19 protein-coding genes (2 of these 19 running past the window's edge) are annotated in these 57,671 nt (G+C 69.7%); 15 read left to right on the forward strand and 4 right to left on the reverse strand.

The genetic code is table 11. The features are described from left to right. From H4W31_RS43835 to H4W31_RS23955, 8 genes are all read left to right on the forward strand, one after another. Nucleotides 1–13,626, forward strand: the 3' portion of a protein-coding gene (locus tag H4W31_RS43835; RefSeq protein ID WP_192768689.1) for a non-ribosomal peptide synthase/polyketide synthase. The gene continues 11,913 nt to the left of window position 1, outside the view; the window shows 13,626 of its 25,539 coding nt (coding positions 11,914–25,539); its start codon lies off the left edge, out of view; its stop codon occupies nt 13,624–13,626. After that, a complete protein-coding gene (locus tag H4W31_RS23925) occupies nt 13,626–27,209 on the forward strand; it encodes an amino acid adenylation domain-containing protein (RefSeq protein ID WP_192768690.1) in 13,584 nt (4,527 codons plus the stop codon). The genes H4W31_RS43835 and H4W31_RS23925 overlap by 1 nt, the downstream gene beginning before the upstream one ends. 53 nt (nt 27,210–27,262) lie before the next feature. Then, the gene (locus tag H4W31_RS23930; RefSeq protein ID WP_192768691.1) at nt 27,263–27,784 is read left to right on the forward strand and encodes a PadR family transcriptional regulator; all 522 of its coding nucleotides are present in this window, start codon (nt 27,263–27,265) and stop codon (nt 27,782–27,784) included. Then, on the forward strand, nt 27,781–28,527 hold the full coding sequence (locus tag H4W31_RS23935; RefSeq protein WP_318783374.1) for an ABC transporter ATP-binding protein: 747 nt from the start codon (nt 27,781–27,783) through the stop codon (nt 28,525–28,527). Before H4W31_RS23930 ends, H4W31_RS23935 begins: the two co-directional genes overlap by 4 nt. Nucleotides 28,528–28,531: 4 nt before the next feature. Beyond that, nucleotides 28,532–30,358, forward strand: a complete 1,827-nt coding sequence (locus H4W31_RS23940; RefSeq protein WP_192768693.1) for an ABC transporter permease — start codon at nt 28,532–28,534, stop codon at nt 30,356–30,358. A 173-nt stretch (nt 30,359–30,531) separates the two neighbouring features. Beyond that, on the forward strand, nt 30,532–32,121 hold the full coding sequence (locus tag H4W31_RS23945; RefSeq protein WP_192768694.1) for an MBL fold metallo-hydrolase: 1,590 nt from the start codon (nt 30,532–30,534) through the stop codon (nt 32,119–32,121). Between the two features lie 9 nt (nt 32,122–32,130). Further along, a complete protein-coding gene (locus H4W31_RS23950) occupies nt 32,131–32,934 on the forward strand; it encodes an alpha/beta fold hydrolase (protein ID WP_192768695.1) in 804 nt (267 codons plus the stop codon). Between the two features lie 49 nt (nt 32,935–32,983). After that, the gene (locus tag H4W31_RS23955; protein ID WP_225945648.1) at nt 32,984–34,897 is read left to right on the forward strand and encodes an ABC transporter ATP-binding protein; all 1,914 of its coding nucleotides are present in this window, start codon (nt 32,984–32,986) and stop codon (nt 34,895–34,897) included. A 48-nt stretch (nt 34,898–34,945) separates the two neighbouring features. On the opposite strand, the gene H4W31_RS23960 is transcribed toward H4W31_RS23955, so the two are convergent. Further along, nucleotides 34,946–35,887: a TauD/TfdA family dioxygenase gene (locus tag H4W31_RS23960; RefSeq protein ID WP_192768696.1), complete on the reverse strand. Its 942-nt coding sequence runs from the start codon at nt 35,885–35,887 to the stop codon at nt 34,946–34,948. A gap of 274 nt (nt 35,888–36,161) precedes the next feature. On the opposite strand from H4W31_RS23960, the gene H4W31_RS23965 reads away from it, so the two are divergent. Together H4W31_RS23965 and H4W31_RS23970 are read left to right on the forward strand one after the other, a co-directional pair. Next, nucleotides 36,162–36,371 (forward strand): MbtH family protein, encoded by a 210-nt coding sequence (locus H4W31_RS23965; protein ID WP_192768697.1) that lies wholly within the window; start codon nt 36,162–36,164, stop codon nt 36,369–36,371. A 54-nt stretch (nt 36,372–36,425) separates the two neighbouring features. Next, nucleotides 36,426–37,964 (forward strand): tryptophan halogenase family protein, encoded by a 1,539-nt coding sequence (locus tag H4W31_RS23970; RefSeq protein ID WP_192772349.1) that lies wholly within the window; start codon nt 36,426–36,428, stop codon nt 37,962–37,964. A gap of 71 nt (nt 37,965–38,035) precedes the next feature. On the opposite strand, the gene H4W31_RS23975 is transcribed toward H4W31_RS23970, so the two are convergent. After that, nucleotides 38,036–39,520 carry an amino acid adenylation domain-containing protein gene (locus tag H4W31_RS23975; protein ID WP_192768698.1) on the reverse strand — a complete coding sequence of 495 codons (1,485 nt, stop codon included), beginning with the start codon at nt 39,518–39,520 and terminating at the stop codon, nt 38,036–38,038. A gap of 60 nt (nt 39,521–39,580) precedes the next feature. On the opposite strand from H4W31_RS23975, the gene H4W31_RS23980 reads away from it, so the two are divergent. Further along, nucleotides 39,581–40,615 (forward strand): 3-oxoacyl-[acyl-carrier-protein] synthase III C-terminal domain-containing protein, encoded by a 1,035-nt coding sequence (locus H4W31_RS23980; protein WP_192768699.1) that lies wholly within the window; start codon nt 39,581–39,583, stop codon nt 40,613–40,615. Between the two features lie 18 nt (nt 40,616–40,633). Next, on the forward strand, nt 40,634–41,767 hold the full coding sequence (locus tag H4W31_RS23985) for an acyl-CoA dehydrogenase family protein (RefSeq protein WP_192768700.1): 1,134 nt from the start codon (nt 40,634–40,636) through the stop codon (nt 41,765–41,767). A gap of 104 nt (nt 41,768–41,871) precedes the next feature. On the opposite strand, the gene H4W31_RS23990 is transcribed toward H4W31_RS23985, so the two are convergent. Next, a complete protein-coding gene (locus tag H4W31_RS23990) occupies nt 41,872–43,224 on the reverse strand; it encodes an NAD(P)/FAD-dependent oxidoreductase (protein ID WP_318783375.1) in 1,353 nt (450 codons plus the stop codon). Beyond that, entirely contained in the window at nt 43,217–43,540 is a 324-nt protein-coding gene (locus H4W31_RS23995) for an acyl carrier protein (protein ID WP_192768702.1), read from the reverse strand. Before H4W31_RS23995 ends, H4W31_RS23990 begins: the two co-directional genes overlap by 8 nt. A 167-nt stretch (nt 43,541–43,707) precedes the next feature. Here H4W31_RS23995 and H4W31_RS24000 point away from each other — a divergent pair, with 167 nt between their 5' ends. The 3 genes from H4W31_RS24000 to H4W31_RS24010 all read left to right on the forward strand — a co-directional run. Then, complete coding sequence (locus H4W31_RS24000; protein WP_192768703.1) at nt 43,708–44,034, forward strand: acyl carrier protein; 327 nt, start codon at nt 43,708–43,710, stop codon at nt 44,032–44,034. Between the two features lie 66 nt (nt 44,035–44,100). Continuing rightward, nucleotides 44,101–57,078 (forward strand): non-ribosomal peptide synthetase, encoded by a 12,978-nt coding sequence (locus H4W31_RS24005; RefSeq protein ID WP_192768704.1) that lies wholly within the window; start codon nt 44,101–44,103, stop codon nt 57,076–57,078. 235 nt (nt 57,079–57,313) lie between these two features. Continuing rightward, nucleotides 57,314–57,671 carry the 5' portion of a flavin reductase family protein gene (locus H4W31_RS24010; protein WP_192768705.1) on the forward strand. It continues 140 nt past the right edge of the window, so only the first 358 of its 498 coding nucleotides appear in the window; it begins with the start codon at nt 57,314–57,316; the stop codon falls past the right edge of the window.

Consider the following 57,671-nt stretch of genomic DNA (forward strand, 5'->3'; position numbering starts at 1 on the left):
GTCGCCACGACGATGTCAGCCCCACTGGCGGTGGACCAGGCACCGGTGATCGGTACCCCGATCTACAACACACGAGTATTCGTCCTGGACAACGTGTTGAACCCGGTGCCGGTGGGGGTGGCCGGCGAACTCTACGTCGTCGGTGCCCAGCTCGCGCGGGGCTACGTGGGCCGGGTGAGCCTGACCGCAGAGCGGTTCGTGGCCTGTCCGTTCGGGTCGGGTGAGCGGATGTACCGGACCGGTGACCTCGTCAAGTGGACGCCGGACGGGCAGTTGGTGTTCGCCGGCCGGGCCGACGAGCAGGTGAAGATCCGCGGGTTCCGGATCGAACCCGGCGAGGTCGAGGCCGTCGTACGCGCCCACTCGCAGGTCGCCCAGGCGGCGGTCGTCGTACGGGAGGACACCCCCGGTGACAAGCGGCTGGTCGCCTACGTCGTGCCGGTCGATGCCGCCACCGGCCCGGACGTGGTGCGGGAGTACGCCGCGCAGCGGTTGCCGGAGTACATGGTGCCGGCGGCGGTCGTGGTGCTGGACCGGCTGCCGTTGACCGCGAGCGGCAAGGTGGATCGTCGGGCGTTGCCGCTGCCGGATTACGGCGTCGACGCCGGTGGTGGCCGGGCTCCGGTGACCGTGCAGGAGGAGATCCTGTGCGCCGTGTTCGCGGAGGTCCTCGAGCTCGATTCCGTCGGCATGGACGACGACTTCTTCCGGCTTGGTGGGCATTCACTCCTGGCGGTGCGGTTGGTGGAGCGGTTGCGTCGGCGGGGTGTGTCGGTGTCGGTGCGGGCGTTGTTTGAGGCGCCGACGCCGGTGGGGTTGGCGGGGGCGGTGGTGGTGGAGCAGGTGGTGGTGCCGGAGAACCTGATTCCGGTTGGTGCGGAGCGGGTCACGGCCGCCATGTTGCCGTTGGTGGAGTTGTCCGATGCTGAGGTGGAGGTGATCGTCGGCGGTGTTGATGGTGGTGCGGGGAATGTGGCGGATGTGTATCCGTTGGCGCCGTTGCAGGAGGGTTTGCTGTTCCACCATCTGATGGCTGTCGATGGGGGCAAGGACCCGTACGTGACGGTCATGGTGCTGCGGTTCGACTCCCGGGCGAGACTCGACACCTTCGCCCAAGCGTGGCAGCAGGTGATCGACCGGCACGACATCTATCGGACGGCGGTGGTGTGGGAGGGCTTGCCGGAGCCGGTGCAGGTGGTGTGGCGGCGGGCGGTGCTGCCGGTGGTGGCGCATGTGCTCGACGGCGAACTGGTTGATCCGGTGGCGGGGTTGGTGGAGCGGGTCGGGTCGGTGATGGATCTGGGCCGGCCGCCGTTGATGGACCTGCACATCGCCGAGGTCGAGGACGGCGCCTGGTTGGGCCTGCTGCGGATGCACCACATGGTCCTCGACCACCAGGGCATGGACGTGTTGCTCGGTGAGCTGCGGGCGATCCTCACCCGGCGGGACGAAGGCTTGGCGGCGGCGCTGCCGTTCCGGAACTTCGTCGCACAGACCCGGAGTGTCTCGCGGGAGGTTCACGAGCGGTTCTTCGCCGAGCTGCTGGGCGACGTGACCGAGCCGACCGCCCCGTACGGGCTGATGGACGTCCGGGGTGATGGCACGGAGACGGTGACCGGGGACGTACCGGTGCCGCAGCACGTCGTCGACCGGCTGCGGGAGGTGGCCCGCCGCTCCGGCGTGAGTACCGCCACGGTATTGCACGTGGCCTGGGCGCGGGTGCTGGCCGTGCTCTCCGGTCGTGACGACGTGGTCTTCGGCACGGTGCTGTTCGGTCGGATGAACGCCGGTGCCGGTGCCGACCGGGTGGTGGGCCCGTTCATCAACACGCTCCCGGTGCGGGTACGGACCGGCAACGTCGGGGTCCGGACAGCGGTGGAGCAGATGCGAGCCCAGCTCGCGGCGTTGCTGGAACACGAACACGCACCCCTCGCGGTGGCGCAGCAGGCCAGCGGCATCGCGGCGGACGAGCCGCTGTTCACCTCCCTGTTCAACTACCGCTACAGCAGGCGCGGGGATGCGGCTCCGGAGGAGGCGATCGACGGTATTCAGAGGGTCTTCGCCAAGGTCCGGAACAACTATCCGCTGACGATGTCGGTCGACGACCTCGACTCCGGTGGGTTGAGCCTCAGCGTTCAGACGGCCGACACCATCGACCCGTACGCGGTGGGGCAGCTGTTGTGCACCACGTTGGCGCACCTCGTCGACACGTTGCACGAGGGCACCGACATCCCACTGCGCACGGTTGACCTGCTTGATGCCGGGCAGCGGGATCAGGTGTTGGTGGAGTGGAACGACACTGGGGTCGGTGGTGTCGGGGCCACGGTGGTGGAGTTGTTTGGGCGGCAGGTGGCGGCGGTTCCGGATGCTGCGGCGGTGGTGGTGGATGGGGTTGGGGTGTCGTATCGGGAGTTGGATGTGGCGTCGACGCGGTTGGCGCGGCGTTTGGTGGGTTGTGGTGTGGGTGTGGAGTCGGTGGTTGGGTTGTGCTTGCCGCGTGGTGTGGAGATGGTGACGGCGATTTTGGCGGTGTGGAAGGCGGGGGCGGCGTATCTGCCGGTGGACCTGCAACTTCCGGCGCAGCGGGTGGAGTTCATGTTGGCCGATGCCGGTGTGGGGGTGGTGGTTTCTCGTCGGGACGTGGTGGCGGATCTGGCCGGGGTGTTGGTGGGTGTGTCGGTGGTGTGGCTGGATGATCCACGGCCCGGCGATGTCGATGTTGATGTTGATGTGGTGTTGCCGGTGTTGGGTGGGGCGACGTTGGCGTATGTGATGTATACGTCGGGGTCGACGGGGGTGCCGAAGGGTGTGGGGGTGACGCATGCGGGTTTGGCGAATTATGTGGTGTGGGCGGCTGGCGCCTATGTGACGGTGGGTGGGGCGCCGTTGCATTCGTCGTTGGCGTTTGATTTGACGGTGACGAGTGTGTTGGTGCCGTTGGTGTCGGGGTCGGTGGTGGTGGTGGACAGGGTTGGTGGGGTTGCTGGGTTGACTGGTCTGTTGGTGGGTGGTCGCGAGTTTGGGTTGGTGAAGGTGGTGCCGGCTCATGCGGCGTTGTTGGTGGGTGATCGGGTGGGTGCGGATGTCGGGACGTGGGTTGTCGGTGGTGAGGCGTTGCCGGGTTCGTTGGTCCGTGGCCTGTTGGAGGTGTCTGCGGGGTCGGTGGTGGTCAATGAGTATGGGCCGACGGAGGCGGTTGTGGGGTGTTGTGTGTTTGAGGTGTCGGGTGGTTGGTCGGGTGATGTGGTACCGATCGGTCGGCCGATCGCGAACATGCGCCTGTACGTCCTCGACGATGCTCTCAATCCGTTGCCGCCGGGGGTGGCTGGTGAGCTTTATATCGCTGGTGTTCAGCTTGCGCGGGGTTATGTGGGTCGGGCGGGGTTGACGGCGGAGCGGTTTGTGGCGTGTCCGTTTGGTTCTGGTGAGCGGATGTATCGCACTGGTGATTTGGCTAGGTGGTCTTCGGATGGGCAGTTGGTGTTTCTGGGTCGGGTTGATGAGCAGGTGAAGGTTCGTGGGTTCCGGATTGAGCCGGGTGAGGTCGAAGCGGTTTTGATCAGTCATCCACGGGTCGACCGGGCGGCTGTCGTTGTTCGGGAGGACATTGCGGGCGATCGCCGTCTTGTTGCCTACACGGTCACCGACGCCGATCCGGATGACGTGGTCGGGTATGTGGCGCAGCGGTTGCCGGAGTACATGGTGCCGGCGGCGGTGGTCGTACTCGATGAGTTGCCGTTGACGGTGAACGGGAAGTTGGATCGTCGGGCGTTGCCGGCTCCGGATTACGGTGCCGATGCTGGTGGTGGTCGGGCTCCGGTGTCGGTGCAGGAGGAGATCCTGTGCGCCGTTTTCGCTGAGGTTCTCGCGGTTGACGCCGTCGGGGTTGATGACAACTTCTTCCGGTTGGGTGGGCATTCACTTCTGGCGGTGCGGTTGGTGGAGCGGTTGCGTCGGCGGGGTGTGTCGGTGTCGGTGCGGGCGTTGTTTGAGGCGCCGACGCCGGCGGGGTTGGCGGGGGCGGCGGTGGTGGAGCAGGTGGTGGTGCCGGAGAACCTGATTCCGGTTGGTGCGGAGCGGGTCACGGCCGCCATGTTGCCGTTGGTGGAGTTGTCGGACGCTGAGGTGGAGGTGATCGTCGGCGGTGTTGATGGTGGTGCGGGGAATGTGGCGGATGTGTATCCGTTGGCGCCGTTGCAGGAGGGTTTGCTGTTCCACCATCTGATGGCCGCGGGTGGGGGCAAGGATCCGTACGTGAATGTGTTGGTGTTGGAGTTTGATTCTCGTGGTCGGTTCGATGGGTTTGCTGGGGCGTTGCAGCGGGTGATCGATCGGCACGATATTTATCGGACGGCGGTGGTGTGGGAGGGCTTGCCGGAGCCGGTGCAGGTGGTGTGGCGGCGGGCGGTGCTGCCGGTGGTGACTGTCGTGCTCGACGGCGAACTGGTTGATCCGGTGGCGGGGTTGGTGGAGCGGGTCGGGTCGGTGATGGATCTGGGTCGGCCGCCGTTGATGGATTTGCATATCGCCGAAGCCGGCGACGGTCGTTGGTTGGGTTTGCTGCGGATGCACCACATGGTCCTCGACCACCAGGGCATGGACGTCCTGACCGGCGAGCTGCGGGCGATCCTGACCGGGCGGGGCGACGAACTGGTGACGGCATTGCCGTTCCGCAACTTCGTCGCACAGGCTCGTAGTGTCTCCTCGTCCGAGCATGAGCGGTTCTTCGCCGAGCTGCTGGGCGATGTAAACGAGCCGACCGCCCCGTACGGGCTGATGGACGTGCGCGGAGACGGCGCGGAGACGGTGACCGGAGTGGTTCCGGTATCGCAGGAAATCGTCGATCGGCTGCGGGAAGTGGCCCGCCGGTCGGGGGTGAGCGTTGCGACGGTGTTGCACGTGGCGTGGGCGCGGGTGTTGGCCGTGCTCTCCGGTCGCGACGACGTGGTCTTCGGCACGGTGCTCTTCGGTCGGATGAATGCCGGCGCCGGAGCCGACCGGGTCGTGGGGCCCTTCATCAACACCCTGCCGGTGCGGGTCCAAATCGGCCAGGTCGGAGTCCGCACGGCGATCGAGGAGATGCGGACCCAACTCGCGGCCCTGCTGGAACACGAACACGCACCCCTCGCCGTCGCACAACAGGCCAGCGGCATCACGGACAACACGCCGCTGTTCACCTCGCTGTTCAACTACCGCTTCATCGGACACGAACCCACAGGCAGAGAGGGTGAATCTGCCGGTGACCAGGTGATCGAGGGCATTCGCACCCTGCATTTGCAGGACCGAAGCAACTACCCCTTGACGCTGTCCGTCAACGACTTCGGCTCAGGCGGACTGAGCGTGACCGCCCATGTCGTCGATTCCGTCGACCCGTACGCGGTGGGCCGGATGTTGTGCACTGCGGTGGAGCATCTTGTCGACGCGCTGGACGACGAGCCTGGCATCCCGCTGCGCGCGGTGGAGGTGCTCGATGCCAGGCAGCGGGAGCAGGGGCTCGTCGAGTGGAACGACACTGCGGTCGAGGGTGTCGACGCCACGGTGGTGGAGCTGTTCGCGCGGCAGGTGGTGGCGCATCCGGACGCTGTGGCGGTGGTGGTCGAGGGTTCGGAGGTGTCGTATCGGGAGTTGGATGCGGCGTCGACCCGGTTGGCCCGGGAGTTGGTGGGTCGGGGTGTGGGTGTGGAGTCGGTGGTCGGGCTGTGCCTGCCGCGTGGCGTGGAGATGATTACCGCGATTCTGGCGGTGTGGAAGGCCGGGGCGGCGTATCTGCCGATCGACCTGCAACTGCCGGCGCAGCGGGTGGAGTTCATGCTGGCCGATGCGGGCGCCGAGGTGGCGCTTGCCCGCCGGGACGCTGCTGCGGATCTGGCCGGCGTGCTGACGGGCCTGTCGGTGGTGTGGCTGGACGATCCGCAGCCGTCGAACCGCGACGAGGAGGACATCGCACTCCCGGCGGTGGCCCCGGCCGGGTTGGCGTACGTCATCTACACCTCCGGATCGACCGGGACCCCGAAGGGCGTCGCGGTCACGCATGACGGTCTGGCGAACCTGGTCTCGGTGTTCACACCGTTGATGGCCGCGGGCCCGGGTGTCGGGGTGCTGCAGTTCGCGTCGTTCAGCTTCGACGCGTCTGTGCTGGATGTCGGCGTGGCGTTGTCGTCGGGCTCCACGCTGCTCGTGGCGAGCACCGAGCAGCGGGCCCAGCCGAAGTTGCTGCGGGAGCTGGCCGGCCTGCGGGCGGCCAGCGTGGTGCCGTCGCTGCTGGAGGTACTGGAGCCGGCGGATCTGGCGCAGGTCGAGACGATGGTGGTGGGCTCGGAGGCCGTCAGCGAAGCCGTGGCCCGGGCCTGGTCAACGGGGCGCCGGATGGTCCATGCGTACGGGCCGACGGAGACGACCGTGATCGTGGCCACCTGGCAGGTGGACGCAGAGCGGCCCGGTCAGTTGCCGATCGGCACGCCGAACGCCAACACCCGCCTGTTCGTGCTCGACGGCGCACTCTCCCCGGTGCCGACCGGGGTGGCTGGCGAGTTGTACGTCGCTGGTGTCCAGCTCGCGCGCGGCTACCTGGGTCGGGCGGGGTTGACGGCGGAGCGGTTCGTGGCGTGTCCGTTCGGAACTGGTGAGCGGATGTATCGGACCGGTGATCTGGCCAAGTGGTCTTCGGATGGGCAGTTGGTGTTTCTGGGTCGGGTTGATGAGCAGGTGAAGGTTCGTGGGTTCCGGATTGAGCTGGGTGAGATCGAGTCGGTTCTGACCACGCATCCGGTTGTGGATCAGGTAGCCGTTGTGGTGCGGGAGGACGCTGCGGGCGATCGTCGGCTGGTGGCCTATGTGGTTGCTGACGCGGGCGCGGATGTGCTGCGGGAGTATGCGGCGCAGCGGTTGCCGGAGTACATGGTGCCGGCGGCGGTGGTGGTGTTGGAGCGGCTGCCGTTGACGGTGAATGGGAAGTTGGATCGTCGGGCGTTGCCGGCTCCGGATTACGGTGCCGATGCTGGTGGTGGTCGGGCTCCGGTAACGGTGCAGGAGGAGATCCTGTGTGCCGTTTTTGCTGAGGTGTTGGGTGTCGAGCTGGTGGGGGTTGATGACGACTTCTTCCGGTTGGGTGGGCATTCACTTCTGGCGGTGCGGTTGGTGGAGCGGTTGCGTCGGCGGGGTGTGTCGGTGTCGGTGCGGGCGTTGTTTGAGGCGCCGACGCCGGCGGGGTTGGCGGGGGCGGCGGTGGTGGAGCAGGTGGTGGTGCCGGAGAACCTGATCCCTCAGGATGCTGATCGGATCACCGCGGACATGTTGCCGTTGGTCGAGTTGTCCGATGCTGAGGTGGAGGTGATCGTCGGCGGTGTTGATGGTGGTGCGGGGAATGTGGCGGATGTGTATCCGTTGGCGCCGTTGCAGGAGGGTTTGCTGTTCCACCACCTGATGGCCGTCGACGGAGGCAAGGACCCGTACGTCAATGTGCTCGTGCTGAAGTTCGACTCCCGAGCGAGGCTGGACGTCTTCGCCCAGGCGTGGCAGCAGGTGATCGACCGGCACGAGATCTATCGGACGGCGGTGGTGTGGGAGGGCTTGCCGGAGCCGGTGCAGGTGGTGTGGCGGCGGGCGGTGCTGCCGGTGGTGACTGTCGTGCTCGACGACGGGTCGGTCGATCCGGTGGCGGGGTTGGTGGAGCGGGTCGGGTCGGTGATGGATCTGGGTCGGCCGCCGTTGATGGACCTGCACGTCGCCGAGGTCGAGGACGGCGCCTGGCTGGGTTTGCTGCGGATGCACCACATGGTCCTCGACCACCAGGGGCTGGACGTGCTCATGCAGGAACTGCGGGCAATCGTGACCGGAAGGGGCGACGAACTGGCGGCGGTGTCGCCGTTCCGGAACTTCGTCGCGCAGGCGCGAAGCGTTCCCCGGGAAGAGCATGAGCGGTTCTTCACCGAGTTGCTCGGCGACGTGACCGAGCCAACCGCGCCCTACGGGCTGATGGACGTCCGTAGTGACGGTACGGGGACGGTGTCCGGGGTGATGCCGATACCGCAGCACGTCGTCGACCGGCTGCGGGAGGTGGCCAGACTGCTCGGGGTCAGCACGGCCACGGTGCTGCACGTGGCATGGGGACGGGCCCTGGCCGTGCTCTCCGGTCGTGACGACGTGGTCTTCGGCACGGTGTTGTTCGGTCGGATGAACGCCGGTGCCGGTGCCGACCGGGTCCTGGGCCCCTTCATCAACACTCTGCCGGTGCGGATGCGGACCGGCCAGATCGGAGTCCGGGCAGCGGTCGAGGAGATGCGGAGCCAGCTGGCGGCGTTGCTGGAACACGAGCACGCACCCCTGGCCGTGGCACAACAGGCCAGCGGCATCACGGAGAACACGGCGCTGTTCACCTCCCTGTTCAACTACCGGTACAGCCTGCGCGGGGGCGGAGACAGGAACGCGGACCACGGCCAGGCGACGGAGGGAATCTCGAACGTCTACTCCAAGGAGCGGAACAACTATCCGCTGACCGTGTCCGTCGACGACCAGGACACCGGCGGGCTGAGCCTCGCCATTCTCGCGGACGACCCTGTCGATCCGCTCGCAGTGGGTCGGCTGCTGTGCACGACGATCGAGAACCTTGTCGGCGCCCTGTACGACGGTCCCGACATCCCGGTGCATTCGATCGAGGTACTCGATGCGGGGCAGCGGGATCAGGTGTTGGTGGAGTGGAACGACACTGCGGTCGGTGGTGTCGAGGCCACGGTGGTGGAGTTGTTCGAGCGGCAGTTGTCGGCGGTTCCGGATGCGGTTGCGGTGGTGGCGGACGGGATCGGGGTGTCGTATCGGGAGTTGGATGCGGCGTCGACCCGGTTGGCCCGGCATCTGGTGGGTTGTGGTGTGGGTGTGGAGTCGGTGGTCGGGTTGTGTCTGCCGCGTGGTGTGGAGATGGTCACGGCGATTTTGGCGGTGTGGAAGGCGGGGGCGGCGTATCTGCCGATCGACCTGCAACTTCCGGCGCAGCGGGTGGAGTTCATGCTGGCCGATGCCGGTGTCGAGGTGGCGCTTGCCCGCCGGGACGTGGTGGCGGATCTGGCGGGTGTGTCGGTGGTGTGGCTCGACGATCCACTGCCCGGCGATGTTGATGTTGTGTTGCCGGTGTTGGGTGGGGCGGCGTTGGCGTATGTGATGTATACGTCGGGGTCGACCGGGGTGCCGAAGGGTGTGGGGGTGACGCATGGTGGTTTGGCGAATTATGTGGTGTGGGCGGCTGGCACCTATGTGACGGTGGGTGGGGCGCCGTTGCATTCGTCGTTGGCGTTTGATTTGACGGTGACGAGTGTGTTGGTGCCGTTGGTGTCCGGGTCGGTGGTGGTGGTCGACGGGGTTGGTGGGGTTGGCGGGTTGAGCGACCTGCTGGCGGCTGGTCGCGGGTTCGGGTTGGTGAAGGTGGTGCCGGCGCATGCGGCGTTGTTGGTGGGTGAGCGGGTGGGTGCGGATGTCGGGACGTGGGTTGTTGGTGGTGAGGCGTTGCCGGGTTCGTTGGTTCGTGGTCTGTTGGCGGTGTCTGCGGGGTCGGTGGTGGTCAATGAGTATGGGCCGACGGAAGCGGTCGTGGGGTGTTGTGTGTTTGAGGTGTCGGGTGGCTGGTCGGGTGAGGTGGTGCCGATCGGCCGGCCGATCGCGAACATGCGCCTGTACGTCCTCGACGACGCTCTGTCTCCGCTTCCGCCGGGGGTGGCCGGTGAGCTGTACATCGCCGGTGCTCAACTCGCCCGAGGCTATGTGGGTCGGGCGGGGTTGACGGCGGAGCGGTTTGTGGCGTGTCCGTTCGGTTCCGGTGAGCGGATGTACCGCACTGGTGACCTGGCCAAATGGACTCCGGGTGGGCAGTTGGTGTTCCTGGGCCGGGTTGATGGGCAGGTGAAGGTTCGTGGGTTCCGGATCGAGCCGGGTGAGATCGAAGCGGTTCTGACCACGCATCCGGTAGTGGATCAGGCAGCCGTGGTGGTGCGGGAGGACACTGCGGGCGATCGCCGGTTGGTGGCCTATGTGGTTGCCGAGGCGAGCGCGGATGTGCTGCGGGAGTATGTGGCGCAGCGGTTGCCGGAGTACATGGTGCCGGCGGCGGTGGTCGTACTCGATGAGTTGCCGTTGACGGTGAACGGGAAGTTGGATCGTCGGGCGTTGCCGGTTCCGGATTTTGGTGTCGGTGCTGGTGGTGGTCGGGCCCCGGTAACGGTGCAGGAGGAGATCCTGTGTGCCGCGTTCGCCGACGTTCTCGCGGTTGACGCCGTCGGGGTTGATGACGACTTCTTCCGCCTTGGTGGGCATTCACTCCTGGCGGTGCGGTTGGTGGAGCGGTTGCGTCGGCGGGGTGTGTCGGTGTCGGTGCGGGCGTTGTTCGAGGCGCCGACGCCGGCGGGGTTGGCGCGGGCGGCGGTGGTGGATCAGGTTGTGGTGCCGGAGAACCTGATTCCACGGGATGCCGAGCGGATCACCGCGGACATGCTGCCGCTGGTCGAGTTGTCCGACGCCGAGGTGGAGGTGATCGTCGGCGGTGTCGAGGGTGGCGCGGGGAATGTGGCGGATGTGTATCCGTTGGCGCCGTTGCAGGAGGGTCTGCTGTTCCACCACCTGATGGCCGTCGACGGAGGCAAGGACCCGTACGTCAACATGTCGGTGTTCGAGTTCGACTCACGGCCCCGACTGGACGTCTTCGCCGAGGCGTTGCAGCGAATCGTCGACCGGCACGATATTTATCGGACGGCGGTGGTGTGGGAGGGCTTGCCGGAGCCGGTGCAGGTGGTGTGGCGGCAGGCGGTGCTACCGGTGGTAACTGTCGTGCTCGACGGCGAACTGGTTGATCCGGTGGCGGGGCTGGTGCAGCGGGTCGGGTCGGTGATGGATCTGGGTCGGCCGCCGTTGATGGACCTGCACGTCGCCGAAACCGGCGACGGTCGTTGGCTGGGCCTGCTGCGGATGCACCACATGGTCCTCGACCACCAGGGCATGGACGTCCTGACCGGCGAGCTGCGGGCGATCCTGACCGGACGGGGCGACGAACTGGCGACGGCGCTACCGTTCCGCAACTTCGTCGCACAGGCTCGGAGCGTCGCGCGGGAGGCACACGAGCGGTTCTTCGCCGAGCTGCTCGGCGACGTGACCGAGCCGACCGCACCCTACGGCCTGATGGATGTCCGCAGCGACGGTACGGAGACGGTGTCCGGGGTGGTGCCGGTGCCGCAGGAGGTTGTCGACCGGCTGCGGGAGGTTGGCCGCCGGCTCGGGGTCAGTACGGCGACGGTGTTGCACGTGGCCTGGGCGCGGGTGTTGGCCGTGCTCTCCGGCCGCGACGACGTGGTCTTCGGCACGGTGCTCTTCGGCCGGATGAACGCCGGCGCCGGAGCCGACCGGGTCGTGGGCCCCTTCATCAACACCCTGCCGGTGCGGGTCCAGACCGGCCAGGTCGGAGTCCGCACAGCGATCGAGGAGATGCGGACCCAACTCGCGGCCCTGCTGGAACACGAACACGCACCCCTGGCCGTGGCACAACAGGCCAGCGGCATCGCGGACAACACGCCGCTGTTCACCTCCCTGTTCAACTACCGGTACAGCACTCGTGGAGACGCGGACGGTGCCCGGCAGCAGACGGTGGCGGGGATTCGAAGCCTCTTCTCCAGAGAACGGAACAACTATCCGTTGACCATGGCGGTCAACGACCTGGACACCGACGAGCTGACCCTGACGGTCGAGGCGACCGACGGTGTCGACCCGTACACGGTGGGCCGGATGTTGTGCACTGCGGTGGAGCATCTTGTCGACGCGCTGGACGACGAGCCTGGCATCCCGCTGCGCGCGGTGGAGGTGCTCGATGCCGGGCAGCGGGAGCAGGCGCTCGTCGAGTGGAACGACACTGCGGTCGAGGGTGTCGACGCCACGGTGGTGGAGCTGTTCGCGCGGCAGGTGGTGGCGCATCCGGATGCTGCGGCTGTGGTGGCGGATGGGATCGAGGTGTCGTATCGGGAGTTGGATGCGGCGTCGACCCGGTTGGCCCGGGAGTTGGTGGGTCGGGGTGTGGGTGTGGAGTCGGTGGTCGGGCTGTGCCTGCCGCGTGGCGTGGAGATGATTACCGCGATTCTGGCGGTGTGGAAGGCCGGGGCGGCGTATCTGCCGATCGACCTGCAACTGCCGGCGCAGCGGGTGGAGTTCATGCTGGCCGATGCGGGCGCCGAGGTGGTGCTCGCCCGTCGGAACGGGCCGGCAAGTCTGCCTGATGTGCCGGTCGTCTGGCTGGACGACCCACAGCATGACATCGAGGTCGAGCTGCCGGTGGTGAATCCGGCCGCGCTGGCGTACGTCATCTACACCTCCGGATCGACCGGGACCCCGAAGGGCGTCGCGGTCACGCACGCCTCGCTGGCGAACCTGGTCTCGGTGTTCACACCGTTGATGGCCGCGGGTCCGGGTGTCGGGGTGCTGCAGTTCGCGTCGTTCAGCTTCGACGCGTCTGTGCTGGATGTCGGCGTGGCGTTGTCGTCGGGCTCCACGCTGCTCGTGGCGAGCACCGAGCAGCGGGCCCAGCCGAAGTTGCTGCGGGAGCTGGCCGGCCTGCGGGCGGCCAGCGTGGTGCCGTCGCTGCTGGAGGTACTGGAACCGGAGGATCTGGCGCAGCTGCAGACACTGGTGGTGGGCGCGGAGGCGATCAGCGAAGCGACGGCGCGGGCCTGGTCGGCGGGACGGCACCTGGTCAACACCTACGGGCCGACCGAGACGACCGTGATCGTGGCCACCGGCACGGTCGACACCCGGCGTCCCGGACCGGTACCGATCGGTACCCCGATCGCGAACACCCACCTGTACGTGCTGGACCGGCTGCTGCGACCGGTTCCGGTCGGCGTCGCGGGCGAGCTGTACATCGCCGGTGTCCAGCTCGCGCGCGGCTACGTCGGCCGGGCGGGAACGACCGCCGAGCGGTTCGTGGCCTGCCCGTTCGGTTCCGGTGAGCGGATGTACCGCACCGGGGACCTCGCCAGGTGGACCTCGGACGGGCAGCTGGTGTTCGCGGGCCGGGCGGACGAGCAGGTGAAGATCCGTGGGTTCCGGATCGAACCCGGCGAGGTGGCGGCCGTCCTGGGTACGCATCCGCAGGTGCACCAGGTTGCGGTCATCGCACGGGAGGACAACCCCGGAGACAGGCGGCTGGTGGCCTACGTCGTCACCGACACCACCCCGGACGTCGTACGCCAGCATGCCGCGCAACGACTGCCGGAGTACATGGTGCCGGCGGCCGTCGTGGTGCTGAGCGAGCTGCCGCTGACGGTGAACGGGAAGCTGGATCGCCGATCGCTGCCCGTCCCGGACTACGCGGCTCGGGCGGCGAAGCGCCGGGAGCCCGCGAACGAACGGGAGGCGGTCCTGTGCGAGATGTTCGCGCAGGTTCTCGGACTGGAGTCGGTGGGGATGGACGACGACTTCTTCGAGCTGGGTGGGCACTCGCTGCTGGCGGTCCGGTTGGTGTCGCGGGTGCGGGCATCGCTGGGGATCGAGTTGCCGCTGCGGGTGCTGTTCGAGATGCGGACTCCGGCGGGACTCGCCGACAACCTGGGCCGACAGAGGTCGAACCGGCCGGCACTGCGGCCGATGCGGAAGGGGAACTGATGATCCCGTTGTCGTTCGCCCAGCGCCGACTCTGGTTCCTGAGCCAGTTGGAGGGTCCGAGCCCGCTCTACAACATCCCCCTGGTGCTGCGCCTGGACGGCACGTTGGACGTACCCGCGTTGCAGGCGGCGTTGCGGGATGTGATCGTTCGGCACGAGTCGCTGCGGACGGTGTTCCCGGCCGCGGACGGTGAGCCGTACCAGCGGATCCTGGACCCGGACGAGTTCGACTGGCAGTTGCAGGTGCACCGGGTGGGTCCGGCCGGTCTGGCGCAGGCGATGACGGAGGCGAAACAGTACGCGTTCGACCTCTCGGCCGAGGTGCCGATCCGGGCGTGGCTGTTCCAGAGCGGTAGCACGGCCGAGGCGGACGAGTACGTGCTGGTGCTGGTGACGCACCATATCGCCAGTGACGGCTGGTCGATGACCCCGCTGGGCCGGGACCTTTCGGTGGCGTACGCGGCCCGGCTCGAGGGCGGGGCGCCACGATGGGACGCGCTGCCGGTGCAGTACGCCGACTACGCGTTGTGGCAGCGGGAGCTGCTGGGGGAGGAGTCCGATCCGGAGAGTGTGTTGTCGACGCAGCTCGCCTACTGGCGGCGGACGTTGGCCGGAGCGCCGGAGGAGTTGACCCTGCCGTACGACCGGCCTCGTCCGGCGGTGGCGAGTCATCGTGGGCATCTGGTGCCGTTGCGGGTGCCGGCCGAGGTGCACCAGCGACTCGTGCAGCTGGCGCGTGCCGAGCGGGTGACCGCGTTCATGGTGTTGCAGTCGGCGGTGGCGGTACTGCTGTCCCGGCTCGGCGCCGGCACCGACATTCCGATCGGTTTTCCGGTGGCGGGGCGGACCGATCCGGCGTTGGACGATCTGGTCGGGTTCTTCGTCAACACGTTGGTGGTCCGTACCGACCTGTCCGGGGATCCGAGGTTCGTCGAGGTGTTGGGCCGGGTGCGGCAGGCGAGTCTGGGTGCGTTGGAGCATCAGGACGTACCGTTCGAGCGGCTGGTCGAGGAGCTTTCGCCGACCCGGTCGCTGGCCCGGCATCCCCTGTTCCAGGTACTGCTGACGCTGCAGAACAACGAGCGCGGCGCGTTCGACCTTCCCGAGGCGCAGGCCGGCGGCAAGCCTTCGCTGATCCGTTCGACCACTTCGGCGCGGTTCGACCTGGACCTGGACGTGACGGAGATGTTCGACGCCGGGGGTCGTCCGGCGGGCTTGCGTGGCTCGCTGACGGTGGCGGCGGACCTGTTCGACGTGTCGGCGGCGCAGCGGCTGGTGGCGTGGTTCGTCAGGGTGCTGACGACGGTGACCACGGACGCGCGGATGCGGCTGCACGAGGTCGACCTGCTCGATGCGCGGCAGCGTGAGCAGGTCCTCGTCGAGTGGAACGACGCGGCGACCGGGGAGGTGGATGCCACCGTCGTGGAGTTGTTCGCGCAGCAGGTCGCGCGGCATCCCGATGCGGTGGCGGTGACAACGGACGGACAGGGACTGTCGTACGCCGAACTGGACCTGGCGGCGAATCGGCTGGCGCGCCAGCTGACCGCGCGGGGTGTGGGCGCCGAGTCGGTGGTGGCGGTGCTGATGGAGCGCGGCATCGATGTCGTGGTGGCGCTGCTGGCGGTGCTGAAGGCGGGCGCGGCGTACCTGCCGGTGGACCCCCAGACGCCGGCGCAGCGGGTGGCGTTCATGGTGGCCGACAGCGGCGCCGAGTGTGTGCTGACCTCGATGGCGTGCGCGTCCCTGGTGACGGCCCCCGTGCCCGTGATGGCGGATTCCGTGCCCGTGGTGGCGGACTCCGTGCCCGTGCTGGTGGTGGACGAGCCTGCGGTGGCGGCGGAGCTGGCCGGCCTGGACGGCGAGCCGCCGTCGGGTGTCGGACCGCTGCCGGACAACCCGGCCTATGTGATCTACACGTCGGGATCGACCGGCCGGCCGAAGGGGGTGGCGGTCACCCATCGGGGTGCGGTGGGGCTGTTGACTTCGATGCGAGAGCTGTTCGACACCGGGTCGGAGGATGTCTGGAGTTGCTTCCACTCGTTCGCCTTCGACGTCTCGGTGTGGGAACTGTGGGGCGCGCTGACGCACGGTGGCCGACTCGTGGTGGTGCCCCTAGCGGTGTCCCGGTCGCCGGAGGAGTTCGCGGCGCTGTTGGCGCGGGAACGCGTCACGGTGCTGAGCCAGACCCCTTCGGCGTTCTACCAGCTGCTCGCCGCCGAGAACTTCCAGCTGGGTGCGCTGCGGTGGGTCCTGCTGGCCGGTGAGGCGCTCGACCCGACCCGACTCGACGCCTGGTGGGCCCGGCAGCGGGAGGGTGGCCCGCGACTGGTGAACATGTACGGCCCGACGGAGACCATCGTCTACTGCACGCAGCGCCCCTCGGTCATCGGCGACCGGGGCAGCGTACTCGGCAGGGGTTTCGCGGGTCTGTCGATGTTCGTGCTGGACGGCGGCCTACGCCCGGTGCCGCCCGGCGTGGTCGGCGAGTTGTACGTCGCCGGTGTCCAGCTGGCGCGTGGCTACGCGGGCCGGGTGGGGCTGACCGCGGAGCGGTTCGTGGCCTGCCCGTTCGGTTCGGGTGAACGGATGTACCGGACCGGCGACCTGGTCAGGTGGACCGTGGACGGCCAGATGGTGTTCGCGGGCCGGGCGGACGATCAGGTGAAGATCCGTGGGTTCCGGATCGAACCCGGCGAGATCGAAGCGGTCCTGCAACTCCACCCGCAGGTCACCCAGGCGGCGGTTACCGTCCGGGAGGACGTGCCCGGCGACCGGCGGCTGGTCGCCTACGTGATCCCCACCGACGTCGACACCGCCCAGCTGCGGAACTTCGTCCGGGAGCGGTTGTTGGACCACATGACGCCGGCCGCGATCGTGGCGCTGGACCGGTTGCCGTTGACGGTGAACGGAAAGCTGGACCGCCGAGGTCTACCGGCGCCGGACTACGCGGCGGGCGCCGGCCGGGGTCGGAAGCCGGTGAACGAGACCGAGGCCGTCCTGTGCGACATGTTCGCGCAGATGCTCGGGCTGGACTCGGTGGGCGTGGACGACGACTTCTTCGCCCTGGGCGGCCATTCGCTGCTGGCGGTACGGCTGGTGTCGCGGCTGCAGGCGCAGGGCGTACCGGTGTCGGTGCGGGCCCTGTTCGAGGCGCCGACACCGGCGGGACTGGCCCGGGCCGCGACGGCCGAGTCGACGGTGGTGCCGGCCAACGCGATCCCGCCGGGATCACGGCGGATCACGGCGGACATGTTGCCGCTGGTGGCGCTCTCCGACGCCGAGGTGGCGCGGGTGGTCGCCGGGGTGGACGGCGGCGCCCTGAACGTGGCGGACGTGTACCCGCTGGCACCGCTCCAGGAAGGCATGCTCTTCCACCACCTGATGGCCGCCGACGGCGGCCGGGACCCGTACCTGACGGTCTCGGTGCTGCAGTTCGACTCCAGGGCGCGGCTGGACACGCTCGTCGAGGCGTTGCAACGCATCGTGGACCGGCACGAGATCTACCGGACGGGGGTGGTGTGGGAGGGCCTGCCCGAGCCGGTGCAGGTGGTGTGGCGGCAGGTGACGCTGCCGGTGACCACCCATGTCCTGGGCGACGCGCCCGCCGACCCGGTGGCCGCGCTGGTCGAGCGGGCGGGTTCGGTGATGGACCTGGGCCGGCCGCCGCTGATGGACGTCCACGTGGCGCCGGTGGCGGACGGGCGTTGGCTGGGCCTGCTGCGGATGCACCACATGGTGCAGGACCAGCAGGGCATGGAGGTGCTGCTCGGCGAGTTGTGGGCGATCCTGACCGGGCGGGCGGACGAGCTGGCGGCGGCGCTGCCGTTCCGGAACTTCGTCGCGCAGGCCCGCAGTGTGCCCCGGGAGGAGCACGAGCGGTTCTTCGCCGACCTGCTGGGCGACGTGACCGAGCCGACCGCGCCGTACGGGCTGATGGACGTGCGCGGTGACGGGATGACGTCGAGGGCTGCGGAGCTGCCCGTACCGCGCGAAGTGGTCGACCGGCTGCGGGAGACGGCCCGCCGGTCGGGCGTGAGCATGGCCACGGTCTTGCACGTGGCGTGGGCCCGGGTGCTGTCGGTGGTCTCGGGCCGGGACGACGTCATCTTCGGTACGGTGCTGTTCGGTCGGATGAACGCCGGTGCCGGCGCCGACCGGGTGGTGGGCCCGTTCATCAACACGCTGCCGGTGCGGGTCCGGACCGGCCGGGTCGGGGTCCGCGTCGCGGTGGAGCAGATGCGGGTCCAGCTCGCGGCGCTGCTGGAGCACGAACACGCCCCCCTCGCGGTGGCCCAGCAGGCCAGCGGCGTCGCCGAGAACACCCCGCTGTTCACCTCCCTGTTCAACTACCGGTACCGCGCCCGTGGCGAGGCGGGTCGGGAGCGGGCGATCGACGGCATCCGGAGCCTCTACTTCAAGGAACGGACCAACTTCCCGCTCGCCATGTCGGTCAACGACCTGGACGACGCCGGACTGAGTCTGACCGTCCAGGCGGTCGAACCCGTCGACCCGTACGCGGTGGGGCGGCTGCTGTGCACCACGATGGAGCATCTCGCCACCGCGTTGGCCGTAGATGGTCCCGACACTCCGCTGCACGACATCGACACGCTCGACCCGCAGCAACGGGAACAGGTACTCGAGCTGTGGAACGACACCGGGTCGGAGCTGCCCGGCGATAGTTTCCTCGACGTCTTCGAAGCCCGGGTGGGCAGCACCCCGGACGCGACGGCGGTGGTGGCCGACGGCCTGGAGCTGTCGTACCGGGAGTTGAACGCGCGGGCGAATCGGCTGGCCCGGTCTCTGACCGAGCGCAGCGTCGGGCCGGAGCGGGTGGTCGCGCTCGTACTGCCGCGTTCGGCGGAGTTCGTGACGGCGGTCCTGGCGGTGTGGAAGGCCGGTGGGGCGTACCTGCCCGTCGATCCGGAGTTGCCACGGGCGCGGATCGAGTTCCTGCTGCGCGATGCCGGTGCCGTTCTGGCGGTGACGAGACAGGTCGACGGCGGCACGTTCGAGGACGGTGTGCCGCACCTGGTCGTCGACGATCCGGAGCTGTCGGCGCGGTACTCCGACGCCGACGTGCCGGACGTCGATCGGGTCGGCGACAGGTCGGCGTACCTGCTCTACACCTCGGGTACCACGGGAACGCCCAAAGGCGTGCTGGTCACCCACACCGGAGTCGTCAACCTTGTCCGGTGGACGATCCGCGACTGCGGGCTGGGCCCCGGCGACCGCATCCTGCAGCGGACGTCGCTGAGCTTCGACGCCGCCGTGTGGGAACTGTTCGCCACCCTGGCCAGCGGGGCCACCCTGGTACTGGCGCCGGCGGGCGCCGACCGTGACCCGGCCGCGCTGGTCCGGCTGGTGGCCGAGCACGACATCACCGTGCTGCAGGTGGTGCCCACCCTGCTGCAGTTGCTCGCCGACGAGCCCGGCTGGTCCGACTGCGACACCCTGCGGCTGCTCTTCTGCGGCGGCGAGCCGTTGCACGCGGAGCTGTGTCACCGTTCGTGGGATCTGCGACGGGCCGGCCCGGTACCGGTGTGGAACGTCTACGGCCCGACCGAGTGCGCCGTCGATGCGGTCGCCCACCGGCTGGATCCCGCGCAACGGAGCGGCCCGGTGCCGATCGGGCGCCCGGTCTCGAACACCGACCTGTACGTGCTGGACCGGTCCCTGCGGCCGGTGCCGGTCGGCGTGACCGGCGAGCTGTACCTGGCCGGGGCCGGAGTGGCGCGTGGCTACGCCGGCCGGGTCGGGCTGACCGCGCAGCGGTTCGTGGCGTCTCCGTTCGGGTCCGGCCGGCGGATGTACCGGACCGGAGACCTCGTCACGTGGACGTCCGATGGACAACTGGTGTTCCAGGGCCGCGCGGACGAGCAGCTCAAGATCCGCGGGTTCCGGGTCGAGCCCGGTGAGGTCGAGGCGGTCCTGCGGGCCCACCCGCAGGTCGTCCAGGCGGCCGTCATCCCCCGGGAGGACGTGCCGGGGGACAAGCGGCTGACCGCCTACGTGGTGCCCGCCGAGGGCGAGTCCCCGGACGACCTGCGCGGCTATGCCGGGCAACGGCTGCCGGACTACATGGTGCCCAGTGCGGTCGTGCTGCTGGACCGGCTGCCGTTGACGGTCAACGGGAAGCTGGACCGTCGCGCGTTGCCGGCCCCGGACTACAGCGCGGGTGTCGGGCGGGGGCCTTCGTCGGTGCGGGAGGAGATCCTCTGCGCGGTCTTCGCCCAGGTGCTCGGGCTCGACTCGGTCGGGGTCGACGACGACTTCTTCGCGCTGGGTGGGCACTCGTTGCTGGCCGTGCGGCTGGTGTCGCGGGTGCGGGTGGTGCTGGACGTCGAGGTGCCGCTGCGGGTGCTGTTCGACGTGCCGACGCCGGCGCGCCTGGCCGGCCGGCTGGCCGCGTCGGGGGTGGGCCGTGCCCGGCTGGCCGTGCGGGCGGGCGTACGCCCGCAGCGGGTGGCGCTGTCCTTCGCGCAGCAGCGGTTGTGGTTCCTGGATCGGTTGGAGGGGCCCAGCCCGACCTACAACATCCCGATGGTCGGCCGGCTCGGCGGCGCGCTGGACGTGCCGGCGTTGCGGGCGGCGTTGCGGGACGTGATCGGTCGGCACGAGTCGCTGCGGACGGTCTTCCCGGTGGCCGACGGTGAGCCGTACCAACGGATCCTGGAGCCGCACGAGGTCGACTGGGAGCTGCCGCTGCGGCGGGTGGGCCCGGACGAGTTGTCCGAGGCGGTGTCGGAGGCGACCCGGTACGCGTTCGACCTGGCCGTCGAGGTGCCGATCCGGGCGTGGCTGTTCCAGAGTGCTGCGGACGAGTACGTGCTGGTGCTGGTGACGCATCACATCGCCAGTGACGGTTGGTCGATGGCGCCGTTGGGCCGGGACGTGTCGATCGCGTACGCGGCGCGGCTACGCGGTGTGGCACCACGGTGGGGCGCGTTGCCGGTGCAGTACGCCGATTTCGCGTTGTGGCAGCGGGAACTTCTGGGGCAGGAGTCCGATCCGGACAGCGTGTTGTCGACGCAGTTGGCGTACTGGCGACAGGTGTTGGCCGGGGCGCCGGAGGAGTTGGCGTTGCCGTACGACCGGCCTCGTCCGGCGGTGGCGAGTCATCGTGGGCATCTGGTGCCGTTGCGGGTGCCGGCCGAGGTGCACCAGCGACTCGTGCAGCTGGCGCGTGCCGAGCGGGTGACCGCGTTCATGGTGTTGCAGTCGGCGTTGGCGGTACTGCTGTCCCGGCTGGGCGCCGGCACCGACATTCCGATCGGTTTTCCGGTGGCGGGGCGTACCGATCCGGCGTTGGACGATTTGGTCGGGTTCTTCGTCAATACGTTGGTGGTCCGTACCGACCTGTCCGGGGATCCGACGTTCGTCGAGGTGTTGGGCCGGGTGCGGCAGGCGAGTCTGGGTGCGTTGGAGCATCAGGACGTACCGTTCGAGCGGCTGGTCGAGGAGTTGACCCCCACCCGGTCGCTGGCCCGGCACCCGCTGTTCCAGGTGATGCTGACCCTGCAGAACGTCGAGCGCGGCGTGGTCGATCTCCCCGAGGCGCGCGACCGGAACCGGTCCGTGCTGCCGGCCGGCTCCTCCTCCACCGCCGTCGCGAGGTTCGACCTGGAGGTCGCCGCGTCCGAGTCGTTCGACGAGCACGGCCGTCCGGCCGGCCTGCTCGGGTCGGTGACCGTGGCGGCGGACCTGTTCGACGAGTCGACCGTGCAGCGGTTGGCGACCTGGTTCGTGCGGGTGTTGGACGCGGTCTGCGGTGCGGCGCAACTGCGGTTGCGCGAGGTCGACCTGCTCGACGCCGGGCAGCGGGATCAGGTGTTGGTGGAGTGGAACGACACTGCGGTCGGTGGTGTCGAGGCCACGGCGCTGGAGTTGTTCGAGCGGCAGGTGGCGGCGGTTCCGGATGCGGTTGCGGTGGTGGACGGCGACGTCCGGTTGACGTATGCGGAGTTGGCTGTGCGTGCCAGTCGGGTGGCTGAGCATCTGCGTGGGCTCGGGGTGGGCGCGGGGTCGTTGGTGGCGGTGGTGATGGGGCGTGGGATTGATGTGGTGGTGGCGTTGTTGGGGGTGTGGAAGGCGGGGGCGGCGTACGTGCCGTTGGATCCGGAGTATCCGGCGCAGCGGGTGGGGTTCGTGTTGGCTGACAGCGGTGCGGCTGCGGTGCTGACGTCGGCGGCGTGTGAGTCGTTGGTTGCCGGGGTGGTGCCCGCTGGTGTCCCGGTGACGGTGGTTGACGAGCCTGGCATGGCGGCACGGCTGTCCGGGCTGGATGGTGAGGTGCGGTCGGGCGGGTTGTTGCCGGATGCGTTGGCGTATGTGATGTATACGTCGGGGTCGACGGGGGTGCCGAAGGGTGTGGGGGTGACGCATGCGGGTTTGGCGAATTATGTGGTGTGGGCGGCTGGCGCCTATGTGACGGTGGGTGGGGCGCCGTTGCATTCGTCGTTGGCGTTTGATCTGACGGTGACGAGTGTGTTGGTGCCGTTGGTGTCCGGGTCGGTGGTGGTGGTGGACAGGGTTGGTGGGGTTGCTGGGTTGACTGGTCTGTTGGTGGGTGGTCGTGGGTTCGGGTTGGTGAAGGTGGTACCGGCGCATGCGGCGTTGTTGGTGGGTGAGCGGGTGGGGGTGGATGTCGGGTCGTGGGTCGTCGGTGGTGAGGCGTTGCCGGGTTCGTTGGTCCGTGGGTTGTTGGCGGTGTCCGCGGGGTCGGTGGTGGTCAATGAGTACGGGCCGACGGAAGCGGTCGTGGGGTGTTGTGTGTTCGAGGTGTCGGGTGACTGGTCGGGTGAGGTGGTGCCGATCGGCCGGCCGATCGCGAACATGCGTCTGTACGTCCTCGACGACGCTCTGTCTCCGCTGCCGCCGGGGGTGGCCGGTGAGCTCTATATTGCCGGTGTTCAGCTTGCCCGGGGGTATGTGGGTCGGGCGGGGTTGACGGCGGAGCGGTTCGTGGCGTGTCCGTTCGAGTCGGGTCGGCGGATGTATCGGACCGGTGATCTGGCCAAGTGGGTTCCGGGTGGGCAGTTGGTGTTCCTGGGCCGGGTCGATGAGCAGGTGAAGGTTCGTGGGTTCCGGATCGAGCCGGGTGAGATCGAAGCGGTCTTGACCAGTCATCCTCAGGTTGACCGTGCGGCCGTGGTGGTGCGGGAGGACACTGCGGGCGATCGCCGTCTTGTTGCCTACACGGTCACCGACGCCGATCCGGATGACGTGGTCGGGTATGTGGCGCAGCGGTTGCCGGAGTACATGGTGCCGGCGGCGGTGGTCGTACTCGATGAGTTGCCGTTGACGGTGAACGGGAAGTTGGATCGTCGGGCGTTGCCGGCTCCGGATTTTGGTGTCGGTGCTGGTGGTGGTCGGGCTCCGGCGTCGGTGCGGGAGGAGATCCTGTGTGCCGTTTTCGCTGAGGTGTTGGGTGTCGATCTGGTCGGGGTTGATGACGACTTCTTCCGGTTGGGTGGGCATTCACTTCTGGCGGTGCGGTTGGTGGAGCGGTTGCGTCGGCGGGGTGTGTCGGTGTCGGTGCGGGCGTTGTTTGAGGCGCCGACGCCGGCGGGGTTGGCGGGGGCGGTGGTGGTGGATCAGGTTGTGGTGCCGGAGAACCTGATTCCACAGGATGCCGAGCGGATCACCGCGGACATGCTGCCGCTGGTCGAGTTGTCCGATGCCGAGGTGGAGGTGATTGTCGGCGGTGTCGGGGGTGGTGCGGGGAATGTGGCGGATGTGTATCCGTTGGCGCCGTTGCAGGAGGGTTTGCTGTTCCACCATCTGATGGCTGCGGATGGGGGCAAGGATCCGTACGTGAATGTGTTGGTGTTGGAGTTTGATTCTCGTGGTCGGTTCGATGGGTTTGCTGGGGCGTTGCAGCGGGTGATCGATCGGCACGATATTTATCGGACGGCGGTGGTGTGGGAGGGCTTGCCGGAGCCGGTGCAGGTGGTGTGGCGGCGGGCGGTGCTGCCGGTGATAACTGTCGTGCTCGACGACGAACTGGTTGATCCGGTGGCGGGGCTGGTGCAGCGGGTCGGGTCGGTGATGGATCTGGGTCGGCCGCCGTTGATGGACCTGCACGTCGCCGAAACCGGCGACGGTCGTTGGCTGGGCCTGCTGCGGATGCACCACATGGTCCTCGACCACCAGGGGCTGGACGTGCTCATGCACGAACTGGGGGCGATCCTGACCGGCCGGGGCGACGAACTGGCGACGGCGCTACCGTTCCGCAACTTCGTCGCACAGGCTCGGAGCGTCGCGCGGGAGGCACACGAGCGGTTCTTCGCCGGGTTGCTGGGTGACGTGACCGAGCCGACCGCACCCTACGGGCTGATGGACGTGCGCGGAGACGGCGCACAGACAGTGTCGGGGGACGTCCCGGTGCCGCAGGAGGTGGTCGACCGGCTGCGGGAGGTCGGCCGTCGGCTCGGGGTCAGTACGGCGACGGTGCTGCACGTGGCCTGGGCGCGGGTGTTGGCCGTGCTCTCCGGTCGCGACGACGTGGTCTTCGGCACGGTGCTCTTCGGCCGGATGAACGCCGGCGCCGGAGCCGACCGGGTCGTGGGCCCCTTCATCAACACCCTGCCGGTGCGGGTCCAGACCGGCCAGGTCGGAGTCCGCACAGCGATCGAGGAGATGCGAGCCCAACTCGCAGCCCTGCTGGAACACGAACACGCACCCCTGGCCGTGGCACAACAGGCCAGCGGCATCGCGGATAACGTGCCACTGTTCACCTCCCTGTTCAACTACCGCTTCATCGCCCGCGAATCCGATCGTCAGCCCGACCAGGCGATCGGCGGGATCCGGACCCTCTTCGGCGAGGTCCGGAACAACTACCCGCTGACCATGTCCGTCAACGACGTGGACACCGGCGAGTTGAGCCTGACGACCCTGGCCGTCGACCCGGTCGATCCGTACGCGGTGGGGCGGCTGTTGTGCACCACCCTGGAGCACCTCGTCGACGCGCTGTACGACGAGCCTGGCATCCCGCTGCGCACGGTCGAGGTGCTCGATGCCCCGCAACGACACCAACTGCTGGTCGAGTGGAACGACACGGCGGCGGAATCGCCCGGCGGGCTGCTGCCCGAGCAGTTCCTGCGGCAGGTGGCGCAGCACCCGGATGCGGTCGCGGTGGTGGCCGACGGCACCGAGGTGTCGTACCGGGAGCTGGACGCGGCGTCGACCCGGCTGGCCCGGTACCTGGCTGGCCGGGGTGTGGGCGTGGAGTCGGTGGTCGGGCTGTGCCTGCCGCGCGGGGTCCAGATGATCACCGCGATCCTGGCGGTGTGGCGGGCGGGCGCGGCGTACCTGCCGGTCGACCCGCAGATGCCGGCCGAGAGAGTGGCGTTCATGCTGGCCGACGCCGGGGTCCACGTCGTGCTGGCCTGCCGGGACGAACTGGGTGAGGCGGCCGAACGCATGGCGGATGCGTTCGCCGGCGTGGCGGTGGCCTGGCTGGACGATCCGCAACCGTTGCCCGACGATGTCGCACTGCCACCAGCCGATCCGGCGGGTCTGGCGTATGTGATCTACACGTCGGGGTCGACGGGTTCGCCCAAGGGTGTGGCGGTCACGCACGGTTCGTTGGCGAACTATGTGCGGTCGGTGTCGTCCCGGTTGGGTTGGGGCGGTGTCGGGGTGCGGTACGGGTTGTTGCAGCCGCAGGTGACGGATCTTGGTAACACGGTTGTGTTCACCAGTCTCGTCTCCGGCGGTGTTCTGCATGTGTTGGATCCGGAGGTGGTGATTGATCCGGAGGCGGTCGCGGGTTATCTGGCGGAGCATCGGATTGATCATGTGAAGGTGGTGCCGTCGCATCTGATGGCGTTGTCGGCGGTTGCCGGAGCGGAGCGGGTGCTGCCGTCGGGTTCGTTGGTTCTTGGTGGTGAGGCGGCCCCGGCCGGCTGGGTGACCGCTCTGGTGGAAGCGGCCGGGAACCGGCCGGTGTTCAACCACTACGGTCCGACGGAGACGACGATCGGTGTCGCGACCGCGAGGTTGTCGACCGGTCCGGTGGTGCCGATCGGTACCCCGATCGCCAATACCCGACTGTTCGTACTCGACGTCGCTCTTTCCCCGGTGCCGCCGGGTGTGGTCGGCGAGTTGTATGTCGCCGGTGTCCAGCTCGCTCGCGGCTATGTGGGTCGGGCGGCGATGACCGCCGAGCGGTTCGTGGCGTGTCCGTTCGAGTCGGGCCGGCGGATGTATCGCACCGGTGACCTGGCCAGGTGGGCTGCTGATGGGCAGGTGGTGTTCGTCGGGCGGGCTGATGAGCAGGTGAAGGTTCGCGGGTTCCGGATCGAGCCCGGTGAGGTCGAGGCGGTACTACGCGGTCATCCGCAGGTGGGCCAGGCCGTCGTGGTGGTCCGGGAGGACGTTCCCGGCGACCGCAGGCTGATCGCGTACGTGGTGCCCGAGGACGTCGAGGACTGGACACCGGGCACGGTCCGGGAGTACACCGCGCGGCGGCTACCGGAATACATGGTCCCCGCCACCATCGTCACCCTCGACCAACTTCCCCTGACCACCGCCGGAAAACTCGACCGCCGCGCACTACCAACCCCCGAGTACGGCCGTGCCGAGGAGCCCGTGCTGGCCGCCCGGCTCGGCCCCACCACCGCCCTCGAACTCGTGCTCTGCGAGGTGTTCGCCGACGTGCTCGGTGTGCCGGAGGTCCGGGTCGACGACAATTTCTTCCGGCTCGGTGGTCACTCGCTGCTGGTGGTCACGTTGATCGCGCGGTTGCGGAGGCGAGGTGTCTCCCTCGCCGCCCGCGAGGTCTTCGCCGCGCCGACGGTTGCCGGCCTGATCTCGCGGATGAGCCTGTCGTCGGTCCGCGACTCCCTGGACACCGTTCTGCCGATCCGCCCGCAGGGCAGCCGGCCGCCGTTCTTCTGCGTCCATCCCGGTGGCGGCCTCAGCTGGTGCTACATGCCGCTGGCCCGGTTCGTCCCGGACGACCAGCCGCTGTACGGGCTGCAAGCTCCCGGGCTCGACGGTGACAGCCCGCTCTTCGGCTCCGTGAAGGAGATGGCGGCGAGCTACATCGAGCAGATCCGCGTACTGCAGCCGACGGGTCCGTACCATCTGATTGGCTTCTCCTTCGGTGGGATCGCGGCGCACGAGATCGCCGTGCAGCTCCAGGACGCCGGGGAGGTCGTCGCGGCGCTGGTCGTCATGGACACCTATCCCTCCGTTCCGCGGGATTCGTTCGCCCGGGAAGTTCCGGCGGTGCCGCACGAGGACACGGACGCCGAACTGGACGACCTGGCCGCGAAGCTCCGGGCGGAGAACGGTGCCCTCCTCGGTGGGATGTCGGACGAGGAGTTGCGGCGCGGTGTCCGGGTCGGCAGGAACAACATCGAGATCAAGCGTCAGCACCGGCTCGGGGTGTTCGAGCAGGACCTTCTGCTCTTCGTCGCGGAGGACGCCCGGGCGCGCGACTTTGGCGGCCACCTCTGGGAATCGTACGCGCGCGGAAAGATCACCGAGGTCGATCTGCCCTGTACCCACACCAACATGGTGCAGCCCGACATGCTGGGCCGGGTCTGGGCCGCCGTCGCCGCCTGGCGACAAGCTTGACGACCCGGGATTTGACCGTTAGACATGCGATATAACGGTTATAGGAGGGCCCGATGCAGCAGGAAGTAGTGCTGGCCATGCTGGCCAAGGAGCCCTCGTATGCCTACCAGTTGGGGGCACGGCTGCGTGACGCGCTCGGTCCGCTCGGCGAGGCGATGAACGCCGGGCAGGTCTACGTCACGCTGACCCGGCTGGAGAAGGCCGGCCTGCTGGAGGTCGAGCGGCCCGTCGGAGACCGGGTGGAGCGCAAGGTGTATGCGCTCACCCCCGACGGTCAGCAGCGGGTCGCCGAGTGGATCACCGAGGTCAGCTGGCCGAAACCCAATCTCGCCGAGTTCCACCTCAAGCTGGTCGCGGCCGCCTCGGCCGGACTGGCCGACCCGATCACAATCGTCGACGCCCAGCGCCGCGAGTTGCTACGCCGGCTGCGTGACGCCCAGCGCGCCGTCATGGCCGAGCCGGATTACTCGAACGCCGCGCTGTTGCTCGAAGGCGTCGTGCTCCGGCTACAGGCGGACCTGCGCTGGCTCGAGGCATGCGAGAAAAACTGGACCCACCGAAGGAGTGGATCGTGAGCGACGCCGCCGACACGCCTGTACTTCGCGCCCGCGGAGTGCAGAAGGAGTACGGCAAGGGGGATGGACTGGTACGCGCCGTCGATGGGGTCGACCTCGACATCGCCGCCGGAGAGACGGTGGCGATCATGGGGCCGAGCGGCTGCGGGAAGTCCACGCTGCTGCACCTGCTCGGCGGGCTGGACCGGCCCTCGGCCGGCGAGGTGCTGCTCAGCGGCCGTCGCATCGACAACATCAGCGAGAAGGCCCTGGCCCGGATGCGACGGACCGACATCGGCTTCGTCTTCCAGTCCTTCCATCTGATGGAGGAACTCACCGCCGTGGAGAACGTCGAGCTGTCGGCGCTGCTGGCCGGGCGCTCGCCGCGGGCCGCCCGACGGCGCGCGGAGGAACTGCTGGAGCAGGTCGGGCTCGCCGGCCGGGCGCGGTTCCTGCCCTCCCAGCTCTCCGGCGGCCAGCGGCAGCGGGTCGCGGTGGCCCGGGCGTTGAGCAACGAACCGCAGGTCGTGCTCGCCGACGAACCGACCGGCAACCTGGACAGCGCCGCCACCCTGGACGTCCTGCAACTCTTCGAGGGACTGCACGGCTCCGGCCAGACGCTGGTGATCGTCACGCACGACGCGCGGATCGCGGCCACCGCCGACCGGATGATCTCGATGCGCGACGGCGAGTTGGTGGACGAGACCAGGTTGACCGGTGGTACCACCGGCGAGCTCCGCGCCTTCGCCGGGCTGGAGGACTAAGCCGATGGGCCGTATCCTGCTCGTGGTCCGCCTCGCCGTGCGTGACCTCCGCCGGCGCCGCACCGAGGCCGCGCTGCTGCTGCTCGCCATCCTGGCCGCCACCACGACGTTGACGCTCGCGCTCGTCCTGGGCGACGCGGCCCGCGACCCGTACGAGAGCACCCGGGAAGCGACCAACGGACCCGACGTGGTCGCCAACGGCCAGGCCGCCGGGTTGCCCCGGCTCGAAAGTCTGGCCACCGCGGCCGGGGTCACCGACCACAGCGGGCCGTTCCCGGTCGCCTCCGGAAAGCTCCAGGCCGGCGACCGTACCTCGGACGCGCAGATCGTGGGCCGCGACACGGGGGTCGCGTCGGTCGACCGGCCCGAGGTGACCCAGGGCAGCTGGGTCAGCGACGGCGGCGCGGTGATCGAGGCCGCCTTCGCGAACGCGCTCGAGTTGCGCGTCGGTGACTCGATCACCCTGGCCGACCGGTCGTTCGAGGTCGTCGGGTTCGCGGTCACCGCCGCCATGCCGCCCTATCCGGGATCGTCCTGCATCGTCGTGAGACCCGGCTGCGTCAACGGTGTGGTCACCGAGGGCCAGACGTTGCCGCCGGGGCTGCTGCACAATCCCGGGCTGGTCTGGCTCACCCAGGCGGACGTCCGGAGCCTCGCCGCGGATCCGAACTCCCTCTCCTACGTGTTGAACCTGAAACTCGCCGATCCCGAGGGGACCCAGGCGTTCATCGACGCGAACACCGGCGGGCCGGGCCGCAGCGCCGGGATGCAGAGCTGGCAGGACATCCTCACGGATGCCATCGAGCTGGCCAGAGACTCCCAGATCCTGCTGCTGATCGGTACCTGGCTGCTCGGTCTGCTCGCCGTGGCGAGTCTCTCGGTACTGGTCGGCGGTCGGATGGCCGACCAGACCAGACGCGTCGGGCTCCTGAAGGCGGTCGGCGGCACACCGGGCCTGGTCGCCGCCGTCCTGCTCGCCGAGTACGTCCTCGTGGCCCTCGTCGCGGCTGCCGGCGGGCTGGCGATCGGCACGCTGACCGCGCCGTTGCTGACCGAGTCCAGCGCCGGCCTCCTCGGCAGCGCGGGCACACCGGCGATAACCATGACCAGGATCCTGGTGGTGATCGCCGTGGCGCTCGGCGTCGCGGTGATCGCGACCGCCGTACCCGCCGTACGCGCCGCCCGCTCCAGCACCGTCAACGCGCTGGCCGACGCCGCCCGCCCGCCCCAGCGCATGGGCTGGCTCATCGCGATCTCGGCACGACTGCCCGTTCCGCTGCTCCTCGCCCTGCGGGTGGCCGCCCGCCGGCCGCGCCGGGTCGTGCTGGGGGTGGCCAGCATCGCGGTCACCGTCAGCGGCATCTACGTCCTGCTGGTCCTCAACTCCTTCCTGTCCACCCAGCCCCTCACCGGCGGTTACGGCGACAGCCAGGTCCGGGTACTGCGGCACGTGCTGCTCACCTGGACGGTCATCCTGCTCACCCTGGCGGCGGTCAACGCGATCGTCATCACCTGGGCGACGGTGCTCGACAACCGGCACTCGTCGGCGCTGGCGCGTGCCCTCGGCGCCACCCCCGGCGAGGTGACCGGTGCACTGGCCGCCGCGCAGGTGCTGCCCGCGTTCGTCGGTGCCGTGCTGGGCGTCTTCCCAGGCGGCTTCGCGCTGTTCGCCGCCATCAACGGGATCACCGGCGGCGACAGCGACAGGGCCACGCTTCCCTCGCTCTGGCAGTTGGCCGTCCTGATCCTGGCGACTCTGCTGGTGATGACGGCACTCACCGCCGTTCCCGCCCGGCTCGGTGGCCGCAGGCCGGTGACCGACACGCTGTGAGGGGTTCCGCCGTACAAATGCGCAGTCACGTCAGTTGAACGTGTGCGGGCCGTGCGCCGGCGTTGACGGGTTTCCTGGGCCATGTGATGGTGGGCCTCGCCGGCGCACGGACCCGATTAATGCGGGACCTGCCCGAGCGATGACGTCATCGTTGTTGCAACGGAGGGAAGCGGATGGGCGACAGCAGCGAGCCGAGATTTCTTCGCTCGAATGCGATCATCGAGCCTCTTGTCGACCGGTTCTACGCGTGGCTGCACATAGTCGCCCCGGTGCAGGCGGCAATGAACCTGGCGAATGTCCAGGTGCCGCTGCTCGAGTCCTATCTACATTCTCCGAAGGTGCACGTCGCGGCCACCAACAACCCGGAACTGCGCGGCGGATACTTCGTCGGCATCGAGGAAGAGCGCAGCATGGAGGTCAGCGCGCTGCTCGACGCCATCAAGCGGGACCGGGCGGACATGCTGACCTTCGCCGCGGCCGTCGCCGAAGCGGAGGAACTGCTGCGCCAGACCGCCACCGGATTCGACCTCACCCCGCTCTATCCGAAGCTGCCGTCGGCGCTCAACGGCCTCGTGGAGTTGGCGTACGACACCAACAACCAGCCGTCGATGCGCTATATCGAGCCGCTGCTCTACCACAGCCCGCTGTACGACGTACGGCGCCAGTCGGTGCAACTGTCGCTCGACACCGGCGTCGAACGCCCGTTCATTCTGGCCACGCCCCGGATGCCGTCTCCGGACGTACTCGAGCTGCCCTACGCCTTCGACCATCCGGGACTGGACGAGCTGTTCAAGGCCCGCACCCGGGGCACCACCCTCGGCCACCTCCGTGAGGCGCTCGAACTGGACGACTCCCAGGCGGCGAAGCTGGACCTGCTGCTGGCGCCGCAGCCCAGCCTGGCTCCGGACCGGCACGTCGAACGCGGTGGCCGCATCCGCTACTTCGGGCACGCCTGCCTGGTCATCCAGACGCCCGAGGCGGCCATCGTCACCGACCCGTTCATCAGCACCGACAACCGGGCCGGCGACCGGTACACCCTCGACGACCTGCCGGACCACATCGACCTGGCCGTCATCACCCACGGGCACCAGGACCACATCGTGCTCGAGACCCTGCTGCAGCTGCGTCCCCGGCTCGACGCGGTCGTGGTGCCCCGCTCGTCCCGGGGCAACCTGTGCGACCCCTCGATCGCGCTGTACCTGCGCCACCTGGGCTTCACGGTCATCGAGGTGGACGACTTCGACGAGGTGCCGGTGCCCGGCGGACGACTGGTGGCGACGCCGTTCCTCGGCGAGCACTGCGACCTCGACATCCGCGCGAAGTCGACGTACGTGGTCCAGCTGGCCGGTTCGTCGGTTTTCATCGGCGCGGACTCCTCCGGCATCGACCCGGTGCTCTACCGGTACATCCGCAACCAGCTCGGCAAGGTCGACATGGCGTTCCTCGGCATGGAGTGCGACGGCGCGCCGCTGACCTGGCTCTACAAGGGCCTGCTGACCAAGCCGGTGACGAAGAAGATGAGTGACTCGCGCAGGCTGTCGGGGTCGAACGCGCAACAGGCCGCCGCGATCATGCGGGAGCTGGGCGCGGACGAGGGCCACGTGTACGCCATGGGCGAGGAGAGCTGGCAGGGCCACGTGATGGCGACCACGTACAACGAGGACACCTACCAGCTGAAGCAGATCGACGAGTTCCTGGGCTGGTGCTCGGAGAACGGCGTCACCGCCGAGCATCTGTTCAACAAGCGAGAGTGGACCTGGTAGCGCACCGAGATGTCCTACCTGCACACGAACGGCATCCGGCTCGCCTACCAACGCTCCGGTCAGGGGGATCCCGTTCTCCTGATCATGGGCACGGGGGCGGCCGGTCATGTCTGGAGCCTGCACCAGACGCCCGCGCTGCACCGGGCGGGATACCAGACGGTCACGTTCAACAACCGTGGCATCCCGCCCTCGGACGCCCCTGCGGGCAGATACTCGCTTGCCGACATGGTCGCCGACACCAGGGGACTGATCGAGGCGCTGGACCTGGCCCCGTGCCGGATCGTCGGTACCTCAATGGGCGCGCTCGTCGCACAGGAACTGGCGATCGGCTGGCCGGGGCTGGTGCGGTGCGCGGTCCTGATCGCCACCCGGGCCAGCTCGGACGCCATCCGGCGGGCACAGGTGGCGGCGGAGCGGGCGCTGTTGGAAAGCGGCGTCCGGGTCCCGCCCGCGTACGACGCCTTCGTCACCGCGCTCCAGATGCTGTCGCCGGCGACGCTCGACGACGACGCGGCGGTCTCCTCGTGGCTGGAGATACTCGAACTGGCCGGGCACGGCGACGGGGCCGCGGACGGTCAGGCGTGGGTCGACACGTTGGCGGACCGACGGGAGGTGCTCCGCGGCGTCGCCGCGCCGTGCCGGGTCATCGCGTTCACCGATGACCTGGTAGCGCCACCGCACCTTTGTGCCGGCGTCGCCGAAGCGATTCCGGACTGCGACTTCGTGGAGATTTCCCGCTGCGGGCACCTCGGTTACCTCGAACGTCCGCACGAGGTCAATACGGCGATCATCGAGTTCCTGGACAAACACTGAGCCGATCGGAGGGCCTCGGCACATGACGATGGCAGGTGGCCGGGGCCCGATGCGGATGCTCTTGGACCCGGACGCGGTCAAGCGACACAAGCTCCGCCCCGGAACGTTACGACGCGCCGTGCCGTACGCCGGCCGGTACCGAGGTCTGCTCGCGCTGCTGCTCATCAGCACGGCGCTGCACGCCGGCATCGTCGCCGTCGGCCCGATCATCCTCAAGTTCATCATCGACGACGGCCTGATACCCAAACGGTTCGACGTCATAGTGACGCTGTCACTGGTCCTCGTCGGGCTGGCGCTGGTGGACGTCGCGGCGATCTACTGCCAGACCTGGCTGTCGGCGAGGGTGGGCCAGGGGCTGCTTTACGACCTGCGTACCGAGGTGTTCGCCCACGTGCAGCGGCAGGCGATCGCGTTCTTCAGCCGGACCCAGACCGGCGCTCTGGTCAGCCGCCTGAACACGGACGTCATCGGCGCCCAGCAGGCGATCACGACACTGCTGTCCCAGGCGACGTCCACCATCCTGACGCTCGTCCTCGTGATCCTCACGATGGCCTACCTGTCCTGGCAGGTCACGCTCGTCGCGCTGGCGATGATCCCGCTGTTCCTGCTGCCGACCAAGGTGATCGGGCGGAAGCTGCAGCGGCTCACCCGACGGCGGATGGAGCTCGACGCGGAGATGGCCTCGTTGATGAACGAACAGTTCAACGTCTCCGGGGCCATGCTCGCCAAGCTCTACGGCAAGCCGGAGCGCGACGCCGAGGCGTTCGCCGGGCGGGCGGCCAACGTGCGGGACGTGGCCACCGCGGGCATGGTCTGGGGCCAGATGCTCGTCATGATCGTCACGGTGCTCAGCGCGACCACCACCGCCATGGTGTACGGGCTCGGCGGCAAACTCGCCATCGACGGTGTGCTCGAGGTCGGCACCCTGGTGGCACTGGCGGCCCTGCTGGTGCGGTTGTTCGGCCCGATCAACCAGCTGTCGAACATGCACGTCCAGGTCATGGCGGCACTGGTCAGCTTCGACCGCATCTTCGAGGTGCTCGACCGCCGGCCGCTCGTCGAGGACCGGGCCGACGCCGGCCCGATCCGGGTCGCCGGGGCCGCCGACGGGGTGGCCCCGGAGATCGAGTTCGACGCGGTGTCGTTCCGCTTCCCGAAGGCGGAGGACGTCTCGCTCGCCTCGCTGGAGTCGAGTTCGACCCGTGCGCCGGAGCGGCCGAACGACGCGTGGACGTTGCGGGACGTGAGTTTCCGCGCACCCGGCGGGCGGTTGACCGCGTTGGTCGGTCCGTCCGGGGCGGGGAAGACGACGATCACCCACCTGGTCGCCCGCCTCTACGACCCCGACTCGGGCGCGGTCCGGATCGACGGCGAGGACATCCGGGACGTGACCCTGCGGTCCCTGGCCGACACCGTCGGCGTGGTGACACAGGACGCGCACCTGTTCCACGACACGATCCGGGCCAACCTGCTGTACGCGCGGCCGGACGCGACCGAGCGGGAGCTGATCGAGGTGTGCGACGCCGCCCGGATCTGGGAGGTGATCTCGTCGCTCCCCGACGGCCTGGACACGCGGGTCGGCGAGCGGGGCTACCGGCTGTCCGGCGGGGAGAAGCAGCGGGTCGCGCTGGCCAGGCTGCTTCTCAAGTCCCCGCCGGTGGTCGTCCTGGACGAGGCGACCGCGCATCTGGACTCGGAGTCCGAGCGGGCGATCCAGCGGGTACTCGACACGGCCCTGGCCGGCCGGACCTCGTTGGTGGTCGCGCACCGGTTGTCGACGGTGCGCCGGGCCGACCAGATCCTGGTGGTCGACGGCGGCCGGATCAGGGAGCGCGGAACCCACGAGGACCTGCTCGCCGCCGGGGGACTGTACGCGGAGCTGTACAACATCCAGTTCTCCTACCAGGCAGCCGATGCCGTGCCGGTCGACTCCGCTCCCGCGCAGGGGCGTGCGGCGGTCTAGGGGCGGTCTGGACTCCGCCCCGCTCCACCGAGATCCGCGGGACAGCCCCTAGGCCATCGCCACCAGGACCCGGCGCGGCCCCTCGAACGGGCGCCGGCCGTGCGCGGTGAGGACGTTGTCGATCAGCAACACGTCGCCGGTCCGCCAGTCCACGTCGACGGCGTTGTCCAGCCCGTGACGCTGGATCTGCTCGATGTACGCGTCCGGGATCGGGGTGCCGTCGGCGAACGTCACGTACTGCGGGAACTCGTCCGACTCGAGGATCTCGTACAGCTCGGAGGAGGTCTTGTCGCCGAGGCCGGCCGGGTGCCACTGGTCCGCCTGGTTGAACCACACCTCGGCGCCGGTGACCGGGTGCCTCGTCGTCGCGGCGCGCCGCTGCGTGACGCGGATGCCGTCCGGGCCCCACACCCACTCGGCCTCGGCGTCCCGGAGGAACTCCTCGACCGCGGTACGGTCGTCCGTCTCGAAGGTGTCCTGCCAGCTCTTTCCGAAGCCGTACCCGTCATGCAGGTTCTGCACGTAGCGGAGGCCGCCGGCGAACGCCGCGCGGACCTCGGCGTCGAGCGAGTCGAGCCAGAGCCCGGCGTCGAGGACGGGCGTCGCCCCGCCCTGCCGCGCGGCGGTCTCGCAGTAGAAGGCGAGCCGGGCCGGCCAGCGGTGGGCGTAGCTGAGCTCGTTGTGCATGGAGATGGTGAACTGCTGGGGGTACTCGGTGGAGGTGTAGACGTTGCGCCCGACCCGGGTACGCGGCGAGTTGCCGTGGACGTAGGGCAGCCGGCCGGGCACCAGCCGGTCGAAGACCTGCTCGACGGAGTCCGGTGTGACGCCGAAGCCCCGGAGGACGAGCGCCCGATGCGCGACGAGCAGCTCGCCGAGGCGGTCCGCGCCCAGCCCGTCGAGCCAGCCCGTCAGGTCCCGGCCGCCGACGGACTCGCTGGTGATCTCGTGCGGGCGCCAGGTCCGGCCGGTTTCCACGGTGCTGTCCATCGTGTCCTCCACATCCCGGCGACGCCTTCCGCGGCGGCTCCTCCCGTCTCGGCAGTTTCTCCCATGCCGGCGTTTCACCCAAGCCGGCGGCGGACCCGGGACGGGACCGTCCAACTGTGGCCTCGGCGCCGGTTGTACGGCGCCGACGGGTCGGCGTGGCGCACGGCGGCGTCGTCGGCGACGATGCATCGCAGCGCTTCTCGGATGCCGCGCCGTCTTCGGATGCCGCGGATCGGTGCTGAGTCGCGAAACAGTTACGAGAGGTGGTGCGGTGATGAATCCCTTCGAGGATCCCGACGCTATGTACCTGGTCCTGGTGAACGACGAGGGCCAGCACTCGCTCTGGCCGAGCTTCATCGACGTGCCGGACGGCTGGACCACGGTGTTCGGCGAGGCGGGCCGCCAGGAGTGCCTGGACCACATCGAGAAGTCCTGGACCGACCTGCGGCCCAAGAGCCTCATCGCCGCGATGGAGAAGAACTGACGGACGGGCTTTGTCCGCCGGAACGTACCGACCGATCGCGGGGAGTGCCTGGTGATGAAATCAGTAGTCGTCGTCGGCGGTGGGACGGCGGGCTGGATGAGCGCCACCTATCTGAAGGCGGCGTTCGGGGACAGGATTCGGGTCACCGTCGTCGAATCCGACCGCATTCCCACCATCGGAGTGGGCGAGGCGACCTTCAGCACGGTCCGCCACTTCTTCGAGTATCTGGGTCTGGACGAGCGGACCTGGATGCCGCACTGTGGCGGCAGCTTCAAGCTGGGTATCCGGTTCCAGGACTGGGCCGGACCCGGCCGGCACTTCTATCACCCGTTCGAGCGCCTCCGGGTGGTGGACGGGTTCCACATGGCGGACTGGTGGTTGCAGCTCGGCGAGCGCGACCAGGGCTTCGACCGCCAGTGCTTCATCACCCCGGCACTGTGTGAGGCGCGACGCGCGCCCCGGACCCTCGACGGAGAGCTTTTCGTCGTCAACGCGGACCAGTCGCTCGGCCGCTCGACACTGGCCGAGCAGCGCGCCCAGTTCCCCTACGCGTACCACTTCGACGCGGCCCGGCTCGCGTTGTTCCTCACCGGGTTCGGTGTCGAACGCGGCGTCCGGCACGTCCGGGACGACGTGCTCCAGGTGGGCCAGGACGAGCGGGGCTGGATCACCCACGTGACCACCCGCGAGCACGGTGACGTGGCGGGCGACCTGTTCATCGACTGCACCGGCTTCCGCGGGCTGCTGATCAACCAGGCGCTCGGTGAGCGGTTCCAGTCGTTCCAGGACGTGCTGCCCAACAACCGGGCGGTGGCCCTGCAGGTGCCGCGGGAGCAGGAACGCGAGGGCATCGACCCGTACACGACCGCGACGGCGATGCCGGCGGGCTGGATCTGGACGATCCCGCTGTTCGGTCGGCACGGCACCGGGTACGTCTACTCGGACCAGTTCTGCGGCCCGGACGAGGCCGAGGCGGCGCTGCGCAAGTTCGCCGCCCCGGGACGGGACGACCTGTCCGCCAACCACATCCAGATGCGGATCGGCCGCAACGAGCGTTCCTGGGTACGCAACTGCGTCGCCATCGGCCTGTCGAGCGGGTTCGTGGAGCCCCTGGAGTCCACCGGCATCTTCTTCATCCAGCACGGGCTCGAGCAGTTGGTGCGGCACTTCCCCGATGCGCGGTGGGATCCGGCGCTGCCGCTGGCGTACAACGAGCGGATCAACCGGGCTATCGACGGCGTCAAGGAGTTCCTGGCCCTGCACTACCGTGCGGCGGGACGTGACGACAGCCTCTACTGGAAAGAGGCGAAGGTGCGTGCGCTTCCGGACGGGCTCCAGGAGCGCCTGACGACGGCCTCCTCGTTCCTGCTCGACGAGGAGACCATCTACCCCCACTACCACGGGTTCGAGACGTACTCGTGGAACACGATGCTCCTGGGGCTGGGCCACGAGCCGAGTCACCCGCGACCGGCGCTGGCGATGAGCGACGGGCAGCGGGCGACCGAGGAGTTCGACCGGATCCGCGTCGACGCGGCGCGCTGCGTGTCGCGCCTGCCGAGCTGCTACGACTACCTCGCCGCGATGAACAGCTAGGGGCTGCCTCGCGGATCTTCTGGCGGGCGCCGTCCGGACTCCGCCTCGCTCCACCGAGATCCGCGAGACAGCTAGGCGGGTACGCCGCTCGCGCTGTCGCACATCGTCGTGAGCGCTGCCCGGTCGACCTTTCCGTTCGGGGTCCGGGGCAGCTCGGGGACCAGCCGCATCGCGTCGATCACCATGTACGTCGGCAGCTGCGCGGCGCAGTGCGCCTTCAGCCCGAGCGTGGTGGGCCGGTGGCCGTCCACCGGGACGACGACCGCGTAGATCTTCGCGGCGAAACCCGTGCCGGCCACGACGACGGCCACCGTCTCCACCGCCGGATGGGTGCTCAGCACGGCCTCGATCTCGCCCGGCTCCACCCGGTGCCCGCGAACCTTGACCATCTGATCGAGCCGGCCCACGTACTCCAGGTTGCCGTCGGCGTCGACCCGGCCGAGGTCTCCGGTGCGGTACGGCCCGTCCTGGCGGGGGTGTCCCCAGTAGCCCAGCATCACGGTCGGCCCGTCCACCACGATCTCGGCGAGCTCGGCGCCGGCGGGATCCAGCCACACCCGGTCGGAGCTGCACGCCGTGCCGATCGGCAACGGACGGGTCCGGTCCAGGTCCAGCGACGTCACCTCGTACGAGGTGCAGACGTTGGTCTCGGTCGGGCCGTACCAGTTGAACATCCGTACCGCCGGCCAGGCGGCGCGCAGGCGCAGGACGTCGGCGATCGGGAAGGGCTCGCCGGCGAAGACGCAGACCCGCAGCGACGGCGGTGGCCCGTGGTCGAGCAGCCCGCCGTCGCCGGCCATCAACTGCAGTGCGGACGGCACCGAGTACCAGACGGTGATGTCGTGTTCGACCAGGAACCGGGTGAGGGCCTTCGGCGCGTACGCGAGCGCCGCCGGCACCAGGTCGACGCAGGCCCCGGCGTGGAACGCGCCGTACAGGTCGAAGACCGACAGGTCGAAGTTGAAGGGCGCGTGGTTGGCGAGCCGGTCGTCGGCCGTCAGCCCGGTCTCCGCCACCGCCCAGTGCACGAACGCGAGTGCGTTGCGGTGACTGATGCAAACGCCCTTCGGCGCCCCGGTCGAACCCGAGGTGTAGAGGATGAATGCGCAGTCCTCCGGCGTCGCCCGCACCTCGACAGTGGGATCGGGACTGTCCGGCCGCCGTGGCATCGCCCGGAGTTCGGCGAGGCTGACGGACCGGGGATCGCCGTCGAGGGCTTCCTCGCCGAGGACGACGGCCGCGGCGCAGCCGTCCGCGATCCGCCGTACCCTTGGCGCCGGATTCGACGAGGTCACCGGCACGTAGACGGCGCCGAGCCGGAGCGTCGCCTGCATGACCGCCACCGTGTCGACACTCTTGGCGGTCCACAGCACCACCCGGTCACCCGGGCCGACCCCCGAGGCGGCCAACGCGCACGCGTAGCGGTCGGCGAGCAGGTCCAGCTCCAGATAGGACAACGTCGTGTCCCCGGCACGCACGCTGGCGGCGTGCGGCGTGCGTCGCGCCGCGTCGCGTACCAGGTCGGGGAGGAGGACCGCGTGCGGCTCGTTGCTCATCCGTGTCGCCCCGTTCGATCGGTGGTTGTCCGCGCCGAACCGAATACATAGTGTTCCCGCATGCGGACGCCGGGATTGTTCGTCCAGGGTACGGGTGTGTGCGTGCCGGACAGGGTCGCCGTCACGGACGCGGTGGCCGCCGGGTGGTACGAGGCCGACGAGGCCGAGGCGACCGGGTACGTCAGCGTCACCATCGCCGGCGACGTCCCGGCACCCGACCTCGCGCTGGCCGCGGCACGACAGGCGCTCGACCGCGCCCGGCTGCCGGCCACCTCGCTGAGCCACCTGTTCCACGTAGACGTCTACCATTCCGGTCCGGAGGGCTGGTGCCCGTACGCGTACCTGCAGCGGCGGCTGGGGACGGTGGACGCCTTCGGCACCGGCATCCGGCAGGGCTGCAACGGGATGTTCGGCGCGCTGCTGCTGGCCGACGCCGCCCTGCGCGCCGCGCCTGAGGGCCACGCCGCGCTGCTCGCCGCCGCCGACAACTTCGGCGGCTCGCCGCTGCTCGACCGGTGGCGCTGCAACCCCGGCGTGGTCATGGGGGACGGCGCGGCGGCGCTGGTGCTCAGCCGCGAGCCCGGCTTCGCGGAGATTCTCTCCGTCGCGTCGGTGACCCTGACCGAGTTGGAGGCCCTGCACCGTGGCGCCACACCGCTGCATCCACCCGACGTCACCCTCGGGCGACGGCTGGACTTCGGCGCGCGGTTCGCCGAGTTCGCCGGCTCCGGCGGCTTCGCCCCGGGCAGCGGGCTGGAGTTCGTCCAGCGGTTCGCCGGGCTCGTCGACCGGTTGCTGGCGGAGGCCGACGTCGAACTGGACCAGATCACCCGCGTCGCGTTCAACCACGCGGGCCGAGAGTTGGTGGAGGACCGGCTGGGGCCGCTGGACGTACCGCTGAAGCGCACCACCTGGGAGTACGGCAGCACGCTAGGCCATGTCGGCGCGGCCGACCAGGTCCTCGCCTTCGACCACCTGCTGGAGAGCGGCGAGATCGGGCCCGGGTCGCATCTGCTGTTCCTCGGTGTCGGCCCCGGCGTCAACATCGTCGGCGCGGTCGTCCGCGTTCTCGCCACCCCGCCCTGGCTGTCGTAACCGACCTCTGGAGGCTGCATGGAGTTCAGTTGGACGCCGCCGCAGCGTGCGCGGTACGACGCGGCGCTAGCGACGGCCCGGCAGCGGTTCGCGCCCGAATCCGGTACCCCGGGCATCGCGCCCGAGGACTGGCGGACCCTGGGTGAGCACGGGCTGCTCGGCGCCGCCGTCGAGCCGAAGTACGGCGGCGGCGGGCTCGGCGCCCTCGACACCGCGCTGCTGTTCGAGGCGTTCGGCCGGGGCTGCCCGGACACCGGCCTGGTGTTCGCCGCCGCCGCGCACCTGTTCGCCTGCGCGATGCCGATCGCCGAGTTCGGTCCGCCGGCGCTGCGGGAGCGGCTGCTGCCCGGCCTGTGCGCCGGCGAGTCCGTCGCCGCGAACGCGATGACCGAGCCGGACGCCGGTTCCGACGTGTCGACGCTGGCCACCACGGCCACCCCGGTCGACGGCGGATACCTCCTGACCGGCACCAAGAGCTTCGTGAGCAACGGTCCCGACGCCGACGTCTTCGTCACCTACGCCACCACCGACCCGGGGGCCGGGCACTTCGCGCTCACCGCGTTTGTCGTCGAGCGCGGTGCGACCGGCCTGCACGTCGGTGAGCCGTTCGGCAAGCTCGGCATGGCGTCGTGCCCGGCGGGCCAGGTCGAGTTCGCGGACTGTTTCGTGCCGCACGACAGCGTGCTCGGGGAACGCGGACAGGGCTCGGTGGTGTTCCAGCAGTCGATGCTGTGGGAGCGCACCTGCCTCTTCGCGCTGTACGTCGGGCTGCAGGACCGGCTGGTCGACCAGGTCGTGGCGCACGCGAAGGAGCGTCGCCAGTTCGGGCGTCCGTTGCGCGAGTTCCAGTCGGTCTCCAACCGGATCGTGGAGATGAAACTGCGGCTGGAGAGCAGCCGCCTCCTGCTCTACCGCGCCTGCTGGTCGCTCGATCGGGCGGAGCCCGACCCGTTGTGTTCCGCGCTGTCCAAGCTGGCGGTCTCGGAGGCGGCGGTGGCGAGCGCCGTCGACGCCGTGCAGCTGCTCGCCGGCCGTGGCTACCGGACCGGCCAGGGCGTCGAAGCCGCGCTGCGCGACGCCCTGGGCGGCACCATCTTCTCCGGCACGTCCGACATCCAGCGCCAGATCGTCGCCCGCGAGCTGGGACTGTAGCGCGGGGATCGAACCGACACCGCCCGACTCGGTGGCCGAGCCGGGCGGCGCGGAGCGGTGGGCGACGAGCGGCCCGCCGACGCGTACAGCGGTGGCGACGCGGTCTAGAACAGGGCCGCCGCCGCGGGCGCCTTGAGGTCGCCGAGACGGTGGTGCCACAGGTGGTCGGGATCCGCCTCGACGGCGGCGACGAACTCCCGCATCACGCCGAGCGCCGGTGGCTCCGGACCGTCGTACACGTCGCCCTGCAGCATCCGGATGACATCCCGGCGGTACCGGGGGTCGTCGATGAACGCGGTGAAGAGGATGTTGAGCCGGTAATAGACTGAGATGAAGTCGTACCAGCTGTTCACGCCGCGCCGGAGGATGTTCACGTAGGTGTCGAAGCGTTCCCGGCGGAAGTCACCGGCCCCGGCGGCGGCGATGATGTCCGCGGCGGCGAACCGGGCGCTGTTCATCGCGACGCTGACACCGCTGGAGAAGATCGGGTCGACGAACCGGGCCGCGTCGCCGATGAGCACCATGCCGTCGCCGGCGATCTGGCGCATGCCGTAGCTGTAGTCGCCCTCCGACTTGAACGGCCGCACCCGCTCGGCTTCCTGGAGACCCTTGAGCAGGTCGGGCCGGCTGCCGACGGAGTCCCAGAAGAACGTCTCCAGGTCGTCCTTCGCGGCCTTGAACCGGGCCTTCTGGGTGACCACCCCGATCGAGGTGATGGTGTCGGTGATCGGGATCTGCCAGACCCAGGTGGCCTCGAGGGGCAGGAAGTGCACGTGGATGTAGTCGGCCTGGGCGGGGTCGCGGGCCAGGCTCGCCCGGTCCAGCCCCTCGAACCAGGTGTGGATGGCGTACTGGTTGAAGACCGGGTCCGGCACCTTCAGTTTGAGCTGGCTGCCGAGCTGGGTGTGCCGGCCGCTGGCGTCGACCACCATCCGTACCGGGATGGGTGTCGTCGTCCGGCCGATACCCGCCTGCAGCACCGGCCGGTCCGGGTCGTCGAAGTCGACCCGGTTCACCCGGACGCCCTGGAAGACCTTCGCGCCGAGGCTCTCGGCGTGCTTGAGCAGGATCTGGTCGAACTGGGCCCGGTCGACGTGCCAGGTGTAGATGCGGTCCACACCGGCCTGGTCGCGCTCCTCGTACGCGATCTCGGCAACGCCGAAACCGTGTGAGGCGGCGTCGAAGTCCAGGGTGCTCGTCGGCCTGGTGTCCGCCGAGGTCCAAGCCGCGCCGTACTTGCGCGGGAATCCGGCGGCCTCGATCTTCGGCGTCACCCCGATGTCGTTCATGACCGGGATCACCGCCGGCACGAGCGATTCGCCGACGTGCTCGCGCGGAAAGACCGCCGATTCGAAGACCGCGACGTCGAGGCCGGCTCGGGCCAGGTAGGAGGCGACCGTCGAACCGGCCGGACCACCGCCGATCACGCCGACGTCGTACTGGACGTCCTCAGCCACGGGGGCCTCCATTCGTACTGGCAGGAGCGACGGCGCCGACGGTGTCGGAGGTGTTCGGCTGGTGGCTGACCACGAGGCCGGCGATGGTCCGCAGGTCCCGGAAGTTGCCGGCGGTCATCGACGTCGGCGGCAGCCGCACGCCGAACGTCTCGCGAATGTAGGCGACCAGGCGGGACGTCTCGATCGAGTTGAGAACCCCGAGTTCCAGCAGCGGGGTCTGCTCGGTGAGATCGGCGGCGTCGTCCTCGCCGAGCAGCCGGACGGAGACGTATTTGGTCAGGACTTCCAGCACGTGCGTGTAGTGATCCGTGGACATCGGATCCCTTCCATCGAGTCCCCATCGATATCTTCCCGATAGGCGAGGGTAGAGCGCCGCGAATGGTCACGGCAGCCGTGCAACTGTTGCGCTCCTGCAGTTGCACATCCGGCAAGTCGGCGGGCGTCGAGCGACACTGTCGCGGTTGCCGCAGGAAGGAGCGTCTCGTGTCCGTACCACAGAACGGCGCGCACGGCGATGTGCTGGAGTCGGTGCTCGTGCACTGCTGGGAGTCGGCGCTGCGCCAGCAGCCGATCGGGCCGCACGACAACTTCTTCGCCATCGGCGGTCACTCGCTGGTCGCGATGAGGATCGCGCACCGGCTTCGGAAGACCTTCGGGGTACCGGTGGACTACGTCCTGTTGCTCGAGCACCCCACCATCGCCGCGCTGGCGCAGAAACTGCGGGACTCCGGTTTCGTCACGCCGGAACTCGACCGCGCCGGCCGGGAGTACCTGGTCACGCACCGCCTGCCGGTACCAGATCCGAGGTGATGCGCCAGTCGCGCGGCAGGCTGCACACCGCACCGGCGCTGTTACTCTGCCCGCGCCGGTGACCACGTGAACGTCAAAAGACTCGGGGAGTGGGTAACGGTGGTGTCCGAGGGCGAGCTGCATGAGCTGATGGCTGGTCAGCTGGGGGTGTGGAACGCGCTCCAGCTCGAGCCGGAGAGCGCCGTCTTCAACGTCGGCGAGTATCTCGACCTCCGCGGCGACCTGGACGTCGACCTCTTCGCGGAAGCCTTACGGCGTGCGCTGGACGAGGCCGACGCGTACCGGCTGCGGTTCAGGCTGGTGGGCGGAGTGCCCCGGCAGTACGTCGCCGCCGCCGCCGATCCGGCGCTCCAGGTGGTCGACCTCAGTGCCGAGCCGGATCCGCAGGCCGCGGCGCAGGCGGCGATGCGTGCCGACATCGGTCGCCGGATCGCGCTGATCGACGCCCCGATGTTCCGGCACACCCTGTTCGTACTCGGGCAGCGGCACTTCCTCTGGTACCAACGGCTGCACCATCTTGTCGTCGACGGATACAGCTTCGCGCTGTTCGCGTCGGCGGTGGCCGGCAACTACGACGCGCTGTCGGCGGGCCGGTCGGCGACCGGCGGTGCGCTCGAGCCGGTGTCGGTGCTGCTGGACGCGGACCGTGACTACCGGGGCTCGGCGCGACAGCGGCAGGATCGCGAGTTCTGGTCGGCGATGCTGGCGGATCTGCCGGATGCCGGTCGACCGCACGGCCGGCACCACCAGCGGCTGCCGAGCGCGGTGGGGCGGCACCTGCGGCCGGTCGACACCCGGGTGGCGGCCGAGGTACGGGCGACCGCGGCCCGCTTCGGCACCAGCGTCGGCGGCCTGGCGATCGCCGCCGCGGGCCTGTACCAGTACCGCACCACCGGGGAACGGGACCTCGTGCTCGGGGTCGCCGCGCTCGGCAGGGAGAACGAGAGCGAGCTGGCTGCCGTGGGCATGGCCGCCAACGAGCTGCCGGTCCGGCTCGGGATCGACCCGCGGGAGTCGCGCGGCGACTTCGTGCGGCGTACCGCCCGGACGGTGTACGCGGCGGCGCGGCACCAGCGCTACCGGTACGAGGACGTGCTCCGGGACCTGAAGGCCGTCGACGGCCCGTCGCTGTTCCAGCTGAGCGTCAACGTGATGTCCTTCGAGTATCCGGTCCGCTTCGGAAACTGCTCCGCGACCGCCCGGACCGTCAGCTCGGGACCGACCTACGACCAGCAGGTCAACATCTACGACCGGTCCGGAGTCGTGGAGATCGGCGTGGAGGTCAACCGCGATCTGCACGAGGAGGCGGTCGCCGAGACCGTGGCACGCCGTTACCTGAGCGCGCTGCGGACCTTCGTGGACGCGGCGCCGGACGAGCCGGTCGGCCGCAGCAACCTGCTCGACGGGGACGAACGCCGCCGGGTACTGGTCGACTGGAACGCCATGACCCGGCCGACCGCCGACCGGCCGGCGACCGTGACCGCGCTGTTCGAGGCGGAGGTGGTGCGGGCACCGGATGCGGTGGCCGTGCTGGGTGACGGTGTCGAGCTGACGTACGCGGAGCTGGACGCGCGGGCGAACCGGTTGGCCCGGTACCTGGGTGGTCTCGGACTGGGTCCGGAGTCCGTGGTGGCGGTCGTGATGGGGCGCGGCGCCGACGTGGTGACGGCGCTGCTCGGGGTACTCAAGGCCGGGGCGGCCTACCTGCCGATCGACCCGCAGTCTCCGGTGGACCGCATCGCGTTCATGCTCGCCGACAGCGGGGCGGCGCTGCTGCTCGGCACGGAGGAGGTACTGGACGACCTGCCGGCCGGGCGGGTGCGGATGGTCGCGGTCGACGAGCCGGCGGTACGCGCGGCGATCGCCGGCCAGCCGGACTCCAGCCCCGGGACGACGGTGGAGCCGGCCGGGTTGGCGTACGTGATCTACACGTCCGGGTCGACCGGTACGCCGAAGGGCGTGGCGGTGCCGCATGCCGGAGTGGTGAATCTGGCGCTGGCGCCCGGGATGCGCGCCGGCCCCGGCGCCCGGGTGCTGCAGTTCGCGTCGATCGGGTTCGACGCGGCCACCTGGGAACTGCTGATGGCGTTGTGCTGCGGCGGCGCCCTGGTGGTGGCACCGGCGGCGGAACTGTTGCCGGGTCCGGGGCTGGTGGACGTGATCGCTCGGCACCGGGTGACCCAGGTCCTGCTGCCGCCGACGGTGCTCGGCGTACTCGGGACCGACGACCTGCGTTCGGTCGAGGCGTTGGTGTCGGGCGGCGAGGCCCTGGACTCCGGGCTGGTCGATCGCTGGGCACCGGGGCGACGACTGGTGAACGCGTACGGCCCGACGGAGACGTCCGTGGTGGCGTCGATGTCGGCGCCGCTGAAGGTGGGGGACCAGCCGACGATCGGTGGGCCGCTCGCGGACACGCGCCTGTTCGTGCTCGACGACGGTCTCGGTCCGGTACCGCCGGGGGTGGCCGGCGAGTTGTACGCGGCCGGTGTCGGGGTGGCCCGCGGCTACCTGGGCCGGCCGGGGCTGACCGCGCAGCGGTTCGTGGCGTGTCCGTTCGGCTCGGGCGAGCGGATGTACCGGACCGGGGACCTCGTCAAGTGGACGCCGGACGGGCGGCTGCTGTTCCTGGGCCGGGCCGACGACCAGGTGAAGATTCGTGGGTACCGGGTCGAACCCGGCGAGATCGAGGCCGTCCTGAAGACTCATCCGCAGGTGGGCCAGGCGACGGTGGTCGTGCGGGAGGACGCGCCGGGTGACCGGCGACTGGTGGCCTACGTCGTGCCCACCGACGACGTACCGGCCGACCCGGACGACACCGATGACGCCGACGACGGGCTGCCGGACCGGGTGCGGGAGTTCGCCGGGCGGCGCTTGCCGGAGTACATGGTGCCGGCGTCGGTCATGGTGCTGGAGCGGCTGCCGCTGACGGTGAACGGGAAGCTGGACCGCCGGGCCCTGCCGGCGCCGGACTACGCGGCCGGCGCGGGTGTGGGCCGGGGCCCGGCCACGGTACAGGAGAAGATCCTCTGCGGGGTGTTCGCCCAGGTGCTCGGGCTGGACTCGGTCGGGGTGGACGACGACTTCTTCCGGCTGGGCGGGCACTCGCTGCTCGCGGTCGAGCTGCTGTCCCGGATCCGGGCCGGGCTCGGCGTGGAAGTCAAGATCCGGACGTTGTTCGAGTCGCCGACGCCGGCCGGGCTGGCGCAGGCGGCGGTGGCCGGGCCGGTGGTGGTCCCGGAGAACCTGATTCCGTCGATGGCGCAGCGGATCACGCCGGACATGTTGCCGTTGGTGGAGCTGTCCGACACGGAGGTTCAGCGGGTCGTTGCCGAGGTGGACGGCGGCGCGCAGAACGTGGCCGACATCTACCCACTGGCACCGTTGCAGGAGGGTCTGCTGTTCCACCACCTGATGGCCGCCGACGGGGGCCGGGACCCGTACGTGACGGTCTGGGTGCTGGAGTTCGACTCACGGACCCGCCTGGACCGGTTCGCCCAGGCGTTGCAGCAGGTGGTGGACCGCCACGACATCTACCGCACCTCGGTGGTGTGGGAGGGCCTGCCCGAGCCGGTCCAGGTGGTGTGGCGGCAGGCGGAACTGCCGGTGGTGACCCACGTCCTGGACGAGGCGTACCCCGATCCGGTGGCCGCACTGGTCGGGCGGGTCGGGTCGGGGATGGATCTGGGCAGGCCGCCGTTGATGGACCTGCACGTGGCCGAGGCCGGAGAAGGCCGTTGGCTCGGGCTGCTGCGTACGCACCACATGGTGCAGGACCATGAGGGCACGGACGTGCTCGTGCAGGAGCTGCGGGCGATTCTGACCGGGCGGGGCAACCACCTGGCGGCGGCGCTGCCGCTTCGGAACTTCGTCGCACAGGCCCGCAGTGTGCCCCGGGAGGAGCACGAGCAGTTCTTCGCCGACCTGCTGGGCGACGTGACCGAGCCGACCGCGCCGTACGGGCTGCTGGACGTGCGCGGCGACGGCACGGCGTCGGTGACGGCGGAGCTGCCGGTACGGCGGGAGGCCGTCGACCGGCTGCGCGAGGTGGCGCAGCGACTGGGCGTGAGTGTCGCCACCCTGTTGCACGTCGCCTGGGCGCGGGTGCTGTCGGTGGTCTCGGGCCGTGACGACGTGGTGTTCGGCACGGTGCTGCTGGGCCGGATGAACGCCGGTGCCAGCGCCGACCGGGTGGTGGGTCCGTTCATCAACACGCTGCCGGTGCGGGTCCGGACCGGCCGGCTCGGCGTCCGCGTCGCGGTGGAGCAGATGCGGACCCAACTGGCCGCGCTGCTGGACCACGAGCACGCGCCGCTGGCGGTCGCGCAACAGGTCAGCGGCGTCCCGGAGAACACCCCGTTGTTCACCTCCCTGTTCAACTACCGCCACAGCGTGCGCGGCGACGCGGGCCGCCTGGAGAAGGGTGTCTGGGAGCAGGCGATCGACGGGGTCCGGACCCTGCACGTCCAGGACCGGACCAACTATCCGCTGGCGGTCGAGGCCAACGACCTCGGCGTCGGCGGGCTGACCCTGCGCGTCCAGGCGGCCGACCCGGTCGATCCGGTGGCGGTGGCGCGGATGTTCCGCACCACGGTGGAGCATCTCGTCGACGCCCTGCACGACCATCCCGACAGTCCGTTGCACGCGATCGACCTGCTCGACGCCGGGCAACTGGAGCAGGTGCTGGCCGAGTGGAACGACACCGGGCTGGCCGGGATGGGCGGCACGGCGCACGCGCTGTTCGAGGCGCAGGTCGCCCGGACGCCGGATGCGGTGGCGGTGACGGGTGACGGTGTCGAGCTGACCTATGCGGAGCTGGATGCGCGGGCGAACCGGCTCGCCCGGCACCTGCGTGGGCTCGGCGCCGGCCCGGAGTCCGTGGTGGCGCTGCTGCTGGAACGCGGCGTCGACGTCGTGGTGTCGGTGCTCGCGGTCTGGAAGGCCGGCGCGGCGTACCTGCCGGTGGAGCCGCGGCTTCCGGTGGACCGGGTGGCCTTCATGCTGCAGGACAGCGCGACGACCGTCCTGGTGACCTCGTCCGGCCTTGCCGACCTGGGGGTACACGGAATCCCGACGGTGCTGTTGGACCACCCCGGCGTACGCGCACAACTCGCGGAGTGCGTGCCGACCGCGCCGCCGGTGCAGGTGGCGCCGCAGGGGCTGGCGTACGTCATCTACACGTCGGGTTCGACCGGCACTCCCAAGGGCGTGGCGCTGACCCACGCGGGGGTGGCCAATCTGGTGTCGACGTTCCAGCAGCGCCTGGGGGTGGGGGCCGGGACCCGGGTGTTGCAGTTCGCCTCGATCGGGTTCGACGCGGCAACGTGGGAGCTGGTCTGCGCGCTGTGTTCGGGTGGTGCGCTCGTGGTGGCCGCCGCCGACGAGTTGCTGCCCGGTGCGGGGCTGACCGAGGTGGTCGCGCGGCACCGGGTGAACTACGCGGGGCTGCCGCCGGCCGTGCTGGCCACGGTGCGGCCCGAGGAGCTGCCTTCGGTGACCACGCTCGTCTCGGCGGGCGAGGCCCTGGATGGGGAACTGGTCCGGCGGTGGGCGGTCGGCCGGCGCTTCCACAACGGGTACGGTCCGACGGAGACGACCGTCGGATCGGCGATCTCGCCGGCACTGGCGGTGGACGACGCGCCGGTGATCGGCGTACCCCTGTGCAACACCCGGGCGTTCGTGCTGGACGGCGTCCTGCGGCCGGTACCACCGGGTGTCGTCGGCGAGCTGTACGTCGCCGGTGCCCAACTGGGCCGTGGGTACGTGGGCCGGGCCGGGTTGACCGCGCAGCGGTTCGTCGCCTGCCCGTTCGGTCCCGGCGAGCGGATGTACCGGACCGGAGACCTGGCACGGTGGACCCCGGACGCGCGGTTGGTGTTCGCCGGCCGGGCCGACGAGCAGGTGCAGATCCGTGGCTTCCGGATCGAACCCGGCGAGATCGAGGTCGTCCTGCAGAGCCATCCGCGGATCGCCCGGGCGGTGGTGCTGGCGCGGCAGGACGCGCCCGGCGACCGGCGGCTGGTGGCCTACGTGGTGCCGGCCGACGACGACGTCGCCGAGGACGGGTTGCCGGAACTCGTACGGGAGTTCGCCGGGCAGCGGCTGCCGGAGTACATGGTGCCGGCGTCGGTGGTGGTGCTGGAGCGGCTGCCGTTGACCGCGAGCGGGAAGCTGGACCGTCGGGCGTTGCCGGCACCGGCGTACGCCACGGGTGCGGGTACGGGCCGGGCGCCGGCCACGGCGCAGGAGGAGCTGCTGCGTGGCGCGTTCGCGCAGGTGCTGGAGCTGGACCAGGTCGGGGTGGATGACGACTTCTTCCGGTCCGGGGGCCACTCCCTTCTCGCGGTGCGGCTGGTGTCACGGGTACGGACGGTGCTCGGAGTCGAGTTGCCGCTGCCGGTGCTGTTCGAGCGGCCCACCGTCAAGGGGCTGGCCGACTGGCTCGCCGGGCCGGGTGTCGGTTCCGCGCGGACGGCGTTGCGGGCCGCGGTGCGCCCGGCACAGGTCGAGCAGTCGTTCGCGCAGCGTCGGCTCTGGTTCCTGAACCGGCTGGAGGGCCCCAGCCCGACCTACAACATGCCTCTGACGATCCGGCTGAGCGGTTCCGTGGACGTGCCGGCGCTGGCTGCGGCGTTGCGGGACGTGATCGGTCGGCACGAGTCGCTACGGACGGTCTTCCCGGCCGTGGACGGCGAGCCACATCAGCGCATCCTGGACCCGCAGGACCTCGACTGGCAGTTGCCGGTGCGGCGGGTGGGCCGGAACGAGTTGTCCGAGGCGGTGTCGGAGGCGACCCGGTACGCGTTCGACCTGGCCGTCGAGGTGCCGATCCGGGCGTGGCTGTTCCAGAGTGCTGCGGACGAGTACGTGCTGGTGCTGGTGACGCATCACATCGCCAGTGACGGTTGGTCGATGGCGCCGTTGGGCCGGGACCTGTCGGTGGCGTACACAGCCCGCCTCGACGGTGGAGCGCCGCGATGGGACGCGTTGCCGGTGCAGTACGCCGACTATGCGTTGTGGCAACGGGAGTTGCTCGGCGACCGGTCCGATCCGGACAGTGTCTTGGCGACGCAGTTGGCGTACTGGCAGCAGGTGTTGGCCGGGGCGCCGGAGGAGTTGGCGTTGCCGTACGACCGGCCGCGCCCGGCGGTGGCGAGCCATCGCGGCTGCGTGGTGCCGCTGCGGGTGTCGGGCGAGCTGCACCAGCGGTTGGTGGAGTTGGCGCGTGCCGAGGGTGTCACCACGTTCATGGTGCTGCAGTCGGCGTTGGCGGTACTGCTGTCCCGGCTGGGCGCCGGCACCGACATTCCGATCGGGTCGTCGGTGGCCGGGCGCACCGACGCCGCGTTGGACGATTTGGTCGGGTTCTTCGTCAATACGTTGGTGGTCCGTACCGACCTGTCCGGGGATCCGACGTTCGTCGAGGTGTTGGGCCGGGTGCGGCAGGCGAGTCTGGGTGCGTTGGAGCATCAGGACGTACCGTTCGAGCGGCTGGTCGAGGAGTTGACCCCCACCCGGTCGCTGGCCCGGCACCCGCTGTTCCAGGTACGGCTGACGGTGCAGAACACGGAACGCCGCACCCTGGAACTGCCCGGTACCCGCGCCGAGAGCGAAAACCCGCTGGTGGACATCCCGGCCGCGCTGCCGGCGACGCTGGATCTCGACGTGCTGGTCGAGGAGGTGCTCGACGAGCACGGCCGCCCGGTGGGGCTGCGGGGCCTGGTGGTCGCGGCAGCCGACCTGTTCGACGAGTCGACCGTGCAGCGGTTGGCGACCTGGTTCGTGCGGGTGTTGGACACGGTCTGCGGTGCGGCGGAGCTGCGGTTGCGCGAGATCGACCTGCTTGATGCCGGGCAGCGGGAGCAGGTGTTGGTGGAGTGGAACGACACTGCGGTGGGGGGTGTCGACGCCACGGTGGTGGAGTTGTTCGCGCGGCAGGTGGTGGCGTGTCCGGACGCTGTGGCGGTGGTGGTCGAGGGTTCGGAGGTGTCGTATCGGGAGTTGGATGCGGCGTCGACCCGGTTGGCCCGGGAGTTGGTGGGTCGGGGTGTGGGTGTGGAGTCGGTGGTCGGGCTGTGCCTGCCGCGTGGTGTGGAGATGATTACCGCGATTGTGGCGGTGTGGAAGGCGGGGGCGGCGTATCTGCCGGTCGACCTGCAACTTCCGGCGCGGCGGGTGGAGTTCATGTTGGCCGATGCCGGTGTCGAGGTGGTGCTTGCCTGCCGGGACGTTGCGGTGGATTCGGTGGATCTGGTGGGTGTGCTGACGGGCCTGTCGGTGGTGTGGCTGGACGATCCACTGCCCGGCGATGTCGACGGCGACGTCGACGGCGGTGTTGATGTTGTGTTGCCGGTGGTGGGTCCGGATGCGTTGGCGTATGTGATGTATACGTCGGGGTCGACGGGGGTGCCGAAGGGGGTGGGGGTGACGCATGGTGGTCTGGCGAATTATGTGGTGTGGGCGGCTGGCGCCTATGTGACCGTTGGTGGGGCGCCGTTGCATTCGTCGTTGGCGTTTGATCTGACGGTGACGAGTGTGTTGGTGCCGTTGGTGTCCGGGTCGGTGGTGGTGGTGGACAGGGTTGGTGGGGTTGCTGGGTTGAGCGGTCTGTTGGTGGGTGGTCGTGGGTTCGGGTTGGTGAAGGTGGTGCCGGCGCATGCGGCGTTGTTGGTGGGTGAGGGGGTGGGGGTGGATGTCGGGTCGTGGGTTGTTGGTGGTGAGGCGTTGTCGGGTTCGTTGGTTCGTGGGTTGTTGGGGGTGTCTGCGGGGTCGGTGGTGGTCAATGAGTACGGGCCGACGGAAGCGGTCGTGGGGTGTTGTGTGTTCGAGGTCTCGGGTGGCTGGTCGGGTGAGGTGGTGCCGATCGGCCGGCCGATCGCGAACATGCGGTTGTATGTCCTTGATGATGGTCTTGCTCCGTTGCCGCCGGGGGTGGCTGGTGAGCTCTATATTGCCGGTGTTCAGCTTGCCCGGGGGTATGTGGGTCGGGCGGGGTTGACGGCGGAGCGGTTCGTGGCGTGTCCGTTCGAGTCGGGTCGGCGGATGTATCGGACCGGTGATCTGGCCAAGTGGGTTCCGGGTGGGCAGTTGGTGTTCCTGGGCCGGGTCGATGAGCAGGTGAAGGTTCGTGGGTTCCGGATCGAGCCGGGTGAGATCGAAGCGGTCTTGACCAGTCATCCTCAGGTTGACCGTGCGGCCGTGGTGGTGCGGGAGGACACTGCGGGCGATCGCCGTCTTGTTGCCTACACGGTCACCGACGCCGATCCGGATGACGTGGTCGGGTATGTGGCGCAGCGGTTGCCGGAGTACATGGTGCCGGCGGCGGTGGTCGTACTCGATGAGTTGCCGTTGACGGTGAACGGGAAGTTGGATCGTCGGGCGTTGCCGGCTCCGGACTACGGCGCCGACGCCGGTGGTGGTCGGGCTCCGGTGACCGTGCAGGAGGAAACCCTCTGCGCCGCCTTCGCCGACGTTCTCGCGGTTGACGCCGTCGGGGTTGACGACAACTTCTTCCGCCTTGGTGGGCATTCACTCCTGGCGGTGCGGCTGGTGTCGCGGGTGCGGACCCTCCTGGGAGTGGAGTTGCCGCTGACGGCGGTGTTCGAGGCGCCGACGCCGGCAGGACTGGCCGGCAGGCTGAGCGGGCCGGGCGTGGGCCGAACCCGGGTCGCGCTGCGGGCGCGGGTACGTCCCCAGCGGGTGGAGTTGTCGTTCGCACAGCGGCGACTGTGGTTCCTGGGTCAGCTGGAGGGTCCCAACCCGACCTACAACGTGCCGATGGTGGTGCGGCTGACCGGTGAACTGGACGTGGCGGCGTTGGACGCGGCACTGCGGGATGTCATCAGGCGCCACGAGTCGTTGCGGACCGTGTTCCCGGCCGTCGACGGCGAGCCCTACCAGCAGATTCTCGATCCGGCCGAGTTGACCTGGGCGATGACGATCGTCCCGAACGGCCGAGGCCACCATGCGGAGCTGCCGTTCCCGGTCTTCAGCGAGATGTCGGACCTACCGTCGGCGGCGATGGCGGTGGTGGATCCGGTGACCGACCTCGGGGTCGACGCGCTCGCATCGGCGGACCTGGCCGGTGCGGTGGTCGGCGTGACGCGGTACGCCTTCGACGTGTCGACCGAGATGCCGATCCGCGCCTGGCTGTTCGAGGTCGGGCCCGACGACCAGCTGCTCGTGCTGGTGTTGCACCACATCGCCGACGACGGCCTGTCGATGGCGCCACTGTCGCGTGACCTGTCGGCGGCGTACGCGGCACGGGTGCGGGGCGAGGCGCCGGTCCGGGAGCCACTGCCGGTGCAGTACGCCGACTATGCGCTGTGGCAGCGGGAGTTGCTGGGCGACCCGGAGGATCCGGACAGCCTCCTGTCGGCGCAGTTGGACCATTGGCGGCAGGCGCTGTCGGGGCTGCCGGAGGAACTGGCGCTGCCGGTGGACCGGCCGCGTCCGGCGGTGGCCGGGCACCGGGGGCACAGTGTGCCGGTGTGGGTACCGGCGGAGGTGCACCAGCGGCTGGCGGAACTGGTCCGCGCCGAGGGTGTGACCGCGTTCATGGTGCTGCAGTCGGCGCTGGCGGTGTTGTTCTCCCGTCTCGGTGCGGGTACCGACATCCCGATCGGATCGGCGGTGGCCGGGCGTACCGACGAGGCGTTGGACGACCTGGTCGGGTGCTTCGTCAACTCGCTGGTGATCCGCACCGACCTTTCCGGCGATCCCGAGTTCCGGCAGGTACTGGCCCGGGTACGGGACACCACGCTGAAGGCTCTGGCGCATCAGGACGTACCGTTCGAGCGGCTGGTGGAGGAGGTGGCGCCGTCCCGTTCGCTGGCCCGCCACCCCCTGTTCCAGGTCATCCTCACGATTGTCAACCCGGTGTCGGCGACGCGGAGCGACGACTACACGCCGAGGCTGACCGGCCTCGAATCGTCGGCGGTGTTCGCCGGCAAGCAGGCGGCGAAGTTCGACCTGGACGTGTTGGTGGGGGAGACCTTCGACGCCGACGGCCGGCCGGCGGGACTGCGGGGTGCGGTGACCGCCTCGGCGGACCTGTTCGACGTGGCGACCGTCGAGCGGATCGTCCGTTGGTTCGGGCACGTCCTGGAGATGGTGACCACGGCGCCGGAAACCCGACTGCACGCGGTGCAACTGCTGGATCCGCAGGAGCGCGACCTGGTGCTGCACCGCTGGAACGACACCGCCGGAACGGCACCCGTGTCGACGGTGGGCGAGCTGCTCCGGCAGCGGGTGGCGGCGACGCCGGACGCGGTCGCGGTGGTGGCCGACGGTACGAGCCTCACGTACGGCGAACTGGACGCGCGGGCGAACCGGCTGGCGTGGTACCTGTGGCGGCTGGGGGTGGGTGCCGAGTCGGTGGTGGGGCTCTGCCTGCCGCGCGGCGCGGAAATGATCGTCGGCATGCTCGGGGTGTGGAAGGCGGGAGCGGCGTACCTGCCGGTCGATCCGGGGCTGCCGGTGGAGCGGATCGCGTTCATGTTGACCGACAGCCGGGCGACGTTGCTGGTGGGCGTCGAGGAGGTCCTGGACGACCTGCCGGCCGGGCGGGTGCGGATGGTGGCACTCGACGAGCCGGTCGTCGCGGCCGGACTGGCCGACTGCCCGGACTCGCCGCCCGAGGTGACGGTGCCCGAGCAGGGGCTGGCGTACGTGATGTACACGTCGGGGTCGACCGGCGTGCCGAAGGGTGTGGCGGTGACCCATGGCTCGCTGGGCAACTATGTAGGGAGTGCTGCGGTGCGGCTCGGCTGGTCGGATGAGGGCCTACGGTACGGCCTGCTCCAACCGCAGGTGACGGATCTGGGCAACACGGTGGTGTTCGTCAGCCTGGCGACCGGTGGGCAGCTCCACGTGCTGGACGAGGCGGCGGTGGTGAATCCCGGCGCGGTGGCCGGCTACCTGGCCGAGCACGACATCGACTGCGTCAAGGCGGTACCGTCGCATCTGATGGCGCTGTCGGCGGCGGAGCCGGCGGAGCGGCTGTTGCCGGCGCGGTCGCTGGTGCTCGGCGGCGAGGCCGCGCCGGTGGAGTGGCTGGGCGAGTTCCTGGACGCCGCGGCAGCCGGCGGCCGGAAGGTGTTCAACCACTACGGGCCGACCGAGGCGACCATCGGAGTGGCCACCACCGAGCTGACTCGCGGGCTGGTGGCGGACGGCGTCGTGCCGATCGGTACGCCGATCGCGAACACCCGGCTGTACGTCCTGGACGGCGGCCTGAACCCGGTCCCGGTCGGTGTGGTCGGCGAGCTCTACGTGGCCGGTGCCGGCCTGGCACGGGGTTACGTGGGCCGGGCCGGGTTGACCGGGGAGCGCTTCGTGGCCTGCCCGTTCGGCACCGGGCTGCGGATGTACCGTACCGGCGATCTGGCGAAGTGGACGGCGGCCGGGCAGCTGGTCTTCGCGGGCCGGGCCGACGACCAGGTGAAGATCCGCGGCTTCCGGGTCGAGCCGGGGGAGGTGGAGACCGCGTTGCGCGGTCATCCCGCCGTGGCGCGGGCGGCGGTCGTCGCCCGCGAGGACGTCCCCGGCGACCGGCGGCTGGTCGCCTACCTCGTTCCCGCCGACGGCGACGCGGAGGATGCCGGTGGCGAACTGGGCGGCTCCGTGCGGAAGTTCCTCGCACAGCGCCTCCCGGACTACCTGGTCCCGGCGACGGTCGTCGTCCTCGCCAGCCTGCCGTTGACCGCCAGCGGCAAGCTCGACCGTCACGCGCTCCCCGCGCCCACCGCCGCCGGAGGCGCGGACGCGCGGCGGGCACCGACGACGCGGGCGGAGGAACTGCTCTGCGAGTCGTTCGCCCAGGTCCTGGGCGTGGAGACGGTGGGGCTGGACGACAACTTCTTCGATCTGGGCGGGCACTCGCTGCTCGCGGTGCGACTCATCTCCCGGATCAGGGCCGCCCTCGGGGTGGAGGTCGACATCCAGGTGCTCTTCGAGGCGCCGACCGTCGCGATGCTCTCCGGTCAGCTCGGTACCAAGAAGTCGGTGCGGCCGGCGTTGCGCCCGATGCGGCGGGAACCGGCCTGATGTACGACTGCGCAAGGCGCTCAGTTGTACAACTGTCCCTGCCGGGGCGGGCGCGAACGCTCGACGTGTCCGCGCGCGATCCGGTCGGAGGAACGGCCGACGACCACGGACGGGCTACCGCCACACCACAGCTACCTCAGCACCACCATCGCGCTCGCCCGAGTCGGCGAGTGAACGCAGTTCGAGCAGCGCACCGGCGCCGCTGAGCGTCGACGAGCGGGGAAGGACAAGATCGATGGATGCCGACTTCCGCGACATGATGGCGTCGTTCCCGACGGGTGTATCGGTGATCACGGCTCAGCACGGCGGCGCCGCACCCTGGGGGATGACCTGTTCCGCACTGTGCAGCCTCAGCGTGAACCCGTCGACCTTACTGGTGTGCCTGCGTACGGAGAGCCCGACGCTGCGTGCCGTGCTGGGCAGTGGTGGGTTCGCGGTGAACCTGCTGCACGGGGAGGCCGAAGGGGTCGCGTCGTTGTTCGCCTCGGGCGCGCCGGACCGGTTCGAGCGGGTGCTGTGGCGCCCGACCGGGCACACGCGCAGCCCTGCGCTGGTCGAGGCGGCGCATGTCGTCGGCGACTGCACCGTCGAGC

It is taken from the genome of Plantactinospora soyae (assembly GCF_014874095.1).
Taxonomy (GTDB): Bacteria; Actinomycetota; Actinomycetes; order Mycobacteriales; family Micromonosporaceae; genus Plantactinospora; species Plantactinospora soyae.

Coding starts and splice junctions, on each gene's coding strand:
- H4W31_RS23970 (WP_192772349.1), top strand. CDS start 36,426: ATGAAATCAGTAGTCGTCGTCGGCGGTGGGACGGCGGGCTGGATGAGC.
- H4W31_RS23960 (WP_192768696.1), bottom strand. CDS start 35,887: ATGGACAGCACCGTGGAAACCGGCCGGACCTGGCGCCCGCACGAGATC.
- H4W31_RS23980 (WP_192768699.1), top strand. CDS start 39,581: ATGCGGACGCCGGGATTGTTCGTCCAGGGTACGGGTGTGTGCGTGCCG.
- H4W31_RS23930 (WP_192768691.1), top strand. CDS start 27,263: ATGCAGCAGGAAGTAGTGCTGGCCATGCTGGCCAAGGAGCCCTCGTAT.
- H4W31_RS23975 (WP_192768698.1), bottom strand. CDS start 39,520: ATGAGCAACGAGCCGCACGCGGTCCTCCTCCCCGACCTGGTACGCGAC.
- H4W31_RS23925 (WP_192768690.1), top strand. CDS start 13,626: ATGATCCCGTTGTCGTTCGCCCAGCGCCGACTCTGGTTCCTGAGCCAG.
- H4W31_RS23940 (WP_192768693.1), top strand. CDS start 28,532: ATGGGCCGTATCCTGCTCGTGGTCCGCCTCGCCGTGCGTGACCTCCGC.
- H4W31_RS23985 (WP_192768700.1), top strand. CDS start 40,634: ATGGAGTTCAGTTGGACGCCGCCGCAGCGTGCGCGGTACGACGCGGCG.
- H4W31_RS23965 (WP_192768697.1), top strand. CDS start 36,162: ATGAATCCCTTCGAGGATCCCGACGCTATGTACCTGGTCCTGGTGAAC.
- H4W31_RS23955 (WP_225945648.1), top strand. CDS start 32,984: ATGCGGATGCTCTTGGACCCGGACGCGGTCAAGCGACACAAGCTCCGC.
- H4W31_RS23995 (WP_192768702.1), bottom strand. CDS start 43,540: ATGTCCACGGATCACTACACGCACGTGCTGGAAGTCCTGACCAAATAC.
- H4W31_RS23945 (WP_192768694.1), top strand. CDS start 30,532: ATGGGCGACAGCAGCGAGCCGAGATTTCTTCGCTCGAATGCGATCATC.
- H4W31_RS23950 (WP_192768695.1), top strand. CDS start 32,131: ATGTCCTACCTGCACACGAACGGCATCCGGCTCGCCTACCAACGCTCC.